This window comes from Streptomyces sp. NPDC001153 (assembly GCF_053598315.1).
This window is the reverse complement of sequence record NZ_JBSFJZ010000003.1, coordinates 166938-224608: the sequence shown is the minus strand read 5'-3', so window position 1 is coordinate 224608 and position 57671 is coordinate 166938. Positions and strand designations below refer to the sequence as shown.

Annotated in this window: 44 protein-coding genes and 3 pseudogenes (1 of these 47 only partly in view); 20 read left to right on the top strand and 27 right to left on the bottom strand. The window is 72.3% G+C overall.

Translation table 11 applies throughout. The annotated features are described in order from the left end of the window. Positions 1–495, bottom strand: partial view of a Ppx/GppA phosphatase family protein gene (locus ACWDEN_RS04710; RefSeq protein ID WP_351616660.1) — the 5' portion only. Its footprint begins 513 nt before the window's first position; the window shows 495 of its 1008 coding nt (coding positions 1–495); the start codon lies at positions 493–495; its stop codon lies beyond the left edge, outside the window. A 289-nt stretch (positions 496–784) separates the two neighbouring features. On the opposite strand from ACWDEN_RS04710, the gene ACWDEN_RS04705 reads away from it, so the two are divergent. From ACWDEN_RS04705 to ACWDEN_RS04685, 5 genes are all read left to right on the top strand, one after another. Continuing rightward, positions 785–1966, top strand: coding sequence for an FAD-dependent oxidoreductase (locus ACWDEN_RS04705; protein WP_351616657.1), 1182 nt, complete (start codon positions 785–787; stop codon positions 1964–1966). Positions 1967–2100: 134 nt separating this feature from the next. Beyond that, on the top strand, positions 2101–3879 hold the full coding sequence (locus ACWDEN_RS04700) for an RICIN domain-containing protein (RefSeq protein ID WP_450857198.1): 1779 nt from the start codon (positions 2101–2103) through the stop codon (positions 3877–3879). Between the two features lie 84 nt (positions 3880–3963). Continuing rightward, entirely contained in the window at positions 3964–4779 is an 816-nt protein-coding gene (locus ACWDEN_RS04695) for an inositol monophosphatase family protein (protein WP_351616652.1), read from the top strand. A gap of 84 nt (positions 4780–4863) precedes the next feature. Beyond that, positions 4864–6219: an FAD-binding protein gene (locus tag ACWDEN_RS04690; protein WP_351616649.1), complete on the top strand. Its 1356-nt coding sequence runs from the start codon at positions 4864–4866 to the stop codon at positions 6217–6219. A gap of 142 nt (positions 6220–6361) precedes the next feature. Continuing rightward, positions 6362–7822 carry an aminotransferase class I/II-fold pyridoxal phosphate-dependent enzyme gene (locus ACWDEN_RS04685; protein ID WP_351616646.1) on the top strand — a complete coding sequence of 487 codons (1461 nt, stop codon included), beginning with the start codon at positions 6362–6364 and terminating at the stop codon, positions 7820–7822. Positions 7823–8292: 470 nt separating this feature from the next. On the opposite strand, the gene ACWDEN_RS04680 is transcribed toward ACWDEN_RS04685, so the two are convergent. The 4 genes and pseudogenes from ACWDEN_RS04680 to ACWDEN_RS04665 form a co-directional block, all read right to left on the bottom strand. Then, positions 8293–9042 carry a class I SAM-dependent methyltransferase gene (locus ACWDEN_RS04680; protein WP_351616644.1) on the bottom strand — a complete coding sequence of 250 codons (750 nt, stop codon included), beginning with the start codon at positions 9040–9042 and terminating at the stop codon, positions 8293–8295. A gap of 271 nt (positions 9043–9313) precedes the next feature. Then, entirely contained in the window at positions 9314–10492 is a 1179-nt protein-coding gene (locus ACWDEN_RS04675) for an acyltransferase family protein (RefSeq protein ID WP_351616642.1), read from the bottom strand. Positions 10493–10672: 180 nt separating this feature from the next. Then, entirely contained in the window at positions 10673–11479 is an 807-nt protein-coding gene (locus ACWDEN_RS04670; RefSeq protein ID WP_351616639.1) for a sugar phosphate isomerase/epimerase family protein, read from the bottom strand. Then, positions 11476–12379 (bottom strand): annotated as a pseudogene (locus ACWDEN_RS04665) (Gfo/Idh/MocA family protein). Before ACWDEN_RS04665 ends, ACWDEN_RS04670 begins: the two are co-directional and overlap by 4 nt. Here ACWDEN_RS04665 and ACWDEN_RS04660 point away from each other — a divergent pair. Further along, positions 12261–12757, top strand: a pseudogene (locus ACWDEN_RS04660) (LacI family DNA-binding transcriptional regulator); the annotation flags it as partial. The pseudogenes ACWDEN_RS04665 and ACWDEN_RS04660 overlap by 119 nt on opposite strands. 18 nt (positions 12758–12775) lie before the next feature. On the opposite strand, the gene ku reads toward ACWDEN_RS04660, so the two are convergent. Together ku and ACWDEN_RS04650 are read right to left on the bottom strand one after the other, a co-directional pair. Further along, a complete protein-coding gene (gene ku, locus ACWDEN_RS04655; protein ID WP_351616637.1) occupies positions 12776–13741 on the bottom strand; it encodes a non-homologous end joining protein Ku in 966 nt (321 codons plus the stop codon). 23 nt (positions 13742–13764) lie between these two features. Next, positions 13765–14766, bottom strand: a complete 1002-nt coding sequence (locus ACWDEN_RS04650; RefSeq protein WP_351616635.1) for a hypothetical protein — start codon at positions 14764–14766, stop codon at positions 13765–13767. Between the two features lie 492 nt (positions 14767–15258). On the opposite strand from ACWDEN_RS04650, the gene ACWDEN_RS04645 reads away from it, so the two are divergent. The 3 genes from ACWDEN_RS04645 to ACWDEN_RS04635 all read left to right on the top strand — a co-directional run bounded on the left by ACWDEN_RS04645 (position 15259) and on the right by ACWDEN_RS04635 (position 18871). Next, complete coding sequence (locus ACWDEN_RS04645) at positions 15259–15696, top strand: Fur family transcriptional regulator (protein ID WP_351616632.1); 438 nt, start codon at positions 15259–15261, stop codon at positions 15694–15696. A 33-nt stretch (positions 15697–15729) separates the two neighbouring features. After that, entirely contained in the window at positions 15730–17961 is a 2232-nt protein-coding gene (katG, locus tag ACWDEN_RS04640) for a catalase/peroxidase HPI (protein ID WP_351616630.1), read from the top strand. 211 nt (positions 17962–18172) lie between these two features. Continuing rightward, positions 18173–18871: a DUF4232 domain-containing protein gene (locus ACWDEN_RS04635; RefSeq protein WP_351616627.1), complete on the top strand. Its 699-nt coding sequence runs from the start codon at positions 18173–18175 to the stop codon at positions 18869–18871. A 280-nt stretch (positions 18872–19151) separates the two neighbouring features. Here ACWDEN_RS04635 and ACWDEN_RS04630 read toward each other — a convergent pair whose 3' ends face one another. Together ACWDEN_RS04630 and ACWDEN_RS04625 are read right to left on the bottom strand one after the other, a co-directional pair. Beyond that, positions 19152–20087 (bottom strand): serine hydrolase, encoded by a 936-nt coding sequence (locus ACWDEN_RS04630; RefSeq protein ID WP_351616624.1) that lies wholly within the window; start codon positions 20085–20087, stop codon positions 19152–19154. Further along, entirely contained in the window at positions 20084–21079 is a 996-nt protein-coding gene (locus ACWDEN_RS04625) for a LysR family transcriptional regulator (RefSeq protein ID WP_351616621.1), read from the bottom strand. Before ACWDEN_RS04625 ends, ACWDEN_RS04630 begins: the two co-directional genes overlap by 4 nt. A gap of 133 nt (positions 21080–21212) precedes the next feature. On the opposite strand from ACWDEN_RS04625, the gene bla reads away from it, so the two are divergent. Further along, positions 21213–22142, top strand: a complete 930-nt coding sequence (gene bla, locus ACWDEN_RS04620) for a class A beta-lactamase (RefSeq protein ID WP_351616618.1) — start codon at positions 21213–21215, stop codon at positions 22140–22142. 65 nt (positions 22143–22207) lie between these two features. After that, positions 22208–22695, top strand: a pseudogene (locus tag ACWDEN_RS04615) (right-handed parallel beta-helix repeat-containing protein); the annotation flags it as partial. Positions 22696–22767: 72 nt separating this feature from the next. Here the strand turns inward: ACWDEN_RS04615 and sigJ are convergent. Continuing rightward, positions 22768–23727, bottom strand: a complete 960-nt coding sequence (gene sigJ, locus ACWDEN_RS04610) for an RNA polymerase sigma factor SigJ (RefSeq protein ID WP_351616616.1) — start codon at positions 23725–23727, stop codon at positions 22768–22770. 170 nt (positions 23728–23897) lie between these two features. Between sigJ and ACWDEN_RS04605 the strand changes: the two genes are divergently transcribed. Then, on the top strand, positions 23898–24620 hold the full coding sequence (locus ACWDEN_RS04605) for an NAD(P)-dependent oxidoreductase (protein WP_450857191.1): 723 nt from the start codon (positions 23898–23900) through the stop codon (positions 24618–24620). On the opposite strand, the gene ACWDEN_RS04600 is transcribed toward ACWDEN_RS04605, so the two are convergent. From ACWDEN_RS04600 to ACWDEN_RS04590, 3 genes are all read right to left on the bottom strand, one after another. Continuing rightward, positions 24599–24988: a VOC family protein gene (locus ACWDEN_RS04600; protein WP_351616679.1), complete on the bottom strand. Its 390-nt coding sequence runs from the start codon at positions 24986–24988 to the stop codon at positions 24599–24601. The two genes, ACWDEN_RS04605 and ACWDEN_RS04600, sit on opposite strands and share 22 nt — an antisense overlap. 108 nt (positions 24989–25096) lie before the next feature. Then, the gene (locus ACWDEN_RS04595) at positions 25097–26668 is read right to left on the bottom strand and encodes an amidohydrolase (RefSeq protein ID WP_351616610.1); all 1572 of its coding nucleotides are present in this window, start codon (positions 26666–26668) and stop codon (positions 25097–25099) included. Positions 26669–26703: 35 nt separating this feature from the next. Beyond that, complete coding sequence (locus ACWDEN_RS04590) at positions 26704–28263, bottom strand: APC family permease (protein WP_351616607.1); 1560 nt, start codon at positions 28261–28263, stop codon at positions 26704–26706. Between the two features lie 221 nt (positions 28264–28484). Between ACWDEN_RS04590 and ACWDEN_RS04585 the strand changes: the two genes are divergently transcribed. The 3 genes from ACWDEN_RS04585 to ACWDEN_RS04575 all read left to right on the top strand — a co-directional run bounded on the left by ACWDEN_RS04585 (position 28485) and on the right by ACWDEN_RS04575 (position 30034). Beyond that, positions 28485–29099, top strand: coding sequence for a TetR/AcrR family transcriptional regulator C-terminal domain-containing protein (locus ACWDEN_RS04585; protein WP_351616604.1), 615 nt, complete (start codon positions 28485–28487; stop codon positions 29097–29099). A gap of 115 nt (positions 29100–29214) precedes the next feature. After that, the gene (locus ACWDEN_RS04580; protein ID WP_351616602.1) at positions 29215–29742 is read left to right on the top strand and encodes a DinB family protein; all 528 of its coding nucleotides are present in this window, start codon (positions 29215–29217) and stop codon (positions 29740–29742) included. A 109-nt stretch (positions 29743–29851) separates the two neighbouring features. Beyond that, on the top strand, positions 29852–30034 hold the full coding sequence (locus tag ACWDEN_RS04575) for a hypothetical protein (RefSeq protein ID WP_351616599.1): 183 nt from the start codon (positions 29852–29854) through the stop codon (positions 30032–30034). 68 nt (positions 30035–30102) lie between these two features. Here ACWDEN_RS04575 and ACWDEN_RS04570 read toward each other — a convergent pair whose 3' ends face one another. From ACWDEN_RS04570 to ACWDEN_RS04535, 8 genes are all read right to left on the bottom strand, one after another. Beyond that, positions 30103–31656, bottom strand: a complete 1554-nt coding sequence (locus ACWDEN_RS04570; RefSeq protein ID WP_450857187.1) for a N,N-dimethylformamidase beta subunit family domain-containing protein — start codon at positions 31654–31656, stop codon at positions 30103–30105. Positions 31657–31811: 155 nt separating this feature from the next. After that, complete coding sequence (locus tag ACWDEN_RS04565; protein WP_351616596.1) at positions 31812–32837, bottom strand: hypothetical protein; 1026 nt, start codon at positions 32835–32837, stop codon at positions 31812–31814. Between the two features lie 166 nt (positions 32838–33003). Further along, positions 33004–34005: a phosphotransferase gene (locus tag ACWDEN_RS04560; RefSeq protein WP_351616594.1), complete on the bottom strand. Its 1002-nt coding sequence runs from the start codon at positions 34003–34005 to the stop codon at positions 33004–33006. Between the two features lie 133 nt (positions 34006–34138). After that, entirely contained in the window at positions 34139–35953 is a 1815-nt protein-coding gene (locus tag ACWDEN_RS04555) for a phospholipase C (protein WP_351623159.1), read from the bottom strand. 203 nt (positions 35954–36156) lie between these two features. Next, entirely contained in the window at positions 36157–37395 is a 1239-nt protein-coding gene (gene efeB / locus ACWDEN_RS04550; protein WP_351623161.1) for an iron uptake transporter deferrochelatase/peroxidase subunit, read from the bottom strand. Further along, positions 37392–38600 (bottom strand): EfeM/EfeO family lipoprotein, encoded by a 1209-nt coding sequence (locus ACWDEN_RS04545; protein WP_450857183.1) that lies wholly within the window; start codon positions 38598–38600, stop codon positions 37392–37394. The genes efeB and ACWDEN_RS04545 overlap by 4 nt, the downstream gene beginning before the upstream one ends. A 213-nt stretch (positions 38601–38813) precedes the next feature. Then, positions 38814–39587, bottom strand: coding sequence for a polysaccharide deacetylase family protein (locus tag ACWDEN_RS04540; RefSeq protein WP_351623165.1), 774 nt, complete (start codon positions 39585–39587; stop codon positions 38814–38816). A 236-nt stretch (positions 39588–39823) separates the two neighbouring features. Further along, positions 39824–40423 carry a TetR/AcrR family transcriptional regulator gene (locus ACWDEN_RS04535; protein WP_351623167.1) on the bottom strand — a complete coding sequence of 200 codons (600 nt, stop codon included), beginning with the start codon at positions 40421–40423 and terminating at the stop codon, positions 39824–39826. Between the two features lie 111 nt (positions 40424–40534). Here ACWDEN_RS04535 and ACWDEN_RS04530 point away from each other — a divergent pair, with 111 nt between their 5' ends. Next, complete coding sequence (locus ACWDEN_RS04530) at positions 40535–41383, top strand: alpha/beta fold hydrolase (protein ID WP_351623169.1); 849 nt, start codon at positions 40535–40537, stop codon at positions 41381–41383. 42 nt (positions 41384–41425) lie between these two features. On the opposite strand, the gene ACWDEN_RS04525 is transcribed toward ACWDEN_RS04530, so the two are convergent. Both ACWDEN_RS04525 and ACWDEN_RS04520 read right to left on the bottom strand, forming a co-directional pair. Further along, on the bottom strand, positions 41426–42193 hold the full coding sequence (locus ACWDEN_RS04525; RefSeq protein WP_450857180.1) for a GNAT family N-acetyltransferase: 768 nt from the start codon (positions 42191–42193) through the stop codon (positions 41426–41428). 267 nt (positions 42194–42460) lie between these two features. Continuing rightward, on the bottom strand, positions 42461–43252 hold the full coding sequence (locus tag ACWDEN_RS04520; RefSeq protein WP_351603793.1) for an SDR family NAD(P)-dependent oxidoreductase: 792 nt from the start codon (positions 43250–43252) through the stop codon (positions 42461–42463). A 98-nt stretch (positions 43253–43350) separates the two neighbouring features. Between ACWDEN_RS04520 and ACWDEN_RS04515 the strand changes: the two genes are divergently transcribed. Continuing rightward, positions 43351–43959 carry a TetR/AcrR family transcriptional regulator gene (locus ACWDEN_RS04515; RefSeq protein WP_351603795.1) on the top strand — a complete coding sequence of 203 codons (609 nt, stop codon included), beginning with the start codon at positions 43351–43353 and terminating at the stop codon, positions 43957–43959. 39 nt (positions 43960–43998) lie between these two features. Here ACWDEN_RS04515 and ACWDEN_RS04510 read toward each other — a convergent pair whose 3' ends face one another. Continuing rightward, on the bottom strand, positions 43999–46065 hold the full coding sequence (locus tag ACWDEN_RS04510) for a SpoIIE family protein phosphatase (RefSeq protein WP_450857177.1): 2067 nt from the start codon (positions 46063–46065) through the stop codon (positions 43999–44001). A 197-nt stretch (positions 46066–46262) separates the two neighbouring features. On the opposite strand from ACWDEN_RS04510, the gene ACWDEN_RS04505 reads away from it, so the two are divergent. Then, positions 46263–48761, top strand: coding sequence for a SpoIIE family protein phosphatase (locus ACWDEN_RS04505; RefSeq protein ID WP_450857175.1), 2499 nt, complete (start codon positions 46263–46265; stop codon positions 48759–48761). Positions 48762–48807: 46 nt separating this feature from the next. Further along, on the top strand, positions 48808–49611 hold the full coding sequence (locus tag ACWDEN_RS04500) for a maleylpyruvate isomerase family mycothiol-dependent enzyme (RefSeq protein ID WP_450857173.1): 804 nt from the start codon (positions 48808–48810) through the stop codon (positions 49609–49611). Between the two features lie 12 nt (positions 49612–49623). On the opposite strand, the gene ACWDEN_RS04495 is transcribed toward ACWDEN_RS04500, so the two are convergent. Then, positions 49624–50754: a PP2C family protein-serine/threonine phosphatase gene (locus tag ACWDEN_RS04495; protein ID WP_450857171.1), complete on the bottom strand. Its 1131-nt coding sequence runs from the start codon at positions 50752–50754 to the stop codon at positions 49624–49626. Positions 50755–50879: 125 nt separating this feature from the next. After that, positions 50880–53795, bottom strand: coding sequence for a lectin (locus tag ACWDEN_RS04490; protein WP_450857169.1), 2916 nt, complete (start codon positions 53793–53795; stop codon positions 50880–50882). A gap of 259 nt (positions 53796–54054) precedes the next feature. On the opposite strand from ACWDEN_RS04490, the gene ACWDEN_RS04485 reads away from it, so the two are divergent. Beyond that, complete coding sequence (locus ACWDEN_RS04485) at positions 54055–55890, top strand: arabinofuranosidase catalytic domain-containing protein (protein WP_450857167.1); 1836 nt, start codon at positions 54055–54057, stop codon at positions 55888–55890. A 39-nt stretch (positions 55891–55929) separates the two neighbouring features. Here ACWDEN_RS04485 and ACWDEN_RS04480 read toward each other — a convergent pair whose 3' ends face one another. Then, complete coding sequence (locus ACWDEN_RS04480) at positions 55930–57576, bottom strand: APC family permease (RefSeq protein WP_351603809.1); 1647 nt, start codon at positions 57574–57576, stop codon at positions 55930–55932. Between the last annotated feature and the right edge of the window lie 95 nt (positions 57577–57671).

The window sequence follows — 57671 nt, the reverse complement described above, 5'->3', positions numbered from 1 at the left end:
CTGGGTGAGCCGCCGCGCGCCGAGCGGCAGGGACGCGGCGAAGTCGGGCAGCCGGCCCCGCCCGAAGGCCACCTCCAGGGAGCCGCCGCCGATGTCGAGCACCGCGAGCGGACCGGCGTGCCAGCCCAGCCAGCGCCGGGCCGCCAGGAAGGTCAGCTCGGCCTCGGTCTCACCCGGCAGGGTGCACATGCGGATCCCGGTCCCGGCCGCCACCCGGCGCAGCACCTCCTGCTGGTTCGGGGCGGCGCGCACCACCGCGGTCGCGAAGGTCAGCGGCCCCGGCGCATGCCATCGCCGGGCGGTGGCCCCCGCCGCGGCCACCGCCTTCACCAGCCGGTCCACCGCCTCGTCGGCGATGGTGCCGTCCGGACCGACGTGTTCGGACAGGCGCAGCTTCCACTTGACGGTGTGCACCGGCAGCGGAAAGCCGTCCTCCACATCCGCGATCACCAACCGAACCGTGTTCGACCCCGCGTCCAGCACGCTCACCCGCATGGCCGGGAAGTACCCACTTTCCCGTCAGGAACCCGTCATTCAGGGGGCGCCCGAGTGCACGGCACCGGCCGGCAGGTCCCTCAGGAACGGCCCACGAGGCGCCCGGCGGCATACCGGGCGCGAGCCGCGCACGGACCGGCGTCCAGCGAATCCCCCCGGCAGCACGGTGCGCGCGGCAGCCACGCCGGCACCCCGCCCCGATCCTGTCCGGATCTCGGCCCCCGGCCCCCGCGCCGGCCCGTCCCTGCCCTTAGATGGCCACCACCACTGTCGGTGCGAGGAGCGGCACTTGAGCGGGACGGACGCGACGAGGGTACTGGTGATCGGCGGCGGCATCGCGGGGACCGCCGCCGGGCTCGGGCTGCACAAGGCCGGCCACGACGTCACCGTGTACGAGGCACACCCCGACACGGCCGAGGACATCGGGGCGTTCCTGACCCTGGCGAGCAACGGCATGCGCGCCCTGGCCCAGCTCGACGCCACGGACGCCGTCACCGCCGTCGGTTTTCCGCTGACTTCGCTGCGGCTGCTCGACGGCGACGGCACCGAGCTGACGCAGGCACCCCTCGGCGAGATCGGCGACCCCGCGCTGCAGTACCGCTGTCTGCGCCGCGGCGAGCTGAACGCGGCCCTGCAGGGCGAGGCGGCCCGGCGCGGCATCCCGCTGCGTCACGGGGCCCGCCTGACCGACGTGACCGAGGCTCCGGACGGTGTCACCGCGCACTTCGCCGACGGCACCACCGCCGACGCGGACCTCCTCATCGGCGCCGACGGACTCAACTCGACGGTCCGCGAGATCCTCACCCCCGGGGTGCGGCCCGGCTACTCGGGTCAGCGGGTCTACTACGGCTACACCGGCTCCGCGCCGCGCGTGGCCGAGACCGGCCGCATCAGCTTCGTCCGGGGCAGCAAGGCCACCTTCGGGTACGCGGTCTCTCCGACGAGGGAGACGTACTGGTTCGCCCGCGTCAACACGGAGCCCCTGCCCGCCGACAGATCCGTGCACGAGGTCGCCTGGCACGCGGAACTGCTGCCGCTGCTGCGCGAGGACTCCGCGCCGATGGGGGCCGTCGTCGGCGCCTCCGTCGGCTCCGTCCTGGCCACCAACGCCACCGAGCTTCCGCTCGGCGCCGTATGGCACACCGGGCGCGTGCTGCTCATCGGCGACGCGGCCCACGCCGCCTCCCCGGCCACCGGACAGGGCGCCTCGATGGCGCTCGAGGACGCCGTCGTCCTCGCCAAGGCGCTGCGCGACAGGCCCGGCCTGCCCGCCGCGTTCGCCGCCTACGAGGCGCACCGCCGCCCGCGCGCCGAGCGCAACATCACCGTCAGCGGCACCATCTCCCGCGGCAGCCGCGACCCGGCCCGGCCGGGGCCCGTCGTGGCCCGCCCCGCCGACCCGGACGCGACGCTCATCCGTCAACTGGCCTGGGACAGCCCGCTGTCCGCCGCCCCGTCCGAGCAGCCCTGACCGGGGCGCGGTGGCGCAGGCCGCCTCGCGAAAGTGCAAGAGGCGGAGCACTGGAGTCCATTGCCGGGGACACGCCGGAGCCGGATCGTTCCGTGCAACCGGTCCTTCGGCAACAAGGAGCACAGGTGCGACTCTTGAGCAGAGCAGGCGGCGCGGCGGCCGTGACCGCCGCCCTGGTCCTGGGCGGTGGCATCGCGTCCCCGGCACCGGCCGCCACACCCGCCGACGCCGGCTACACCGTGACCGTGGGGACCCCGGTGCCCTTCGCCCACCCCACGGACACCCCCGCCAGCCCCTACCTCGACCGGGACGGCACCTTCCACTACCAGCAGTCCGCCGCGCTGTACGGCGCCAAGGACCCACGCACCTGGGACTTCTACACCGGCAAGAACTTCGACACCGCGAGTTTCGACAAGGCCCTGAGCAAGGCGGTGAACCCGGCCAACCCCGCCGACCGCAACGACGACACCACCTGGCGCTGCAACAACAGCCCGACCGGCCGGGAGGCGACGTACGCGCCGAGCGGCTCCGGCTACGCCCAGAAGAACTACTGCGACCTGTCCGGAGTGTGGGTCGACCCCGACACCGGCGCCTGGTACGGACTGGTGCACAACGAGTTCACCCCGCAGCCCTTCGGCGACGGACTGCACTACGACGCCATCGACTACGCCGTCTCCACCGACCGGGGCCGCACCTGGACCGTCAAGGACCACGTGATCACGTCTCCGTACAGCACCGAGCGCGGGGACACGACGGCCTTCCCGAACCAGACGTACTCCTACGGCGACGGCGACCAGCGCCTCTTCGCCGACACCGCCTCCGGCTACTTCTACGTCTATTACGGCTCCCGGATCATCGACAAGAGCGGCGGCTGGAAAGCGTTCTACGAGCACGTGGCCCGCGCCCCGATCTCCGCCAAGATGGCGCCCGGCTCCTGGCGCAAGTGGTACGACGGCGCCTGGTCGCAGCCCGGCACCGGCGGCAGGGAGAGCGACATCGTCCCCGTCGACGCCGACCACCCCACCGGCTACACCCCCGCCTCCGCCGAGTACGACCCGGCCAACGCGGGCACCGCCGCCCAGCAGATCGCGGCCGGGAAGATGCCGCCGACCTCGCCGCTGTTCGTCATGAACATCGCCTACGACGCCCATCTCGGGCTGTACATCGGCGAACCGCAGGCCGTCGACCAGAGCGGCGACTCACCGCAGTACCTGTACGCCACCGACGACCTGACGACCCAGAAGTGGCGCCTGATCGGGGACACCGGCAGCTACACCAACGCCTCCTGGTACCGCTGGTTCCTCGACAGCGCCAACCGCACCAGCTCCACGATCGTCGGCAGGACCTTCCGCTCCTACTGCGCCTTCGGCTGCTCGCACGACGCGTCCGGCGAGTACGTCGACATCACCATCGACTCCACCACCCCCGCGGCCGTGCCGATGGACACGAGCCGTGGCTACCGCATCGCGAGCGGCGCGGGCCGGATCCTCGCCCAGGCGGCCGGCGGCAGCGCCACCACCTCGCTGACGCGGCCCACCAGGTCCGGCCGCGACACCTGGGTCTTCACCCCGACCGGCGACGGCGCCTTCACCCTCACCAACGCCGCGAGCGGCAGGCTGCTCGGCGTCGACTCGTCCTCGGCCGCCGGCCGGGCCTGGGGCGCCAGGCCGACCGTCACCGCCGCACGGAGCAGCGGGCCCTCCGTCGGCCAGCAGTGGTTCGTGATCCCGAACGCCTCCGGCGGCACCTACCGTCTGGTCAACCGCTACAGCGGACTCGTGCTCGGCCTCTCCGGCACCTCCGGCCGGCTCGCCGAGACCACACCGGCGCGCACCTGGACGGCCCGCCGCGGGAGTTCCGTAGGCGCGGGCCGCTCCGCCGCCGAACAGACCCTGTCCCTCACCGCGACCTGAGCGCTCCGCGGGAGTGCCGCGACAGGCCGTCGGGGGCCCTCAACTCCCTTCGGGCGTCGGGAAACCCCCGGCTATCCTGCGTCCATGTCGATCATCAACGGGGATTCCGACGCCCGCCTGGCCGTGGACGCGGCCCAGGCGGGCGCCGCCGTGGTCCGTGACCTCTACGGCAGCCGGCTCGAACGCCACGACAAGTCCGCCGGAGACTTCGCGACCGAGGCGGATCTCGCCGCCGAGCGGGCCATCCTGGACGTGCTGCGCGCCGCTCGCCCCGACGACGCCGTGACCGGCGAGGAGAGCGGACGCTCCGGCGCCGCCGACGCCCACCGCCGCTGGCTCGTCGACCCGCTGTGCGGCACCCTCAACTACGCGGTGCGGAACATGCTCGTCGGCGTGAACGTCGCCCTGCGCCAGGGGCCCGACGTCACGGCCGCCGCGACCGCCGACCCGTTCAGCGGCGAGGTGTTCTGGACCGACGGCGCGGCGGCCTGGGTCCGCAGGGACGGCGCGGACGAACGGCTGACGCCCTGGGCCGGGTCCGCGCTGGTGGACGTCAACCTCGATCCCCCGTTCCCCAACGCCCCCGGTTTCCAGGCGGTGCGCCTGCTCGCCGCCCCGGGCTTCACCGCACGGTTCCGGCCCCGGGTCGTCTCCAGCACCCTCGCGGTGGCGTGGGTGGCCGCCGGGCGCCGGGCCGCCTATGTCACCGACGGCGACCTGCGTGACAGCGTGCACTTCGCGGCGGGGATCGCGCTGTGCCGGGCGGCCGGCTGCACGGTGACCGGCCTGAACGGCGAGCCCGCGCTCAGCGGCGCGGGCGGTCTCGTCGCGGCGGCCGACGCGGAGACCCATGCCGCACTGCTGGAACTCGTCAAGGACCAGGCGGCCAAGGGAAGTTAGCCGGAGCACCGGGCGGTGTTCCGTCGCCGGGTGGCGGGCCCCGCCTGCTCGACGGAGGTGCCGCCCGTCTGGTGTGATGCCCCTATGACCTTGGCCGCCGACCTCGCCACCCGCTTCGAACAGGCCCTGGACACCCGCCCGGAGACCCTGCGCGAGGCGGCGCAGGACTTCGGGCACATCGTGCAGCAGACTCCGCTCGGCGTCCTGCGCCCACGGTCCGCCGCCGAGATCCAGGACCTGCTGGAGTTCGCCGGACCCCGGGGCCTACCGGTGAGCGTGCGCGGCGGCGGTCACTCGATGTACGGCCAGGGGCAGGCGGGCGGCGGGATCGTGCTGGACCTGCGGGCGATGAACCGGGTCGGCCCCGTCGCGGACGACCGGGTGACCGTCCAGGCGGGGGCGTCGTGGCGGGAGGTGCTGGCCGCCACGCTGCCGCACGGCCGCACCCCGCCCGTCCTCACCGACTACCTCGGCGCGGGCGTCGGCGGTGTCCTGTCGGCGGGCGGACTCGGCGGGGCCGGCCACCGGCACGGCCTGGTCGCGGACCAGGTCCTGGAGCTGGAGGTGGTGACCGGGGCCGGAGAGCACCGGGTCTGCTCACCGGACCGGGACCCCGAGCTGTTCCACGCCGTGCTCGCCGGACTCGGCCAGTGCGCCGTCATCGTGACCGCCACGCTGCGCCTGGTCCCGGCCCCCGCCCGGGTCCGCCGCCACTGCCTGTACTACGCCGGCCTCACCCGCTACCTCGCCGACCAGCGACGGCTCGCCCAGGAGCAGCGCTTCACCTATCTGGAGGGCCAGGCCCGGCCGGCCGGCGAGCACGGCTGGCAGTACATGATCGAGGCCGTGGCCCCGCACGACGGCCCCTGCCCGCCCGACGACGCCACGCTCCTCGACGGACTCGGGCACGATCCCGCCGCACTGGAGACCGAGGACCTGGGATACGGCGAGTTCGCCCATCGCGTGGACACCGACGAAGAAGTCCTGCGGGAGACGGGGGAGTGGCTGCATCCGCACCCGTGGCTCAATCTGCTGCTTCCACAGGACAGCGTCGAGTCCGTCGTCCGCGCCGTGCTCGCCGACCCCGCCTTCCGGGACCTGCGCGAGACCGGCCTGGTTCTGCTGTACCCGCTGCTCTCCAGCCGGCTGCGGGCTCCCCTCTTCAGCCGCCCCTCCGGCGAAGTCCTGTATCTGCTCGCCCTGTTGCGCACGGCGCCGCCCGGCAGCCCCGAGACGGTCGCGGCGATGGTGGCCGCCAACCGCGCGGCGTACGAAATGGCCCGCTCTCGTGGTGCCGTCGCCTATCCCGTGAACGCCCTGCCCATGTCGGACGCCGACTGGCGGGCCCACCACGGCAGTCGCCGGCCGGCCCTCGCCGCCGCCAAACGGCGCTTCGACCCGCATCTCGTCCTGGCACGCGGACACGGCCTGCGGTTCTGAGGGGTTCGGCCTCCAAGCTCGCCCGGCTCGAACCACGGCTCGAGTCAAGCCGTCAGGGTTTCGGGTGTGCGTCGAGTGCAACACGGACGGTGCGGCCCGTACGGACGGAGCCGTACGCCGCCTGTCCGCTGAGGAGAGGACCATGGATCACTCGCGCGCACCCGTACTCGAGGCCCTGACGGAGTTCCGGCGCCGCGGAGACGTGGTGTTCGGCCCGCCCGGGCACAAGCAGGGCCGCGGCACCGACCCCCGGGTCGCCGACGTCCTCGGCATCGACGTCTTCCGCTCGGACGTGCTGAACCTCAACGGTCTGGACGACCGCCGGGAGTCCCAGGGCGTGCTGGCACAGGCACAGGAGCTGATGGCCGACGCGGTCGGCGCCGAGCACGCCTTCTTCTCGACCTGCGGCAGCTCCCTGTCCGTGAAGACCGCGATGTGCGCGGTCGCGGGACCCGGGGAGAAGTTCCTGCTGTCGCGCAACGCGCACAAGTCGGTCGTCGCGGCGGTGATCATCAACGGTGTGGAGCCGGTCTGGGTCCACCCGAAGTTCGACGCCGAGCGGCACATCGCCCATCCGCCGGAGCCCGAGGACGTCCGTGACCGCCTGCGCGAGCACCCCGACGCCAAGGGCATGCTGCTGATCACACCCACCGACTGGGGCACCTGCGCCGACATCCGGGGCGTCGCCGACGCCTGCCACGCCCACGACGTACCGCTCATCGTGGACGAGGCCTGGGGCGCCCATCTGCCCTTCCATCCGGACCTCCCGGCCTGGGGCATGGACGCCGACGCCGACCTGGTCGTGACCAGCGTGCACAAGATGGGCGGCGCCATCGAGCAGAGCTCGGTCTTCCACCTGCAGCACGAGAGGGTGGCGCACGAGGTGCTCAAGCAGCGCGAGGACCTGCTCGGCACGACCAGCGCCTCCTCGCTGGTGTACGGCGCCCTGGACGGCTGGCGGCGACAGATGGTCGAGCAGGGGCGCGAGCTGCTGGAGGCGGCCGTCCACCGGGCCGAGCGCATCCGGGCCGAGCTGCGGGCACTGCCGGGACTGCGGATCATGGGGGGCGAGGTGATCGAGGAGGGCCTGGCGGCCGAGATCGACCCGATGAAGATCGTCATGGACGTCCGGGCCCTCGGCATCAGCGGCATGCAGGCGGCCGAATGGCTGCGGGCGCACCGGCATGTCGACCTGGGCGGCTCGGACACCTGCCGGATCAGCGCCTCCATCACCCACGCCGACGACGACGAGACGGAGAAGGTCCTGCTGGACGCCATGCGCTCCCTGGTCGAGAACGCCAATTCGATCGAACGGCGGCCCGCCTTCCGGCTGCCCGAGCCCAGGGCACTGGAACTGGAACAGGCGGTCCTGCCGCGTGAGGCGTTCTTCGGGCCCACCGAACAGGTACCGGCCGAGCGGGCCGCCGGCCGGATCTCCGCCGAGATGATCAGCCCCTATCCGCCCGGGGTGCCCGTCGTGGCGCCCGGCGAGGTGATCACCGAGGAGGTGCTGGACTTCCTGCGCAGCGGAGTGGCGCACGGCTTCCTCATCGCCGACGCGGCCGATCCGTCGCTGGAGAGCCTGCGTGTCACGGCCCCCTGAGCGGCCCCCACGGTCTCCTGACCGGCCTCCGTGCGCCCGTGATCACGCCCTTTCGGACTGCGGGGGCCCGGGGCAGCGCCTAAGGTGGCGTGTGCGGGCGGCCGGGTGCCTGCCTGCCGGGTCAAGAAGGCGGCCCTCCTGACGAAGACATCCTCGGCAGGGGGCACTTGGCCCTGCTCGACGGTCCCCGGGTCCGGACGACACGTCCGGCGGGCCTGCCATCCCGGCAACGCGATGGGAGACGGCCCGACTTCACCCCGACCGGAAATCCGCCGCGATTCCCGGTTTCGGACGCCCCGGCCCGGGGACCCCGGTACGGGAGCCGCGCCGACCTCTTTCACCGGTTTCACCGGATTTGTGCGTTTTGTCGACCTGGACGGCGTACGGGCCGTACGCCCGAAGGTGCTCGACGGCCCGCGCCCAGGCAGGCGTCGGAGAACGCCGCTTCGCGGCGGCCCGCTCGCCCCGGGTCACCGTGTGCGGCGGAACAGGGCCGTCCACAGGAACTCCTCGCCGAACAGCGCGGAGTCGGCCGGCTGCTGCCGCATGGCGCGCAGTTCGATCTCCTCCAGGCCGGAGAAGATCCGGCGCAGTGACTCGGGGGTGTAGGCGAGGCCGCCGTGCAGGCCGGGCTCGCGGTAGAACGCCGCGTCGGGGAGTTCTGAGCCCATCCGGCCGGCGGCGAAGCAGGTGAGTGCGAAGTGCCCGCCCGGCGCCAGGACGCGATCCAGCAGCGCGAGGTGGCTGACGCGGCGGTGCGGTGGCAGGTGGTGGAAGCAGCCGGAGTCGTGGACGAGGTCGTACGGGCCGTGCAGGGCCGGCTCGGTGCCCGTGGTCAGAGCGAAGGCGTCACCGCAGTGGAACCGGACGGCGCCCCTCGTGTCCCCGGCCTCCCGCGCGCGTTCCTCGGCCCAGGCGATCGCGGCGGGCGAGAGATCGACGGCGTCCACGTCGAAGCCCCGCGCGGCGAGGTACAACGCGTTACGGCCCGGGCCGCAGCCCAGGTCGAGGGCCCGTCCCGGCATGATCAGACCGCGCTCCAGGTAGGACGCCAGGTTCTCGTCCGGCTTCGCCGCGAAGAACGGCACCGGTCTGTCCCGTTCCGTATAGAAACCGTCCCACCACGCGGCCCCGCCCTCCGTCCACCGGTCGGCCTCCGGCGCGAACAGCCCGTCCAGGAGTCGCAGCACGTCTTCCACCGTGCGGATGTCCCGGTCCATCCGCCCCCCTTTCTCGATGCTCCCCGATGCTTCCGATGAGCAGAACCTAGGGAGGGGGGCGGCGGAACACCAGATGGCAGGGCACGGCCGGAAGGCACCGGCGGCCGTCTGAGCCGACGGGGGAGGGGAGGCGGGGGCATCCTCCCCCGGCGGACGGCCGACAGGCCTCCCGTGCCCCACGGCGCACCTGCACGCTGCCCTCCGCGATCGAGCCGAGGGCAGTTTTTCGGCCGCTTGCCCGAGCGTGTGTCTCCCCCGGCCGGGAAGCGGCTCAGTCCCGTGCCGCAGCCGGTTGCTCGCGGGGGCTCTCTGCCGCATCCGGCTGTGCGGCCGGGCGCCGTCGGCGCAGCAGCAGGCGTCTGGCCGGGCGCTCCACCGCTTCGTACAGGAGCCAGGACAGGCCGAGCGACACCGCGAACGCGGTCGTGGTGACGGCGATCCCTGCCAGCAGACCGAAGTGCGGCTTCGTCCCGAGCAACTGCGTGGCGGACCGCAGCACCAGCAGATGGATCATGTAGAAGGCGAACGACAGCTCGCCGAGCCGAACCAGCCGCCGGCGCCGCCACAGCGAGGGCAGCCCCTGGATGTCCGCCACGGCCGCGGCCGGGATGAGCAGCGTGAACCCGGCGATGGTGCACATGGTGGCGGAGTAGCCGGGCGCGACCTGCGGCACGAGGAAGTAGCCGATGATCGCCAGGGCGAGCGAGGCCTCCATACCGGGACCCCGCCACCGGCCGAGCAGCACCAGCCGCGCGCTGACCGCGCCGAGGACGAACTCGGGCAGCCGCGCCGCCGGGAACGAGTACAGCGCGTACGTCCACCAGTGATGGGCGTCCGCCCAGGCCAGGACGACGACCGCCACCACCGACAGAGCGCCGAGCGCGGCCGAACAGCGCGCACCCAGCCGGCGCAGCAGCAGGAACAGCAGGGGGAAGGAGGCGTAGAAGAACGCCTCGCAGGCGAGGGACCAGCTGACCGGGTTCAGCGTCTGCCACCAGGGGCGCCACCACGAGTGGAGCAGCAGCGCATTGGACAGCGCCTGCTTCGGCGTCGGCATCGGCTGGTTCTCCAGCGTGTACGCCATGACCAGGGCGAGGACCGCGGTGACGAGGTGCACCGGGTAGATGCGCGCGATGCGGCGTCTCCAGAAGGCGAGCGCGCGGTCATGGGGCCGCGCCGACCAGGTCAGCACGAAGCCGGACAGCACGAAGAAGAACGACACGCCGGTGGCACCGGCGCCGAACCCCCAGGACACGAGGCGGCCGCCGGTGCCACCGAAATAGCCGAAGTTGTTCACGTGCAGTCCGAAGACCAGCACTGCCGCCATCCACCGCAGTCCCGTGAGGGACGGCAGTGAGGGCATGGCGGCGGTTGGGGAGTCCCTGGCGGTCGTGTCGCCGGAACGGGTGGGCGGCGTCGTCCGGAACGTCCGGGTCGTCGCCGTTGTCATCGAATCACCTGCCGCAGAGGGTTGGCGTGGGGCATGAAGGGGTACCTTGCCCGATCACCCCTGGTCCATCACGTCACATGGCAAACATCACACTCGCTGCCGAACGACGGACGCATCCGTATGCCACGGAAAGCCGGACCGGGTGCACCCGTACGAGTGACGCCCCACGCACCGCTTTGATCAGCGCGCGGCCAGTTCCTTCGTGATCCGCTCCAGCATGAACACCGAGGACTCGCGGGCTCGCTCCTCCCGGGCGAACACACAAGCCGTGGCCACGCCGTCGAACTTCAACTCCCGCAGCGTACCGAAGAACGCGTCCCAGTCGATCTCGCCCTGCCCGATGTCCAGGTGCTGGTGAACGCGGGCCGTGGTAACGGGCGGGTTGCCGGAGGAGCCCTTATGGTTGAAGGAGTCCGCGATGTCCGCCGTCGGATCCGAGCCCGACACGTGGAAGGAATGCGGGGCGCAGTACAGGTAGTTCACCCAGGGCTTGTTGATCGCGCGGACCAGGTCGACCGCGGGCGTGTTCTCCTCGCAGAAGTCGTCCGGGTGCGCCTCCAGGTTCAGCGCGATGACCTCCCGCTCGAACACCGGCAGCAGTTCCTCCAGCGAGCGCCAGAACGCGGCCTCGCTCTCCGCCGCCCGTTCGGGACGGCCGTTGAACTCCGAGTTCATCAGCGGGCATTCGAGGTCCGCTGTGATCTCGATCACCCGCTTCCGGTAGCGGACGGCCGCCTGGCGCTCGGTCTCGTCCTGCGAGGACCACTTGTACAGCGGCAGCACCGAGGAGAGCTGCACTCCGTGCGTGCGCAGGGACTTCTTCAGCTCCGCGATGCGCGCGTCGTCCGCCCGCGGGTGCAGGAAGAACGGCATGAAGTCGGCACGCGGGGACAACTCGACGTACTCGTAGCCGAGTTCGGCCACCGTACGCACCATGTCGTCGATCGGCAGGGCGCGGAACATGCACGGTCCGAGGGCGATCTTCACGCGGCACCTCCGTAGACCGCGGGGCGGGGCTCGAGGTCCGTGGCGACGACCCGGCCCGGTGGGCCCCTGGTCGGCGGCCAGGTTCGCGATCCACTCGCGGAACTCGGTGTCGAAGGCGTCCGCGAAACGGCCCACCCAGTCCGTTGGCACCTCGGTGCTGTGCAGGCTCCCGGTGCGCACGGCGACCGAGGCCGGATCCGGCAGCCGCACCAGGCCCTCCTCGCCGACCGCCTCGCACCGGATGTCGTAGCCTTACCGGCGGTTGACGAAGACCTCCAGGTCGACGCGGACGCCCTTGGCGGTCTCGAAGAGCAAGATCTGCGGGTCCTTCAGGTGCGCGAACCGCTTGCTCGTGGCGGGCGGGGTGACCACCTGGGCGGAGACGATCTCGTCGTCCAGCAGCCGGCGCAGTACGTCCACCTCGTGCACCGCAGTGTCCAGGGCGGCCATCGCGGAGGTGTACGACTCCGGCACGGTCGGGTTGCGGTGGGCGCAGTGCACGATCAGCGGCTCGCCGACGCGGCCGGAGTCGATGACCTGCTTCAGCTGCCGGTAGCCGGCGTCGTAGCGGCGCATGAAGCCGACCTGCGCCAGGCGGCGGCCGTGTGCCTGCTCCGCCTCGACGATCTTCAGACAGTCCTCGGCGGTGGTGGCGAGCGGCTTCTCGCAGAACACCGGCTTTCCGGCGGCTATCGCGTTCAGCACGTGCTCGGCGTGGGTCGGGCCCCACGACGTCACGAGGACGGCGTCCAGGTCGAGGTTCAGGAGAAGCGCGCCCGGAGTGGTGGAACTCGGGCACCGCCGGATCGTGCACATCGACGGCGGACGCGGCCCCGGTTCCGCCGAGCGCCGCCGGGCCGCGATGCCCCGGTACGGGCTCGAGGCCGAGCTGCGCGTGATCCCCGGCGATCACACCGAGCGGTCCGGGATCGAGGCCGGCCGCCTCCTGCTCGCCGAACGGGACGCCGGTACGCCTCTGCCGACGGCCGTTCTCGCGGGAAACGACCGCAGTGCCATGGGCTGCTGATGGCGCCGACCCGGGGTGGCGTGGAGGTGCCCCGGGACCTCTCCGTCGTCGGCTACGACGACAGCCGTCTCTCCCTCTCCCATCCGATGCCCATCGGCCTCACGACCGTACGCCAGCACGCCCGGCTGATGGCCGAACACGCCGTCCGCTTCGCCGTCCAGCGGCCCGAGAACCCGGAACTGGAGCCCAGAGAGGCCGAGTTGGACCCGAAGCTGGTCGTGCGGGGCACAAGTGGCCCGCCGCCTGCCTGAATCCGTCGACGCCGACGGTCAAGCAGCCTGCGCGGAAAGGGCCTTGAGGAGCTGATCCCGCGTCATCTTCGACCGGCCCGGTACGCCCGCGGTGCTCGCCCGCTCGTACAGCTCCGCCCTCGACAGGGAACCCAGGTCCTCCTTCTCTCCGGCGGCCCGCTTCTTGCCCGCCGGCGGTTTTCCGCCGCCCTTGCGGCCCCTGGACCGGCCCTGCTCGACGCTCCGGCTGAGCACATCCATCAGGTCGATCACATTGGTCGCCTCCGGCGGCTCCGGTGCGCCGACGACCTCCTCGCCCTTCCGCTTCGCGGCGACGAGCTTCTTGACGCGTTCCTCGTAGGTGTCGTGATAGTCGGTGGGGTCCCAGTCGATCGTGAGGGCGTCGATCAGCTGCTCGGCCGTCCGCAGCTCCTTGCTGCCGCTCTTCGTGCGCCGCTGCGGCAGTTCGGGCACCGTGTCGGCGGGGTCGCGCACCTCGTCGGCCCAGTGCAGGGTGTGCAGGACGAGGACGCCCGGCTGCGCGCGCAACGCGGTCAGGTACTCCTTGCCGCGCATGGTGAGCGTGGCGATCCCCGCCTTGTACGAGCGGTCCAGCGCCGAGCGCATCAGTTCGTACACCTTGACGTACTCCTTGCCGCGCGGGCCCACGTAGTACGTGCGGGCGAAGTACACGGGCTCGACCTGGTGCAGATCGACGAACCCGGCCAGGTCGATCACCTTCGACCGCCCGGGCGCGATCTCCTCCAGCTCCTCCGGCTCCACGACGACGTACTCGCCCTCGTCGATCTCGTAGCCCTTGACGATCTTGTCGATGTCGACCTCCTTGCCGGTGCGCTCGTTGACCCGCTTGTTGCGGATCCGGTCCGAGGTGCCGCGCTGAAGCTGGTGGAAGTGCACGGTGTGGTCCTCGGTGGCGGTGTACAACGCCACGGGCAGGGTGACCAGCCCGAAGGTCAGGACACCGGTCCAGATGGGTCTCGCCATGGCTCCTCGCCTCCGTCATGGGGTCAGTGGTCCGCCGTGGTGCCATCCGGTCGTCGCCGGCGCGTTCCTACCGGGGACGCGCGCTCGGCCCGGGTGCCGGCCAGCCGCTCGGCCTCGGCCGTAGTCGCCTCGGCGTGGCGCCGGGCCTCCCGTACGGCGCGGTCGGCCTGCCGGGCCCGCTCCCGTGCCTCCTGTTCGTCGCCACGCCACCGCCGCTGCTCCTCCTCCGCGTCGCGCAGCCGCGCGCGCAGCTCACGCACGCGCTCCTCGGCCTCGGCCACCCGGTCGCGGGCCTCCTCCACCTCCCGCCCGGCGGCCTCGGCCTCCGCTTCGCGGGCACGCAGGTCCCGCTCCGCGTCCCGGGAGGCTCCGCGGGCCTCCTTGAGACGGCGCCGGTGGGCCAGTTCGTCCTCGCGCTCCTCCGCCCCGCCCCGCTTCCTCTGTCTCTTCCTCTCCGCTCCGCGTCCGCCGGGCTCCTCGCCCTCGGCGCGTTTTTTCGTCCCGGCCGCCGCAGGGGCGGCAGGACGGCGGTCGACGACGCCCTCGTCCGCACCGAGAAAGCCGAACGTGGAGCTGAGCGGCTTCACGAGCCGCCCCGCCGCCCACTCCCGGGCGGCCTGCGGATCGGCGAGCACGGCGTGCAGGGTCTCCTCGACCTCTCGCTGGACCCCCTCACCCACCGGCCGACCGGCCTCCGCCGCCAGCCGCCGCGCCTGCTGGCCGAGCGCGCCGATCACCTCGCTCTGCCGACGGGCGAGCTTGCGCAGCTGCGGCCCGTCCAGGTCGCGGTGTGCCCGGCGCAGCTCCTCGCCGAGTTCCAGCAGCGGCCGGACCTCCTCGGGCTGCCGCCGCACGAGCAGATTGCCCACCCATGCGGACAGACTGGGTCGCCGCAACCCGCCGATTTCCTTGGCGAGGGCCTGATCACCGGCCTTGCGGGCCTCCCGGGCGCGGCGGTCACGGGCGGCGACGAACTCCTCCGGCCGCAGCCCGTACAGCTCGTCGGCGACGGCGTCCAGGTCCACCAGCGCCCCTCTCGACGGCCACCTCGGTGACGGGGTCCGAGTTTCTCACTCTGTGGCGTTCATGTGCCTTGTGTAACGACTTGCCCCGATGGGGTGGGATGCTCCGGCCGCCGCCAAGGGCACGCCCGGCCCGGCCGCCGGTCGGCCCAGTGGGCGCTGGTGCCCCGGCTCACCCGTTCGGAGGACCGTCCGGCTTGCCGCGCCGTCGCCGCCGGTCCGGGGCCACATGATGCGGGCATGCCCCCGATCCGTCCCCCGCCCGCACCCCCCGACCCGCCCCGCGACCGATCGCCGTACCGCCGGAGCCCGTCGCGGTTCGCCCACCGGGCGCGCGGAAGCCTGGGGCGGAGCCATGCGAGGGCAAACATGAGCGCAAACGCCCGGCGGGTGTCGAGGCGGACGCGCGGGCGGACGCCGGCCGGCCGGGCGCAACCAAAATTGCATCGATCGTTTTCTTGAATCACTCGTGTTTATGAGGGTAGGTTCGACCTCATGACCGCCTCCCCGACCCCGACCACCGCCGAGGAACTCCGCGGTGCCGGTCTGCGCGTGACGGCAGCCCGCGTCGCGCTGCTGGAGACCGTCCGGGCGGGCGACCACCTCGGCGTCGAGGCGCTCGCCTCCGGGGTGCGCAACCGCGTGGGCCACATCTCCCTGCAAGCCGTCTACGAGGCCCTTCACGCCCTCACCGCGGCGGGTCTCGTCCGCCGTATCGAGCCGGCCGGTCACCCGGCCCGGTACGAGGGACGCGTGGGGGACAACCACCACCACATCGTGTGCCGGTCGTGCGGTGCCGTCGCCGACGTCGACTGCGCGGTCGGCGACGCGCCCTGCCTGACCGCATCCGACGACCGCGGCTTCGCCATCGACGAGGCCGAGGTCGTCTACTGGGGTATCTGCCCCGACTGTTCCACCGGCCGCAGTTCCTGAGCACCGAGTTCCGCACAGTTCGGAAGGATTGCCATGACTGAGAACCACGACGCGATCGTCACAGACGCGAAGGCGGAGGGAGCCGGCGGCGGCTGCCCCGTCGCCCATGACCGGGCCCTGCACCCGACCCAGGGTGGTGGCAACCGCCAGTGGTGGCCGGAGCGGCTCAACCTGAAGATCCTGGCCCAGAACCCGCCCGCGACGAACCCGCTCGGTGCGGACTTCGACTACGCCGAGGCCTTCAAGAGCCTCGACCTTCCGGCCCTGAAGCAGGACATCGCCGAGGTGCTGACCACCTCGCAGGACTGGTGGCCCGCCGACTTCGGCCACTACGGCCCGCTGATCATCCGTATGGCCTGGCACAGCGCCGGCACCTACCGCATCAGCGACGGCCGCGGCGGCGCCGGCTCCGGCCAGCAGCGTTTCGCCCCGCTCAACAGCTGGCCCGACAACGTCAACCTGGACAAGGCCCGCCGGCTGCTGTGGCCGGTGAAGAAGAAGTACGGTCAGAAGATCTCCTGGGCCGACCTGATGATCCTCGCCGGCAACGTGGCGCTGGAGTCCATGGGCTTCGACACCTTCGGCTTCGGCGGCGGCCGCGCGGACGTCTGGGAGGCGGAGGAGGACGTCTACTGGGGTCCCGAGACCACCTGGCTGGACGACAGGCGCTACACCGGCGACCGCGAGCTGGAGAACCCGCTCGGCGCCGTCCAGATGGGCCTCATCTACGTCAACCCCGAGGGCCCCAACGGCAACCCGGACCCGCTGGCCGCGGCCCGCGACATCCGTGAGACGTTCCGCCGCATGGCCATGAACGACGAGGAGACCGTCGCCCTCATCGCGGGTGGCCACACCTTCGGCAAGACCCACGGCGCCGGCCCCGCCGACGCGGTCGGCCTCGACCCCGAGGCCGCCGGCCTGGAGGAGCAGGGCCTCGGCTGGAAGAGCACCTTCGGCACCGGCAAGGGCGCGGACGCCATCGGCTCCGGCCTCGAGGTCACCTGGACCAACACGCCCACCCAGTGGAGCAACAATTTCTTCCGGATCCTGTTCGAATACGAGTGGGAGCTGACCGAGTCCCCGGCCGGGGCCAAGCAGTGGCGGCCGAAGGACGGCGCGGGCGAGGGCACCGTCCCGCACGCCCACGACGCCTCGAAGCAGATCGCGCCGGGCATGCTCACCACTGACCTGTCGCTGCGCTTCGACCCGATCTACGGGCCGATCTCGCGCCGGTTCTACGAGCACCCGGAGGAGTTCGCGGACGCCTTCGCCCGCGCCTGGTACAAGCTCACCCACCGTGACATGGGCCCGAAGGCGCGGTACCTCGGCCCGGAGGTCCCGGAGGAGACCCTGATCTGGCAGGACCCGCTGCCGGAGCGCGAGGGCGAGCTGATCGACGACGCCGACATCGCGGCCCTGAAGACCAAGCTGCTCGACTCGGGCCTCTCCGTGTCCCAGCTGGTCACCACCGCCTGGGCATCCGCCTCCACCTTCCGCGGCAGCGACAAGCGCGGCGGTGCCAACGGCGCCCGGATCCGTCTGCAGCCGCAGCGCGGCTGGGAGGTCAACGAGCCCGACGAGCTGGCCCAGGCGCTGCGCATCCTCGAGGGCGTCCAGCAGGAGTTCAACGCCTCCTCCGGCGCCAAGAAGGTCTCCCTGGCCGACCTCATCGTCCTCGGCGGTGTCGCAGCGGTCGAGAAGGCCGCCAAGGAGGGCGGCTTCGAGGTGCAGGTGCCCTTCACCCCGGGCCGCGTGGACGCGACCGAGGAGCACACCGACGCCGAGTCCTTCGAGGCGCTGGAGCCGACCGCGGACGGCTTCCGCAACTACCTCGGCAAGGGCAACCGCCTCCCGGCCGAGTACCTGCTGGTCGACAAGGCGAACCTGCTGACCCTGAGCGCCCCCGAGATGACGGTGCTCGTCGGCGGTCTGCGGGTCCTCGGTGCAAACCACCAGCAGTCGCAGCTCGGCGTCCTGACCAAGACGCCCGGCGTCCTCACCAACGACTTCTTCGTCAACCTGCTCGACATGGGCACGACCTGGAAGTCGACCTCCGAGGACCAGACCACGTTCGAGGGCCGTGACGCCGTCACGGGCGAGCTGAAGTGGGCCGGCAGCCGTGCCGACCTGGTCTTCGGTTCCAACTCCGAGCTGCGCGCCCTCGCCGAGGTGTACGCCGGCGACGACGCGAAGGAGAAGTTCGTGAAGGACTTCGTCGCCGCGTGGGACAAGGTCATGAACCTGGACCGGTTCGACCTGGTCTGAGCCAAGGCTGGGGGGCGTCCGGCCCGGCCCGCACGGGTCGGGCCGGACGCCCTCGTCGTCCGAGCGGGGCCGGACCTCTGTCACCGAAAGGTCACAGGGGATCCACAACCGTCACAGATGATCTACAGCGGAAACCCTCGGTCGCCCGGCTCTGTCTCCCTCCGCGAGCACCGGCAGGGAGCCGGTCAGACCACCGGAATCGGGGGACCTCATGCACCACCGCAACACCACTCGCCTCGCCGCATCGGCGACTGCCGTGATCGCCGCCGCGCTGTCGCTGACGGCGTGCCAGTCGGGAGACGGCGACGGGGCCGCCAAGACGTCCTCCCCGACCGCGGCCGCCGCCACTGCCTCCACCACCGCGAACCCCACGGCCACGCCGCCGTCCAGCTCGGGATCCTCCGGCGGCACCTCGACCGCCCCGAGCGCCGCGGTCTCTCCGGCGTCCGTCACCTCGGCCGGCACGGCGTCGGCATGTCCGGTGTCGGCCGTGCAGGCGACGGCCCAGCAGGGGCCCGACCACCGGGTCGGCACCGGCACCGGCACGGCGCTCATCAAGTTCACCAACGTCTCCGGACACGCCTGCGTGCTGCGGGGTCACCCGTCGGTGGCCGGTGCGGGCAACGGTTCCCCCGCACACAACAGACCCCTGAAGGTGATCCCCACGGGCATCGCCTCCCCGGTGCGCCTCGCGCCGGGCGGCACGGCCTGGGTGAAGCTGACCTTCGTCCAGGTCGAGGGCGAGGGCGACGGCTACTGCGTCTCCGGCGCCAAGCCCGCCGTCTACCCGACGCTCGTGGTCGGCCTGTCCGGTTCGGGTGCGCACCAAGTCGCCCTGTCGGACGGCGAGTTCGCCGAGTGCGACAACACCGTCACCGCGACCGCGGTCTCGGCGGTGAAGCCGGCCTGACCGGCACGTGAGCGGCGGGCGGCCGGCTCCGGTGACATCTCGGTGCCGCCGTCCGCCTGCCGCGGGGCTCGTACCTCCCCGGCCGGGCGGCGGCGACGCACGGCGATCCACGCCGCCGCCCCGGGCCGCCCGGCACTCTCTCCGCCGGTGGTGAGAACAACGCCTGCTGCGCCATGAGTGCCCCCGAAGGGGCGCCGGGAACCGCGCGACCCGCCACATCGCACCTGCAGACACCCACCGGCCACAAGCCCAACGGCGCTGAGACGAAACGGCCGTTCCCTCACCGGCGCAGTGCCTCGAAGGCGTTCCTGCCTGCAACCCCGATCGCGAGGTCGATATCCGGAGCGAGACCCGCCCGGCGCCCGGCACGGGTGAGCGCCGCCATGGCCACCCGGTCCCCCGACTCCGCCTCGACCACCCCGATCTCGTGCCGCAGGTGCAGAAACGTGCCCGTCTTGCCGCTCCACCGCAGCGAGTCCGCCCGCAGTTCGCTCCCCAGCCGGTGCGTGAAGACCTGCAGGCCCATCAGCCGCCGCAGCTCCGCCGTCGCCGTCGGCGTGGAGATCTCGTCGCACCACACCCGCCGCAGCAGTTCGACGAGCGCCGCGGCCGACCCGGCGTTGGCGTAGGCCGGGTCCAGGGTCTCGATGGTGTGCCGGCCGGCCCGCTCGTCCCGGAGGGCCAGTTCCAGCGCGAGGGAGAAGTCGTGGCCGGCGGCACCGGCGGCGCACTCGTACAGGTGGTTCAAACAGTGCCGCATCCGGATCTCCCCGCACCCCCAAGCGCGCAGCCGCTCGTCCACGTCCGCCGCCGGCACCAGGTCGAGCAGGGTGTCCGCCGCGGCGTTGTCGCTCACCGACAGCATGAGCAGCAGCAGGTCACCGACGGCCACGCTCGCCGGGTGCCGGAACGCCGCGAGCCCGGTGGGACCGACGCTGCTCCGGGCCGGATCGACCGTCACCGGGTGCGCCGGATCGAGCTTCCCGGCCGCGATCCGGTCCAGTACGACGAGGGCCACCGGGACCTTCACCACCGACGCCAGCGGCATCAACTCATCGATGTCGAAGCCCAGTTGTTCGCCGGTGCCGAGGTGCCGGGCGAGGAAGGAACCGCGCACGCCGAGGGCGGCCCAGTCCGCGGCGATCGCCTCGGCCACGCTCAGGAGGGCGCCGCCGTCCGCGACGTACACCGGGGGGCGCACCGGTGCCGCGCTCATCCGCGGGCCGCCAGCCGCGCCGATGCGTCCTCGGCGCCGGTCCCGGAGGGAGCCGCGCCGGATCCACGGGTGGCAGCCCCTGCGGCCGACGCCAGCAGGGGGACCAGCCAGTCCGGCACATCCGCCGAGCCGTTGCGGCCCTGGGCGCCGCCCACGTCGTATCCCCGGTGCAGTGACCGGTCGCCCAGCGGCGCCCAGCGTGCCCCGTGCCGCCGGGCCAGGGGCTCGGCGCACAGCAGCAGCGCCCGCCCGGCCAGCGTCTCGGCGAGTGCGGTGGCCGCGGACCCGGCTGGCCGGAACCGGCCCGGTGGCAGCCCGGCCCGGGCCGCGGCGCGCTCCAGCCGGTCCTCACAGGAGGGCACCTGATCCTCCGGCAGGGTCAGCACCGGCAGGGGAGCGGCTCGTTCGGCGCCACGACCGCGGCGCGGCCGCAGGTCCTCCAGATGGACAGCCCGCGGCACGCCGCCGTACTCCGGGCCCCGCCCTCCATCCGGCGCCTCCGGCTCCGGCGCCGACGTCAGGCCCAGCGGCACCCGGAACGCGCCCCGCTCCGGCGGAACCCGCACGAGCGCGTAGGAGAGCGAGCCGTCGGCCAGCCCGGAAACCCGTTCCAGGGGCGGCAGTTCGCGCATGCCGAGGCTGATCCCCCGCTCGGCGCCGGCGCGGATCGCGCGGGCCAGCGCCGCCGGGGCACAGTGCGTGGGCACACCGACGGCCCGCATCCGTGCCCGCCCGGCCGTACCGGCCACCTGCCGCAGCCGCTGGGCCCGGTCCAGCACGTCACGCGCGTACGGCAGGAGCAGCGCGCCCAGCTCGGTGATCGTGATCTGCCGCCGCGAACGGTCGAACAGCAGGCCGCCGAAGTGTTCCTCCAGCGTCTTGACACGGCGGCTGAGCAGCGGCTGGGCGATGCCGAGCCGGTCCGCTGCCCGGGAGAAGCTCGTTTCGTCGGCCGTCGCGACATAGGCCTCGAGATGCGCGAGGAGATCCATCCTGCACTCATATCAATAAGGCATGAGGCGTTCAAAGTTCACTCTTGGACATGAGTGGTGTCCGGCTGTTTCGCTGTCCCCGTCGAAGATCGGGGAAGCCGATCACGGACGGACGACCAGGAGGACTGTGCTCATGACCAGCCCCGACCACTCCAACTCGCTCGGCCGGCGCGGCCTGTTCAGGGCGGGCCTCGCCCTCACCACGGCGGCCGTGGCCGCGACGGCCGTCGCCGCGCCCACCGCGTCGGCGGCACCGAACGATGAAGTGCCCGGTGCGCAAGCCGAGCTGGCCGAGCTGGAGCGACGGCACGGCGCCCGGCTCGGCGTGTACGCGCGCAACGCGCGCACCGGACGGACCGTGTCCCACCGGGCGGGGGAGCGGTTCGCGATGTGTTCGACGTTCAAGGCGTTCGCCGCGGCGGCGGTCCTGCGCGACCACGGCGGCTGCGCCCCGCTGGACAAGGTGATCCACTACCCGCCGCACGACATCCTGTCGAACTCGCCGCGCACCGCGGAGCACCTGGACACCGGCATGACGGTGGCGGACCTGTGCGCGGCGGCGATCCAGTACAGCGACAACGCGGCGGGCAATCTGCTGCTGCGTGAGATCGGCGGTCCCGCCGGGCTCACCCGCTTCTTCCGGTCGCTGGGCGACCGGGTGAGCCGGCTCGACCGGTGGGAGACGGACCTGAACACCGCCATCCCCGGCGACCTGCGCGACACCACGACCCCCGAGGCCCTGGGCCGCAGCTTCGGGCGGCTGACCCTGGGCCGGACCCTGGCCGGCGCCGACCGGGAACGGCTCGTGACCTGGCTGAAGGGCAACACCACCAGTGCCGCGCGGTTCCGCGCCGGACTGCCGGACGACTGGGTTCTGGCGGACAAGACCGGCACCGGCGCCTACGGGACCGCGAACGACATCGGCGTGGCCTGGACGACCCGGAAGACGCCGGTCCTGCTGACCGTCCTGTCGGCCGGGAACACCCAGGACGCGCCGGCGGACGACGCTCTGGTCGCGGAGGCGGCTCGGACCGTGGCCCGCTTCCTCGCGCCGGGGGAGTAGGCCGACGGTATTCATTCATCTGAATAGGAATCATGTACGCGGCCATTGATGTGAGCATGGCGCATCCATGCGGTCGGGGAGCGCAGTACGTGTCGCCGAGCGGCACCGCCGACGCGGCCGGCACACAGTCGGCGCCGACCACACTCACCTCGGCCATCAGCCGTATCACACCGGGCGGGACGATCTACCTGCGCGGCGGGACGTACACCTACTCCTCCACGGTCACCATCCAAGCGCGTCCTGAACTTCTCGGGCCAGAGCGAGAGTTCCGACCGCAACGGCTACAAGCTCGGCGGCGACGACATCGCGGTCAACCACATCGTGCGGCACGCCATCGCCGACAAGAACGGCTTCGGTGTTCCGCACCGACACCTCGTGCCGCTTCGCCGTCAGCGGCCCGAACGACAGGACCGTCGGCAACTCCGACAGCTCCGACCAGCTCTGGACCGGTACGAACGGCTCCCGCTGCTCCTCGTACTCCGGGGCCCTCCGCTGGTCCTTCGCCTCGGACGGGCACCTCGTGGTGACCTTCGGCGGCACCGTCGTGACGCCATGGCCGCGACCCGGCGCACGACGGTCTCCCGGCGGGACGCCGCTTCCGGCGGCGTCCCGCTCGCGCGCGCCGCTAGACCTTCGGACGCGCCTCGCCCGGCTCCAGCGCCGAGAGCTTGTCCGGGTTCGTGACCAGGTACACCTCGCGGACCCGCTCGCCGTCCGGGTCGAGGTCCATGACCATCACCGCGTGCGGGGAGCCGTCCTCGAACACCACCACGGCCGCGTCGCCGTTGACGTCCCGGTGCTGGAACTCCAGCCCCGCCGCCGTACGCGCGGCATAGCCGGTCAGCGCCCGTGCCACCTTGTCCCGGCCGCGGATCGGCCGCGGTGCCGCCTGTGCCTTGCCGCCACCGTCCGTCCACAGCGTGGCCTCAGGCGCCAGGATCTCCAGCAGCGCACCGAGGTCCCCGCCGAGCGCGGTGGCGACGAACCGTTCCGTCGCCTGCCGCCGGACCCGGGGATGGGCCTGGTACCGGGGGCGCCGGGCGCGCACATGGGACCGGGCGCGGTGCGCGAGCTGCCGTACGGCCGCGGGGCTGCGGCCGAGGATGTCCGCGATCTCGGTGTGTGCGTAGCCGAACACCTCGTGCAGGACGAACACCGCCCGCTCCAGCGGGGTCAGGGTCTCCAGCACGACCAGCATGGCCAGCGACACCGACTCGGCCCGCACCGCGCCCTCGGACGCGTCCTCGCCGGCCGCCGGACCGGGAGCCCCGTCCGTGGGCAGGGGCTCCGGCAGCCACGGCCCGACGTAGGTCTCGCGCCGCCGGGCGATCCGCGCCCGCCGTGCGAGCGCCTGCCGCACGGTGATCCGCACCAGATAGGCCCGCGGATGCTCGATCTCCGCCGCCTGCCCCGCGTCCCCGGTACCCGCACGCCCCGCCCAGGACAGCCAGGTCTCCTGCAGCACGTCCTCGGCGTCGGTGACGCTGCCCAGCATGTTGTACGCCACCGCGAACAGCAGCTCGCGGTGGTCGAGGAACGCCTGTGTGGCGGTGTCCGCTCCCGTGGGCGTCCGGTTGTCGGGCATGGCATCTCCTCACGACGTCTGCCCACCCAGAGGGGCCGGGCACCCCGGAGTGTGACATCGGGGGACGGGCGTGTGTCGTGGATCTCATCCTCCGCCCGCGCTGTCACACCTGCGGCCCTCCCGGCCCTCTCGGTCCACGGCAGCAGCACCACGCAGCGAAGGAGCAGCCCATGCGACTCGTCGTCTTCGGCGCGAACGGGCCGACCGGACGGCAGGTCACCGAGCAGGCGACCGCCGCCGGACACACCGTCACCGCCGTGACCCGTCACCCCGACGCCTTCCCGCCCGACCACCCCCGCCTGAAGGTCGCGGAGGCCGACGTCCTGGAGGGGGCGGCGGTCGACCGTGTCGTCCCCGGCCACGACGCGGTGATCTCCGCGCTCGGCGTCCCGTACGGCCGTGCTCCGGTCACGGTGTACTCGGCCGGCCTCACCCACATCACCCGGGCCATGACCCGGCACGGTGTCCGGCGCCTGGTCTGCGTCACCTCCACCGTCCTGTTCGACGTGCCCGCACCCGGGGAGGGCGTCTTCTTCCGGAACGTGCTCGAGCCGTTCTTCGTGCGGGTCGTCGGGCGCACGGTCTACGACGACATGCGCCGCATGGAGGACATCGTGCGCGCGAGCGGCCACGACTGGACGGTGCTGCGGCCCGCCGGCCTGTTCGATACGACCGGTCAGCGACTACCGGCTGGCCCCCGCCCGGCTGCCCGGGCGGTTCACCTCCCGGGCCGACCTCGCGCACGCGCTCGTGCGCGAGGCCGTCACCGAGGGGCATGTGCGCTCCGTGCTCGACGTGCGCACCACCGAGGGCACCCCGCGCTTCCTCGACCTCGTCAAGAAGGAGGGGTTCGGCAGGTGAGGCGCGCCGGTTACGAGGGCCAGCCGCCGTAGGGGACGGTGATCAGTTCCATGGCGTGGCCCGCCGGGTCCATGAAGTACACGCCGCGGCCGCCGTCGTTGTGGTTGATGGTGCCGGGCCGGCGCCGGTGCGGGTCCGCGTAGTGCTCGATGCCGCGCTCGACGATCCGCGCGTACGCGGCGTCGAACTCCTCCTCGGAGACCAGGAAGGCGTAGTGCTGGGGTGTGATGTGTTCCGCGGGGATCGTGGCGAAGTCCAGGGTGACTCCGTTGGCGAGGGCGACCGCGACGAACGGGCCCCATTCCGCGGTGATCTCGAGACCGAGCAGTCCGGCGAAGAACTCGGCGGACTCCCGGTTGTCCCGGGAATGGACGATGGTGTGGTTGAACTGGACCGACAAGGAATGCCTCCAGGGCATGTCCTGGCGCCTCCATGCCTCACCCAGCCGGTGACCGGCACGCGATGCCGCCGACGATCTTACCGGGGACGCCCCGGCGCGTCGACGACGTCACGCGCCCCGGTGCGTCACGTGGCCGCCGGTGACCGTCAACGCCACGGGAGCCTCGGCGAGTTCGTCGCCGGGCGCGTGCACGGGGTCCACGGCCAGCGCGGTGAGGTCGGCCCGGTAGCCGGGCGCGACACGGCCGGCGGCCTCGGACTCGCCGGCGGCCGTCGCCGCGTGGCTGGTGCAGCCCTCCAGCGCCTGCAACGGCGTCAGGCCCGGCCGGCCGGCCGCGGCGCCCTTCGGCCGGCGGGCCGTCGCCAGGACGGCCCGGACGTCGTAGTGCGCGATGGGCCAGTCCGAGCCGAGGGCGAGCGTGGCTCCCGCATCCCGCAGGTCGCGCAGCCGCCAGGCACGGGCGGCCCGGTCGCCGCCCAGCCGGCGGGACCACTCGTCGGTGCCGTCGTGGCGCGTGTACCCGGTGTGCGGCGGCTGCAGGGAGGCCGCAACCCCCAACTCGGCGAAGCGGGGCAGGAGTTCGTCCGGGGCGGTCTCGACGTGCTCGATCCGGTGGGCGCCGTGCCCGCTCGGCCCGAGGGAGGCGACGGTGTCCAGGACATGCCGTACGGCCGCGTCCCCGATGGCATGGGTGGCGGTGCGGACGCCGGCCGCGTGCAGGGCGCGGACGGCCCCGGCGTAGGCGTGCGGATCCGGCCAGAACGCGGCGGTGCCCTGACCGTGGCAGTCGGGATGCTCCAGCCAGGCCGTGCCGCCCTCGACGGTGCCGTCCATGAAGAACTTGACCCCGCCGACCAGCCAGTGCCGCCCGCCCCGGCCCTGCAGCTCGATCAGCTCCCGCAACGCGTCCCCGTCGGCGCCCGGCATGCACCAGGGCGCGAACCGCAGCCGTACCGGCAGCACCGTCTCCTCGGCCACCGCCGCCACCAGGCCGAGGTCGCCGCCGTCCATCACATGCGCCCCGGTGAGCCCCGTCGCGGCCATGGCGGACAGCAACTCCAGGAGCCGGGCCCGCCGTTCGGTGTACGACGGCCTGGGTACGAGGTCCGCGACCAGGTCCATCGCGGCGTGCTCGACGAGGTGACCGGTGGGCCGGCCCGAGGCGTCGCACACCACCTCCGCGTGCTGGGCGAAGGCGCGCGGGCCGGTCACCCCGGCGGCGGCCAGCGCGGCGGCGCTGACGAGGGCGGAGTGGCCGTCGTACAGACGCAGGAAGGCCGGGGTGTCGCCGAGCACCTCCGCCACCAGCTCGTGGTGGATGGGGCGGCCCTCGAACGCGTTGTGGTCCAGACCGTGGCCGACGACCCAGCCGTCGGTCCGCTCGGCACCGGCGAGCGCCGCGCGCAGTCCGGCCAGGTCGGTGACGCCCGACAGGTCCGTGCCCGTCGCCATGTCCAGCCCCCACACCGGATGGCTGTGCGCGTCGACCAGGCCGGGCACGAGGTGCGCGCCGTGCAGGTCGACGACCTCGGTGCCGGGGCCGCGCCAGCCTGGTACGTCGTCCGCCTCGCCGACCGCCGTGATCACCCCGTCGTGCACGGCGACGGCGGAGGCGGCGGGGTGGGCGGGGTCGAGGGTGCGGACCTGGGCGCCGGCGAGGATGAGGTCGGCAGCACGCATGGGGGTAACTCCTGTGCGGTGAGGGGGTGTTCGGGTCACTCGGCGGGTGCGGTGACCGCGGCCGGGACAGTGTCCTCGCCGGGACCGGTGTCCGCGGCGGGACCGGTGCGCTCGTCGGTTCCGGTGCTCCCACCGGGTTCCGTGGCGAACCGGGCGTAGACCTCCGGGCGGGAGCGGCGCAGCCACCAGGCCAGGGGCAGGCCGAGCAGGAAGACGGCCGGTGCCACGGCGACGAGCAGGACGTTCACGGGCGCGGACGCGCCGGTGAACAGGTCGATGTGGGTCACGACCAGCGCGATCGCCGTCGCCAGCAGAACGGTGGCCAGCACCGGCGCCACCAGTGTGCGCACGGCTCCCTCGGTGTGGCGCACCCGCCGGAAGTAGCACGGCACGGCGATCGCGGCGAGCAGTTGCAGCAGCAACAGACCGATCATTCCCGGGGTGTTCACCCACAGCAGCAGCTGCTGGTACGGGTCGGCGTGCGCGGCCCAGAAGGCCGGCACGACCACGGCGCCGAGGACGGTCTGGGCGAGGCCGGCGACGTACGGGGAGCGGTGGCGCGGGTGGATCCGGCCGAGCGGGCGGGGCAGCACACCCTCCTCGGCGAGAGCGAGGGCATAGCGGTTGATGGCGTTGTGGAAGGCGAGCAGGGAGGCGATGACGCTGGTGACGATGAAGACGTGCATCAGGTCGGCGGCCCAGCCGCCCACGTAGGTGCTGATCGCCGTGAAGAACAGGCCCGCCGGGTCCTTGCCTGCCGCACGCACCACCTGGTCGTCGCCGAAGGCCTGGACGGCGATCCAGACGACGAACGCGTAGAACAGGCCGAGGAACCCCACGGCCAGATAGGTGGCGCGCGGGACCGTGCGCCCGGGGTCGCGGGCCTCCCGGCGGTAGATCACGGTCGACTCGAAGCCGGTGAACGCGGCGAAGGCGAAGGCGAGGACGGCCGCCATGCCGGGCACGAGCACATGGGCCGGTGCCAGGGAGGTCAGGGACAGCCCGTGCGCGCCGCCCTTCACCAGCACCCCGCCCGCGAGCAGCACCAGTATCCCGGTCTCGCAGACGAGCAGGACGCCGAGGACCCTGGCGCCGAAGTCGATCGAGTGGTAGCCGCCGTAGCCGATCAGCAGCAGGCCGGCCAGGGAGACGGGCAGCCATGGCACGTCGGCGCCGAACAGGGTGTGCAGGGTGTCGCGGGTGGTGGTGGCGAGCAGACCGTAGACGCCGATCTCCATGCCGTTGTAGCCGATCAGCGCGAGCAGGGCGGCGCCGATGCCGACCGGGCGGCCGAGGCCGCGGGTGATGTAGGCGTAGAAGGCGCCGCCGCTGGTCACATGGCGGCTCATGGTGGTGAAGCCGACGGCGAAGACGGCGAGGGTCAGTCCGGCGAGGAGGTAGCCGACGGGCGCGCCGATGCCGCCCAGCAGGATCGCGAGCGGTGCGACCCCGGCCATGACGGTCAGCGGAGCGGCGGCGGAGACGACGAAGAAGGCGATGTCGGCGGTGCCGAGGGAACCGGACCGGAGGGTGACGGCGCCCGACGGCGCTCGCTGCTCGGGTGGCTCGGAGGAGGACGCGGAGGACACGGACATACGGGGCGCCCTTCTGGCGGCGGAGGTGGAGGGGTCACGGTGGTGGGGGCAGCCGGGTTCGCGGGCGTCGGCGGGCCGGGGCGGGTGGGCCGACCGGGCCGGCGTCTCCGGGCACCCGTGAGGGATGGCGAGCGCCCGGAGCCGTAAACCTAAAGGCTTTCGGTTTTCGCAATGTAACCTGCCGTTGGGCATCCGGGAAGACCTCAGGGAGAACGCTGACCATGGGACGGCCGCGCACACCGCTCCTCGACCGCGAGCGCATCACCACCACCGCGCTGCGTCTGATCGACGAGACCGGCGACTTCAGCGTCCCGCAGATCGCCCGGCGGCTCGGTGCCCAGACCGGTTCGGTGTACCACCATGTGGACGGCCGCGACGGCATAGTGGAACTGCTGCGGGAGCGTGTCGCCTCGGCGATCGACACCGCCACCCTCGAGCTGACCCCGTGGGACACGGCCGTCGAGGCCTGGGCCCGCTCCTACCGGGCCGCGTTCGCCGCCCACCCCCGGACGATCCCGCTGCTCACGACCTCGCCGGTGCGCGCACCGCGGGTGCTGGAGCAGTACGAGCGTGCGGTGGGTCTGCTGCTCGACGCCGGTTTCGACCGGGCCGAGATCATGCCGCTGATCATCGCCCTGGAGAACCTGGTGCTGGGCTCCGCCCTCGACCTCGCCGCGCCGGAGACGATGTGGGAGCTGACGGACCATACGCCCACCCCGCGTCTCGCGGAGGCCCTCGCCGCCGTGGGCGAGGGACGGGCCGACCGCGCCTTCGAGGTGGGCCTGGCCGCCTTCATGAACCACGCACGCGCACTGCTGAAGCACTCCGGCCGCTGACCGGCACCAGAAGCGCTTCCGCTCGGCCGGGTGATCGATCAGGTGGACGGTAAAAACAGCTCCCTCGCGAGCACAGCGGACAGGATCTGACCTCATTGCCGTCTACGGTCGGGCCATGGTCACTTCTTCGGAGAACCGCGAGTCCCCGTCGTCCGGCGAGCGCGCCGAGCTCTTGCAAGCCCTGGCCGAACAGCGGGAGTTGCTGCTGATCACCGTGCGCCGGCTGACCGATGCCGAGGCCGCCCGCCGGACCACGGTGAGCGAGCTGACGCTGGGCGGGATCGTCAAGCACCTGGCGCGTGGTGAGCGGGTGTGGGCGCAGATCATGGCGAAGGGTGACGGGGAGCTGCCGGAGGGCATGCTCGACCTCGGCCAGTACGGGATGGCGAACGGCGAGACACTCGCCGGGCTGCTGGCGGAGTACGCGGCAGGCACCCGCGCGCTCGAGGAGGCCGTCGCGGCTCTTCCCGGCCTGGACCGGACCGTGCCACTGCCCAGAACTCCCTGGTCGCCGCCCGAGACCGTCCACTGGTCCGCCCGGCGCATCCTGCTGCACCTGATCCGCGAGACGGCCCAGCATGCCGGGCACGCGGACATCATCCGGGAGGCGCTCGACGGCGCGAACACCACCGCGCAGCGATGACCGTCCGGACGCGTTTCCCAGTACCGCCAGTAATATGATCACCTTGGTTCCGGGTTACCAGTCAGTCAACTTGGTGCGGTCACAGAGCGCGCCCTGCCCGGAGATGTCCATGTCTTCTCTCAACGACGCGTTGGAAAACGCGCGCCTCACCTATGAGCAGCACGTGCGGACCTGCCGCCAGTGCCATGCCGACGGCGCGGCCTGTGCCGTCGCCAAGCATCTCCTGCGGATCTACAACAACGCCCGCAGGGACCACCTGCGGTCGGGCGGACGGCACGCCGCGACGGACTGACGCGCCCTCCCGGGGCCAGGCGCGTCCGGGATCCGCGACGCGACCGGCGGTACCCCGCTACTCCGACGTCAAGCGCCGTACACCGTACGGACGTTGGCGCGCGGCGGCGGGGCGTGCCGGGTCGCGGGGCCCTTCGCGAACGTGCGCAGGAGGTTCTCCGTGGTGCGGGTGACGAAGGCGCGGGTGCGGGCGTCCATGCCGTGGTCGCGCCCGAACATGCCGGTCCCGGCCACCAGGCCCTCCACCCAGCGCATGGTGCCGGTCGCGAACACGCCGGCGCCGCTCGGAACCGTGTAGTACGCCGAGTCGCTGTGGCTGGCCCGCCCGCCGCAGACCAGCGGGGAGTGCGCGATGATCTCCAGCTCGCCGGGGGTGGGAGCGCCGGGGGTGATCCGGTCGTACTCCACGCCGACGAGATGGGCGAAGGCGTCGCCCGCGCGTGCGCCGGTGCCGTCGTACAGCCAGTGGTCGGCGGCCCGGACGACATAGGGGGCGTCGACCGGATAGCCCTCGTAGAGCACGCCGGTCAGGGAGGACTCGGGATCCGCGGCGGGCGGGAGACGGTAGTCGGTGGTGACCAGCGCGGGGTGGGAGTCGTAGCACGGGTCGGCGCGGTAGGCGGTCTTGTAGCAGACCACCGTACGGTCGTCCGCGCCCTCCCCGGCCTCCAGCCGGACCCGGCGGAAGCAGGTGTTCGCGCCGAGGAAGGCGATGTTCGTACCGGCGTCCCGGGCGGCGGTCACATGGGCCCGCTGCTCCGGCGTCCAGTACTCGTCGTGCCCCAGGCAGACGACGGCGTGCGCGCCGCGCAGGACCCCCGGGTCCCGGTGGACGTCGACGCCGGTGGTGTAGGCGAGCGGTATGCCGAGGCGTTCGGCCAGCACCACCAGCGCCCACTCGTACACCCGGAACTTCTCGGCGCCGTCGCCGTCGTAGGGGCGGTCGAAGCTCACCGCGAGGGAGCGGGTGGCGTACGCCCCCGACGCGCCGTTGTAGAGGCTGCTGCCGCCCCAGCGGTTGTACGCCTGCCAGGTGGCCGGGGCGTGCAGCAGGACCGTACGGCCCGTGCCGTCGGTGGACCGGACGATCAGCGGAACGTACCGCTGGTGCCCGGTGTCCGCCTCCAGCCGCAGCAGATAGGCGCCCTCCGGCCAGCCCGAGGTGTCCACCGGCAGCGTCACCGGCCAGTCGGCGCGCACCGTGCGGGTGGCCGGCAGCACGCGCGGCGCCGGCCGGGCGCGCCCGGGTATGCGCCCGGACGTCCAGATCCGGCGGGCCTGCCGGCCGCCGTACCAGCCGACCCGGAACGCGGACACCCGGAACGCGGCGGCCGTGGTGGACACGTGCAGCCCGAACTGCTCGCCCGGGGTGACGCTCACCCGGTCCGGGTAACCGGCCACCGCGTCCGGCGGGCCGGTGGAGGCCAGGCGCCAGTCGGCGGTGCCCGGGGCGTCCCGTTCCGCCTCGGGCCGCAGCCGCCCGTGGGGGGCCGCGGTGGAGTGCGGGCGCGGCGGTGTCGCCGTGCACGCGGCGGCCGTGCCGAGACCGAGGCCTGCGGACAGGGTCAGGAAACGCCGGCGGCCGAGGCCGTCCGACGGTGTGGTGTCGTGTGCCGGAGCCACTGCACCTCCCGGATGTGTGTCGGCTCCAGCGTTCCGACGCCCGCGCGGTCGGCGCAACCCGCGGCAGGCGCGGGAACACCGGCCGGCGGGCCGCGCGACCGCGTCGGGCCGGGCCGGCGGCGGTACGGCCGAACGGGTGACACCGTGGGATGCGGTCAGGTGCGGAAGCCGATGTGCACGTGGTCGTGATGGGTGGCGTCGCTGAAGAACTGACCGGCACCGCCGCCGGACAGCAGCACGGGGCCGCCCACGTTGTACGAGCCGGCCGCCGCCGCGTCCCGCATGAACCGCTCGATCAGACCGCGTGAGGTCGCCGGGTCGACGACCGCGTGGCCGTCGATCCGCCACACGTCGAAGGCCCGGCCCCGCGGATGGTCGCTGGGCCGGCTGGTGCCGAACACGTCCAGCGGATGCCCGGAGCGGACGACGCTCACCTCCAGCCGGTACGTCCGCGCCAGCGCGAGCATCGCCTTCGCCACGCTGGTGTGCACCTGACCACTGCGCAGATCCGCCATGGCAGCGGGCGGCAGCACGATCCGGTCGTCGGACAGCACGTTCCGGACGTCCGACGCCAAGGACGGGGCGGCCGGTCCCGGGTGTGCCGGATGCAGGGCGTCGACCGTCCAGCCGGAACCCGACCGGGAGAGGCGCACGTCGACCGTCGTCCCGCCGGCGCTCACCGTGCCGGCGCGCCGGGTCCACTGCCGGCACACCACCAGCACGCTGGCCGACCGGGACAGGATCCCGCCGTACTGCGCGTCCACGACCTGCAGCACCGCCTGGTCGGCCGTCGGCAGCAGCGGCCCGGCCTGGCCGACGAGGGACGCCGGCAGCCCGAGCGCCGCGGCCCTCGCCCGTGCGGCCGCCGCGTCGCCGTGTCCGTCGGCCCAGGCGCCGATCGCCTCCACCAGCCGCACGGCGCGCAGCTTCGCGGCCGGTTGGACCTCGGCGGACGTGGGCCGCCAGGGGGTGGTGCGCGGCAGCACGGGAGAGGGCGACGGCGACCCGGTGCCGGACGTGGCCTCCCGGGACGGGTGCGCGGCCGTGGGCCTCTGGGACGGGTGCGCGGTCCGGGCCGTACGGCCGGAACAGCCCGCCGCGCCGAGCGCGACACCGGCGAGGGCCGCCAGCACGGTACGGCGGCCGGGCGGAGGAGCGGCGGGCGTACGAGTGCGGGTCATACGGCCCAGTGTCCGCCGCACGGCACGGGGGCGGCCAGCGCGAGCGGACACGGGTTCTGACCGGATGGGGCGTGCGCTGCGGTTACGACGCCTCGGCGCACCGAACACCGGCCGTCCAGCACACGGCACCCCGGCACCCGATCGCGGGACCGGCGGTCCGACTCCCCTAGAACGGCGGGTCGTTGAAGATCTCCAGCAGGGACGCGGAGCTCTGCTCGGCGCCCGGGCCGGTGCCCGACGAGCCGGGAAACGTGCGGCCCCAGGACGCGGCGCGGCCCAGGACGCTCAGGCGCCAGCCGAGGTGTGCGGCGCGGCGCAGGTCCGCGGGCGTGCGCCCGGCGCCCGTCCAGGGCTCCAGGTAGGCGTCGAGCAGCCGGGCCAGGACCTGCGGCCCGTACCGTGCGCGCGCCTTCTCGGCGGGGATCCGCAGGCTGCAGAACGGGTGCGAGACGACCGCGTCGCCCCAGTCGAAGAAGGTGAACCGGCCCGGCGCCGGCCGGAACAGCTGGCCGTCGTGCAGGTCCGCGTGGTCGAGGGAGTCCTCGACGTCGAAGGAGGCGAGTTCGGCGCACCAGTCACTGAGCCGGGGCCGCAGCCGCTCCAGCCGTTCGCGTGCCTCCGGGAGCAGCGCGGTGCTCCTCGTGAGCAGCTCGTCGAACACCCCGGGCAGATCGGGGGTCCGGGTGGCGGGCACCCCGAGCCGCTCGATCTCGCGCGCGTGCGGGGTGAGGGCCCGCTGCAGGGTCGCGTACTGGCGCAGCAGCTCCTCCCAGGTCCGCGGCTCGACCGGCTCCCGGGCGAGCACGTCGCGGAACAGCTCCCCTCCGTCGGGCAGCAGCACCCATGCGCGTTCGGCGTCGACGGCCAGCGGCCGGAGCACATGCCCGGGCACCCAGCGGGCCAGTGCGGCGGTCAACGGGCCCTCGAAGGCGCTGGCCGGCGGATTCGCCTTGAACCAGACCGCCTCCCGCCCCTCGACGGGCACCCGCACCAGCACGGACCACGGCCGCAACCGGACACGCAGCTCTCCGCCCGCCCGCAGGCCGTGGGAGGCGAGCTGCTCCGCCACCCAGTCGAGGGCCGAGACCCGCCATGACTCGTGCTCCCACGGAGTCGGCGCGTACTGGTATCTGCTGCGGTCCACGACGATCGAGAACTCACCCTGCACCGGGCCATCTCAGCATCACGGCAGGGGGGCCGGCCACCCATTTCGTTCCGCGGCGCGCCGCAGGGCTCCCCCGGACGCGAACGCGCCCCCGGTCACCGACCGGGGGCGCGTCGCCGTGTGCGGTACTGCGCGATCAGGCCTGCTGCCTGCGGCGCAGCGTCAGGTACGTGCCGGTCGCACCCGCGGCCAGCAGGGCACCCACGCCGAGGCCGACCGGAAGGGTCGGGAAGCCGGAGGCGTCCGTCGTGGCGGCCGTGTTCTGCATCGCCGGGCCCGGCGTGATGCTGGTGGACACCGGGGCGACGTGCTGGATCGGGCCGACGTGCTTGACCGAGCCGTCGGAGTTCAGCAGCACCTGCTTGTTGTTCGGGTGCCGGAAGTCGAACATGCCCGCGAGGGAGCCGGCCGTGGCGTCGAAGGAGTGGTCGCCGATGCGGCCGGTGCACCAGTTGTCCTCGATGAACCGGGTGATGGACGCCTGGTTCGTCAGGGTGTGGTCGACCTTGTTGACCTTGCTGTACGGCGAGATGACGAGCAGCGGCTGGCGGGTGCCGGGGCCGCAGCGGTCGGCGTAACCGCCGGACGCCTTCGGGCCGTTCTGGCAGGCCGGGCTGTCGGTGGCCTTGCCGTTGGAGCCGAGCGAGGTGTCCGTGGAGCCGTTGCGCGGGGCGACGTAGGCGTGGTCGTACCAGCCGTCGGAGTCGTCGTAGGCGACCACGATCGCGGTGGACTTCCACTGCGGCGAGCTCTGGATCGCGTTGATCTGGTCGATCAGGAAGTGCTGCTCGTCGGTGGGGTCGGAGTAGCCGGCGTGGCCGTCCTGGTACTCACCGGCCTTGAGGAAGCTGACGGCCGGCAGCTTGCCCGCCTTCAGCGCGGCGGAGAAGTCGGTCAGGTCGTAGTTGTGGTTGGCCTGACCGTTGTGGCCGATCTCGGAGACGGACTTCGGCGCCAGGTGGTGCGGGTTCGCCGTCGACTTGTAGTACGAGAACGGGTTGTGGTGCGGGCTGTAGTCCGCGACGGCGGCGCCGCCCACGTTGGTGTGGGTGGTGTCGCACTTGGCGTACGAGCCGGACGTGCCGTTCCACGCGGTCGACGGACGGAAGCCGCCCTGGAACCAGCCCCAGCTCACCTTCCTGGCGTTGAGCAGGTCACCGATGTTCTTGCCCTGCAGCGAGGCCAGCGCGTTGCTGCTGGTGTGGTCCTTGCCGGAGCAGTCGTCGTAGGCCGGGTCGGGGTCGTTGATGACCGTGCCCACGCCCTTGGCGTCGGGGGACTTCACCGCGTAGGCGTCGGGCGTCGGCGTCTGCTTGGGGTTCTCCGTGCCGGTGGACGGGTCCATGGAGATGACACCGTGCGTCTGACCGGAGATCAGGTTCAGCGCGCCGGGCGTGGAGGGGCCGTAGACCGAGCTGAAGCTGCGGTCGGACAGGGCGTAGTGCTGGGCGTAGTTCCACAGCCCGGTGACGGTGTTGCCGTCGTAGTAGTCCATGACCAGGCCCGGCTCGCCGAACAGGCCGCCGCTGCACTTGTCGACCTCGGTGTTCTGCACGAACTGGTCGGCCTTGCCGCCGTTGTAGGCGAGCTGCTCGGCACCGTAGTTGTGGTTCTGGTCGCAGGTCATCGCCTGGGACGGGGACAGCCGCTTCGGCGCGTACTGGTTCGGGTTCTTCGTCAGCAGCCCGGCGTGCGCGAGGGTGTCGATGTCCTTCGGGGTGTTCTTCGACGCGGTGAACTTCGTGCCGTCGGTGTTGGCGGCCTTCGGGTACGTGGCGAAGTAGTGGTCGAAGGAGATGTTCTCGTCGAAGAGCACGACGACGTGCTTGATCGGCGTCGCGGTCGAGGAGTGCCCGCCCTGCGCCGCGGCGGGCGCCGCCGCCCAGCCGGGCGCGTTGCTGCCGAGCACGGTGAGCGCCGCGGCTCCCGCGAGCGCCCCCAGGCTCCGCATAGCGGCTCGTCTTCCTCTGCTTGCCATGGTGGTTAACCCCTCCGGACAGAACGTCTGTGCGTCGTACGAGCACGGATGCTGCGCCCGTTGCGGGGCGCGTCGGCGGAGCCATGATGGCCTGCGGGTGAACACCGAGTCAGGGATACCAGGGCAAAACTTGACTGTGTGTTGACCCATTCGGAGGCCGAGTTGTCCGGACAGGTTCAGCCGAACAGGGCGCGCCCGTACCAGTCCTGGGCGTCCCGTACTCCGGGCAGCGCGAAGAAGTAGCCGCCGCCGAAGGGACTGATGTAGTCCGTCAGCGGCTCGCCCGCCAGCCGGTGCTGCACCGTCTCGAACTGCCGCTTCAGGTCCTGTTGGTAGCAGGAGAACAGCAGCCCCATGTCGAGGTTGCCGTTGGCGTCCATGCCCCGGTCGTAGTTGTACGCCCGGCGCAGCAGACGCTGGTCGGCGGTGGCCGGGGTGCGCGGGTTGGCGAGCCGTATGTGCGCGTCCAGCGGGATGACGTCGCCCTTGGGATCGTCGGCGTACTTCGGCGTGTCGTGCTCGTGGTCCCCGTCCAGCGGCGCGCCGGAGGAGCGGGCGCGGCCGAACATCCGCTCCTGCTCGCCGAGCGAGACCCGGTCCCAGAACTCCACCAGCATCCGGATCAGCCGTACGACCTGGTAGCTGCCGCCGACCGCCCAGTCCGGCTCGCCCATGCCCTTGCCCACCCACACCAGCCGGTCCATCTCGCGGGCGCTGGTGGCGTCCGGGTTCGCGGTGCCGTCCTTGAAGCCCATCAGATTGCGCGGGGTGCCGGAGGGCCGGGGCGGGCTGGCGAAGCCGTCCAGGCGCCAGCGGACCTGGGCGGCGCCCCGGGTGTGCCGGGCGATGTCCCGCAGCGCGTGCAGCGCGGTGTCCGGTTCGTCGGCGTGCAGTTGGAGGCTGAGGTCGCCGTGGCACCAGTCGGCCTGGAGGTCGTCGTCGGGGAAGGCGGGCATGGCGGTCAGCCGCCGGGGCCGGAGCGCGCCCAGCCCGAACCGGCCGTCGAAGAGCGAGGCACCGACGCCGAGGGTCACGGCCAGTTGCCCCGCGGGCAGCCGGTCGCCGAGGACGCCCGAGTCGGCCGGCGGGCCGGTGATCCCCACCGGGGACGGCGTCCCGCCCGAGGTGAGGAAGCGGGCCCGGTCGGTGAGCGTGCGCAGCAGGCCGGTGAGTTCGGCGCGGTTCTCGGCGGTCACGTCGAGGGAGGCGAACACGCACGTGCGGCGCGGGGCGGCGATGGCCGAGGCCTGGTGGACGCCGTGGAAGGGGGCGACGGACGCCGTCGCGGCGGCCGGTGTCTGTGCCGGGGCGGCGCCGCTGGTGGCAAGCCCCGCTCCCGCCAGGGCGGCGCCGCGCAGGAAGCCGCGCCGGCCCAGGCCGTCGGGTCGTCCGGCGGTGACTGCGGGCTCGCTCACACGGTCCTCCGTGGGTCGCACAGGGTGGCCACCGACGCCAGGCGCTCGACCAGGTCGCCGAGCAGCGCGTTCACGTCCTCCCGCTGTGTGCGGGTGAGACTGGCCAGCGGGGTCCAGGACGCTCCGTGGCCGAACCCGTCGAGGGTGTGCCCCGCGCGGTCCAACTCGTGCTGGAGCTCGGCAAGTCCGGCGTACCGGGTCGTCAGCAGGGGCCCGAGCCGGGACAGCACCTCGCGGGTGCCGTCGAGGTTGGCGCGGGCCGTGGCGAGGTTGCTGCCGCTGCCGTAGTCGGTGCGGCCGGTCAGCTCGAACTGCACGGTGTTCTCCAGGATCTCGTGCGCGCGCAGGCCCAGCTGGGCGGGGTCCATACGGGTCTGCGACCAGGTGTCCCGCAGCCCGGTCACCGCCTTCACCAGCGCCGCCGCCGGGGCGCGCAGCCCGCCGGCCCGCTCACCGTGCCACAGCCCGTACTCGATACGGTGGAACCCGGCGAAGCCCTTGTCGTGCACCCCGCCGGGCAGTCCGGCGTCGGTGCCGTTGACCGCCGCGTCCGCGTCCCCGAAGGCGTCGTACGCCGCGCCCAGCCGCTCGTACTCCAGATGCGCGGGCAGCCAGGCCGACCGCGCGGCGGCGAGGTCGCCCTGGTCGATCCCGTCCTTGAGCTTCGTCGTCAGCCGCACGACCTGGTCGAGCCCGGTGCCGACCCACTTCTGGTAGGCGAGGGCGGGCGGGATCAGGTCGTGCTCCGAGACCGGCGCGGCGCCCGGGCCGCGCTGTCCGCCGGTGATGTGCACGGTGGGGCCGGTGACGGCGTCGCCGTCGTCGGGCACGCACTTGAAGGCGTACGTCCCCTGGCCCAGCCGGACCGTCAACTGCCGTGTCGTACCGGGGCCGATGCCCTCCACCTCGCCGTACACCGCCTGGCTGCCCGGGTCCTCCAGGTAGACCTCGGCGGCGCCGTCGGAGGAGTTGTGCAGGTCGAAGGTCCGCACCCCGGGCTCGGGCCGGGTCCAGCCGCGGCCGCAGTGGCTCTCCGACACGTCAATGACGACATGCCCCGACGGGGCGCCGGCGGCCCTGCCGTGGCGCGGGCCGCCGAGCGAGAACGCCAGCAGCGTGCCCGCGAGGGCCACGGCGAGGACGACGAACACGGCGGGCGCCGTCCGGAGACGAGCGGACCGCGTGCCGAGGCGAGGCAACGGCATGGCGAGCCTTTCCGGTACGACGTGATAAGCAGCGGCCTCATGGTAGGCACCGCTCCGGATCCGAACAGTCGTCCCAGGACTTCGATGACCAAGATTTCCCCTGGGGTTAACCGACGCGACGCTCCACGCGCTGCCCGGCGCGGTCCGATCGTGGGGCACCCTGGAGAGCCCCTGCCACCGGGCCGGCTGAAGCCGCCTTCCGCGGCGGCCGGTTCAGCGCACCGGGAAACCGAAGGAGTAGCCCTGCTGCTTCAGCCACGGCAGCAGGGTGCGCAGCGCGGCCACCGTCTGCGAGCGGTCGCCGCCCGCGTCGTGGAAGAGGATCGTGGGCCCGTTGGCCACCTCCCGCTGGACCGTGGCGACGATGGCGCCCGTGCCCGGCCGCTCGAAGTCCTTGGAGTCCACGTTCCAGCCGAGCGGACGCATCCCGTGCGAGGCCGCCAGGTGCCGGCTGTAGGGGGTGAAGGCGCCGCCCGGGGCCCGGTAGTACATCGGCTGCACCCCGCCGGACGCCTGGGTGATCTGCCGCTGCGCCTTCAGGATCTCCTGTGACTGGTAGGCCTCGGACTTCTTGTCCATCGTGGTGTCGTGCGACACCGTGTGGTCGCACAGCCGGTGCCCGGCCGCCACCACCTGCCGGACCAGATCCGGGTGCGCCTCGGCCAGCGGGCCGATCATGCAGAACGTCGCCTTCACGCCGTTCTCGCGCAGCACTTGGAGCACCTGCGGGGTCCAGACCGGGTCCGGGCCGTCGTCGATGGTGATGTTGACCGCGTGCGCGCCCCCGTCCGAGGCATGGGCGATGTCCGCGGACACGGTCACCGTCTTCGGCGCGGTGTGCCGCGCCGGGCCGCCCGACCCGCCCGAACCGTCGCCCGGCTGACCGGCCTGCGCGCTCCACAGCGACGTGGCGGCCGCCACCGCGGTGACCCCGACCGCCGCCGCAACCATTCGGCCGTACCAACCCCGCCCACCGTGCCGCGCCATGCCCCGCCCCGTTCGTGCCGTGTCCCAGAGATCTTATGCACCCGCATTCCGTGCACCTGTCAGGACGGCGGGAGTTGAGCGCGGGATCCGTCTGTTACCGATCACGGACAATTCCGGGTCGCTTCCGCGACAGACGCCGACGGGGCCCGGGCGAGACCAGCGGGCACCACTTGGCCGAGATCGCCCTGCTCCGCGACCGTCACCGGGCGGTCCCGCGGACCTGACGGTCGTACGGCTCACTCACCGGCCAGTGCCACTCGTACGATCGCCGCGGCCGCCGTGCCCGCGGCCCGCACCGGTTCGGTGCTGCGCGCGGCCCGGCCCAGCATGAAGGCGCCCTCCAGCAGGGCGATGACCGAGCTCGCCGTCTCCCGGGCGGCGGGCCCGGGGATGCCGCCCTCGGCGTAGTAGGCGGCGAGGTGGCCGATCCAGCTGTCGAAGACCTCCGAAGTGGCCCGCCTCAGCGTGTCGTTGGTGCTCGCCACCTCCATCGCGACCGTCGCGATGGGACACGGGTCGGCGAAGTCCAGCTCGGCGAGGGTGCCGGCCGCGGCGGTGAAGGCGTCGGCGGTGGCCGCCACCCGGTCCTCGTACGGCGCCATGAGCGTGGTGATGAGCCCCAGATAGACGGCCCCCGAGGTGCGGATCACCTCCTCGCCGAGCTGGGCCTTCCCGCCGGGGAAGAAGTGGTAGATCGAGCCGAAGGGTGCCTCGGCGGCCTCGGCGATCTGCTTCATCCCGGTGCCGGTGTAGCCCGAGCGCCGGAACAGCTCCGTGCCCGCGTTCACGATGCGCTGCCGGGTCTCGTGCGTGCTGATGGCCTTGCCGTCGCTCACGGTGGCACCTCCGGGGAGCCGCTGTTGCCAAAGGGCGGTCGGCGCCTATTCTGTCACTAGAACGATCTATCAAGAGAGTCGAGGCGGCCGACCGGAAGCGGAGGCACGGGTATGCCGGAGATCGAGCTGAGCGCGGGAACCATCGACTACCAGGACACCGGAGGTGACGGGCCCGTCGTGGTCCTCGCCCACGGCCTCGGCTTCGACGAGTCCGTCTGGGCCGACGTCGTCTCCGCCCTGCACCCCGACTTCCGCGTCCTGGTGCCGGTGCTGCCCCTGGGCAGCCACCGGCGCCCCATGCGGCCGGACGCGGACCTCTCCGCGCACGGCATCGCCCGCCTGCTCGCCGAGTTCCTGGACGGCCTCGGCCTCCAGGACGTGACGCTCGTCCAGAACGACACCGGTACCGCCCAACTCCTCGTCGGCGTACGGGACGAACGCATCGGCCGGCTCGTCCTGACCTCCTGCGAGGCCCTGGACAACTACCCGCCCGGTGTCCAGGGCCGCATCCTGAACGCGGCCTGCAGGATCCCCGGTGGCGTCTTCCTCCTCCTGCAGTCCTTCCGCTTCCCCTTCCTCGCCCGCATGCAGACCTCACTCGGCGGAATGACGAAGAAGCGGCTCCCGAAGGAACTCGTCGCCCGCTGGTACGGCCCCCTGCTGACCAACCGTCACATCCGCCGGGACTTCACCAAGTTCCTCCGTACGACCCGGAAGGACTGCTACCTCGAAGCGGCCCGGAACCTTCCGGAGTTCACCCGCCCGGCATTGGTCGCCTGGGGCGCCGAGGACCGCATGATGCCGCCCGCGACGGGCCGCCGTCTGGCCGAACTGCTGCCGGCCGCCCGCTATGTGGAGATCCCCGGCGCCCGCACCCTGGTCCAGCTGGACAACCCGGCGGCGCTCACGGAGGAGATCCGCCGGTTCGTCAAGGACAACCCGCTCCCCGGAGAAGGCTGACACCGCGCGCGGCCGAGGGCACCTGCCCGCCGGCCCAGGAGGTCACGCGTCCAGGGAGACGTACAGTCGCGTGCCGCCGGGCCGGAAGCCGACCCTCTCGTACACACGGCGGGAGCCCTCGCCCGAGTACTCCAGCCACACGGACCGCGCTCCCCGGCCGAACATGGTCCCGGCCAGGGTCGCGGTGACCGCGGCGGCGATGCCGCGCCCCCGGTACGCGGGAAGCGTGCCCACGCCCGCCAGCTCCGCCGTGCCCTCGGCGGGCGCCGAGCAGATCGCGCCGCCGGCGCAGCCCCCGCCGGCGGCGCGGACGAACCGGACGGCGCCGCCGCCCTCCTCGGTACGCCGCAACCGTGCCGCGCCCTCCGGTGACGGGACCCACTCCCCGCCGAAGGCTTCCGACAGCGCGCTGTCGATCGCGGTGTAGTCCGCGTCCGTGGCCGGCACCTCCACCTCGACCGGGTCTGCCGCGCCGTGGCCGGGAGCCGGCACGGCCAGCGTGGCGGGTGTGCAGACCAGGTATTCGTGCACCGCCTCCGTGCCGAAGCCGGCCCGGCGCAGCGCGGGTTCCACGGCGGGGGCGGTGTCCGGGGCGAACTCCAGCCGGGGCCTGAGTCCGCGCTCGCGGAACGCGGCGATCAGGTCGGCGACGTCCCGGTCGGTGGGCCGGACGCCGGGAAAGGGGGTGGCGTAGTTGACGTACGGGCTGGTCGTCGAGGGGTCGAACCCCACGACGAAGCCGCCGACTTCACGCGCCGCCGGGCGGCGCAGCAGGTGGGCGACGGCAAAACTCTGGACATCGGTGCGCACGACGAAAACCTCACGGTGTGGGCTGGCACAAGGGGACGACCTCTGCGAGGAGGCGAGCGGTGTACGGGACACCGCGTCGTCGGGCCGCCGTGAGGAGACGCGAAGGGTACTGCGCAGCACTGCGGTCGGGCAGGTGGCTCAGTACCGACGGCGGCCGCTGGGGGACGCCGGAACCATGGACCTCAGTCCTTCGTGACGAGTGGTCGGATGCGCTGTCGAACTCGGTGGATCCTGCCATGGCGGCGAAGTGCCTGACAAGAGGCCGCCTCAGCGGCTCGAGCGCTGCGCTGCCACGATCGCGTTCACCGTCGGCTCCGCCCCGGCCAGCCGCTGCACCCGCTCCGCGAACCCCGGGAACTGCGACGCGACCTTGGTGAGGAAGCGCAGCTCGGGCGGCGCCACATTGACCTCGGGGAGATCGCGTTCGATCGCCCGCGTGACGCCCTTGCAGACCTGCTCCGGCGAGACGGTACGGACACGGCCGGGCGTCGCCGAACCCGTCTTGGCGAACATGCCCAGCTCGCGCACGAAACCGGGCTGGACGATCGAGACGCCCACGCCGGTGCCGTGCAGATCCTGGCGGAAGGCCAGTGAGAAGCCGCGCAGTCCGAACTTCGTCGCCGTGTACAGGGACGACGACTTGGTGGCGGCCATGCCGGACAACGACCCGACGAAGCAGATGTGACCGCGCCCGGCGGCCACCATGCCGGGGGCGAGCAGCCGGGCGAGCATCGCCGGGGCCCGCAGGTTCACGGCCAGGGCCCGGTCGATCTGTTCCGGTGTGTAGTCGAGGAGGTCGCCGCTGGACGGCAGGGCCGCGTTGGCGATCAGGATGTCCGTGCCGGCGGTCTCCTCGGCCAGCCGCCGCACATCGTCGGGGTCGGCCAGATCGGCGGCGACGGTGCGGGCGCCGTATCGATCGGCGAGGGGCTCGAGCGCCTCGACACGGCGGCCGGTGAGCACGAGACGGGCGCCACGGGCGGACAGTTCGGCGGCGAGCGCGCCGCCGATGCCTCCGGTGACACCGGTGAGCAGAACGGTTGACCCGGCAATGTGCACGAGGACCCTCCAGTTTCCTGTTCGTTCGAACGAACAATAGAGAGGCCGGGCGGCCCTGTCCACAGCCGGGGCAACCCGGTGATGGAAGAATGCAGGCCATGCATGCCGCCCCTGCCGCCCCGATGCGCCAGCGCATCATCACCGCCGTCCTGAAGATCATCGGCGAGGACGGAGTCGCGGCGGTCACCAACCGGCGGATCGCCAAGGAAGCCGGCGTGTCCCTCGGTTCGGTCACCTACCACTTCGAGACCCAGCACGAGCTGTTGCGGGAGAGCCTGCTGCACTTCGTGCGCGAGGAGGCCCGGCACTTCACCGAACTGGCCGACCAGTGCCAGACGGAGGGCCTGGACGTCGAGGACGCGGCGTCGCTGGCCGGCCAGGTCGCCTGCGGCTCGGCCCTGGACAGCGCCCATCTGGCGCCCTTCGAGCTGTACCTCCACGCCGGCCGTGACGAGCGCCTGCGCGAGGCGGCGGCCGAGGCCTTCCGCGCCTACGACCTGCTCGCCGCCCGGATCCTCACCGCACTGGGCGTCCCCGACGCGGAACGCCTGGCCGCCACGACGGTCGCCCTGGTGATGGGCCTGCAGCTGCGGCGGCTGGCCACGGGCAGCCCCGTGGACGACCTGGTCGACGCCCTGCTGCTGCTCGTGCGCGGCTCCGCCGACCGGTCGTCCACGGCCGCTTCGGGAGAGCCCACGGCACGGTAGGCCGTCCGGCGCAGGCCGGACCACACCGTGCGGCCCGGCCTACAGGGCCCGGGCGATGAGCAGGGCCACGTCGTCGTGGTCGTCGGGGTGGCGCAGGCCGTACAGCAGGACGTCACAGGTTTCCTCCAGCGGCCGGTGCGGCTCGTCCAGGAGGTCCAGCAGGACGTCCAGCCGGTCGTCGATGGGGTGCTGACGGGTCTCCACCAGGCCGTCGGTGTAGAGGACCAGCACATCACCGGGGCGCAGGGCGACCGACGTGGTCTCGAACCGGACGCCGCCGACGCCGAGCGGTGCAGCGGTCGGCAGTTCCAGGAACCTCGGGGCGTCGCCGGGTCGCGCGAGGGCGGGCGGCATGTGTCCGGCGTTGGCGATGCTGCACTGGCCGGTGGTGGGGTCGTACACCGCGTACAGGCAGGTGACGATGTAGTGCTCCAGATCGCAGGTGATCTTGTCCAGGTGCTGGAGCACGGCGCCGGGGTCGAGATCGACATCGGCGTAGGCGCAGGTGGCGGTGCGCAGCCGGCCCATGGTGGCCGCCGCGTCGATGCCGTTGCCCATGACGTCACCCACCACCAGGGCGGTCTTGTCGTCGTTCAGCGGGATGACGTCGTACCAGTCGCCGCCGACCTCGCTGGTGGCCTGCGCGGGCTGGTAGCGGGAGGCGAGTTCCAGGCCCGTGTGGTGCGGGGAGTGGTCGGGCAGCAGACTGCGCTGCAGGGTCAGGGCGGTGTTGCGGACGCTCTGGAACCAGCGGGCGTTGTCGATGGCGACGGCGGCCCGGCCGGCGAGTTCGGCGGCCAGGACGACGTCGTCGTCGTCGAACGGCGCCGGATTGCGGGTCCGCTTGAGATCGAGGGCGCCGAGCACCTCGCCGTGGGCGATCAGCGGCACGGCGAGGTACGAGTGGACGCCGGCCTCCGCGAGCAGGGCCCCGGCCGCGGTGTCCCGGGCGATGCGCGGCAGATCGTGCGGCTCGACATGCCGCACCAGAACCGGCCGCCCGCTGTGGACGCACAGGGTGACCAGGCGGTCACCCTCGTAGGCGGCGATGTCGCCGGGAGGGTCGGCGGCGCGCAGCGCGGGGGTGGGATGGGCCGCCTTCAGGGCGAGGGCGCGGAAGAGCTCGGGGCCGTTGTCCGGTCTGCGCACACGCCGGCAGGACAGGGCGGAGTCGAGGACGTCCACGGCGACCACGTCGGCCAGCGCCGGCGCCGCGATCTCGGCCAGTTCGTGGGCGGTCTGCTCCACGTCCAGCGCGGTGCCGACCCGCGCGGAGGCGTCCGCGATGAGCGCCAGGCGCCGCCGGGCCCGGTCCGCCTCGGCCGCCGCGCGGTGCCGCTCGGTGACGTCCACGACCGAGACGGCCGCGCCCAGCACCCGGCCGCCCGGATCCTCCAGACGGTAGAAGGACAGCGACCAGGCGTGCTCCTGGCCGGCATCGGCCGGCGGCCGGCCGACGTGGTACTGGTCCAGCAGAGGCGTACCGGTGGTCAGCACCTGACGGAGGGCGGACTCGACGGTGTCCACGTCCGGGAAGGGCAGGGTCTCCCTCAGGTGGCGGCCGATGTGGTCCTCGGCGCGCGTGCCGTCGATCCGCTCCAGCGCCGGGTTGACCAGGACATACCGAAGGTCCGGGTCCAGGAGGGCCAGACCGATGGGGGACTGGTTGATCAGCCGCTCGCACAGGGCCAGGTCGGTCTCGACGCGCTGGAGCAGGGTGTGATCGGCCGCGATCCCCAGCGCGTAGACGTCCCCGAGGTCGTCCAGCAGCCGCATGGTCCGGAACTCCGTCAGCCGGCTGCTGCCGTCCTTGTGCCGGACGGGAAACGCGCCGGCCCAGCCCCGCCCCGTCTCCAGCACCTCCGCGAACAGACCCTGCACGGCCTGCAGATGTTCCGGGTCGACGAGCAGACGCGCCGCGGTCCTGCCGAGGGCCTCCTGCGACGAGTAGCCGAAGAGATCCTCGGCCTGCGGGGTCCAGAAGACGATGCGGCCACGGATGTCCAGGGCCACCGCGGCCACGCTCAGCACGTCCAGCAGCCCGGTCGGCCGGGGCGTCCTGTCGCCGTCTTCCTCGTGGCCGGCCGCCAAGGAGTCCATCGCCATGCCGGTTCACCTCCACCGGCCGAGCGGGCACACGCCGACGCCGACGACCGGTGCTTCATGGTCCTTCCCTCCATGGTCCCTCCGGCCTCGGCCCCGCCCAACCGCAGCGCGCCGCATCCGGGCGGAGCCCCACGCCGCCCGCTGTATACATGCGCATCAGGGCCAAACGGTCTCATAGTGGTGTATGGGTGGAACTGATGGAATCTGCGCCAGAGGATTTCGCCGCAGCCACGCCGAGGGGACCGGGTGATCTCTTCGACGCGTCCACCGACGCGGCTGCGGTGATATCGGAACACGGCGTGGTGGTCGGCTGGACCCGCAGCGCCGAAGCAGTCCTCGGCCACGCGGCACGGGACGTCGTGGGCGCCTCCGCCGCGCGGCTGCTCGCCATGCCCGAGGACCACGTGCGGCTTGCCGGGGTCGTGGAACGGTGCCGCGCCGGAAACGGCTGGAGCGGGCAGATCGCCGTACGGCACCGCGACGGCCGCAGCCTCGACCTCCAGCTGCGGGTCTCGGCCGCGTTCCGCATCGGTGACACCGAGTGCTTCCTGGTGTCGGCCCGGGAACCGCGGCAGCGGTGGAGCATGGGCCAGTCGGTCCTGGACGGGTTCCTGACCCGCTCCCCGGTCGGCATGGCCGTCATGGACACCGAACTGCGCTACGTCTGGCTGAACGACACCCTGGAACGGCTTGGCGGGGTCCCCCGGGACGAGCGGCTCGGACGGCGGCTGAGTGACCTGCTGCCCGGGCTGGAGGGGCAGGCCCTGGAAAGCCTGATGCGCAAGGTGCTCGCGACGGGCCTGCCGGTGACCGACTACGAGTACACGGGCTGGAGCTGGGCCGACCCGCACCGCCGGCACGCCTACTCCGCCTCGTTCTTTCCCCTGGTCGACGCCGACGACACCATCACCGGCGTCTGCTACATGGTCCAGGACGTCACCGAGCGGTGGAACGCCCGGCAGCTGCTGACCATGGTCAACGAAGCCGGCACCAGCATCGGCACCACACTCGACGTGATGCGCACAGCCCAGGAGCTCGCCGACTTCGCCGTCCCCCGCTTCGCCGACTTCGTCATCGTCGACCTGCTGGAACCCGTGCTCAGCACCGAGGGCCACGGGGCATGGCTGACCGACGCGGGCCCCGCGCCCGCCCGGCCCGCGATGCGCCGGGCCGCACTGCGTTCCGTGCGTGAGGGCGCCCCCGAGGCCGTCGTCGGGATCGGCGGGCGCGTCGACTTCCTCCCGCCGCCGCACGACGGGCACCTCGTCCTCCACGGCGAGCCCCTGCTCATCCCGACCCTCGACCCGTCCGACGAACTGTGGGTCGCACGGGACGCCGAGCGCACGCAACGCATCCGCGAGTACGGCCTGCATTCACTCATCGCCGTGCCGATGCGGGCCCGGAACACCGCCCTCGGCCTCGCCACGTTCGCCCGGTCGCTCAACCCGATCTCCTTCGGCTCCGACGACGTCCTGCTGGCCCGGGAACTGGTGGCACGCGCGGCGGTGTGCGTCGACAACGCCCGCCGCTACACCCGGGAGCACGCGGCGGCGATCACCTTGCAGCGCAGCCTGCTGCCCCCCGCCCTGACCGGCGGCACCGCGCTGGAGGTGGCCTCCTCCTATCTGCCCGCGGACCCCTCCGGCGGCGTCGGCGGCGACTGGTTCGACGTGATCCCGCTGTCCGGCGCACGGGTGGGCCTCGTCATCGGCGATGTGGTGGGCCACGGCATCGGCGCGGCGGCCAGCATGGGCCGGCTGCGCACCGCGGTGCAGACCCTCGCCGTCATGGAGATGCCCCCCGACGACCTGCTCGCCCATCTCGACGACCTCGTGCTCCGGCTGAGCGACGAGGAGGCGGCCGCCGGTACGGCCGCCCGCAGCACCTTCATCGGCGCGACCTGCCTGTACGCCGTCTACGACCCGGTCAGCAGGCGGTGTGCGATGGCCCGCGCCGGTCACCCGCCGCCCGTCGTCGTGGCACCGGACGGACACGCCTACTTCCCGGAGATCCCCGCCGGGCCCCCGCTCGGGCTCGGCGGCATGGCCTTCGAGGCCGGCGAGATCGAACTGGCCGAGGACAGCCTCTTCGGCCTCTACACCAACGGTCTGACCGAGGGCTGCGACCACGACGTGGAGCGGGGCATGGCCCGGCTCGCAGAGGTCCTCGCCGGCACCGGGGACGACCTGGACACGCTGTGCACGTCCGTCGTACGGCAGCTCGTGCCCGTGCCCCAGCCCGACGACATCGCCCTGCTCCTGGCCCGCACCCACACCCTGGGAGCCGACCGGGTCGCCTCCTGGGACGTACCCCCCGACCCGGCCGCCGTCGCCACCCTCCGCGCCCTCGCCACCCGCCAGGTCGAGGACTGGGGCCTCGGAGAGCTCGCCATGACGACCGAACTCGTCGTGAGCGAACTCGTCACCAACGCCATCCGCTACGCCGCAACACCCATACGGCTGCGGCTCCTCCGCGACGCCCGACTCACCTGCGAGGTCCACGACGCCAGCAGCACGGCCCCCCGGCTCAGGCACGCCAGGAGCACGGACGAGGGCGGCCGCGGACTCTTCCTGGTGGCCCAGCTCGCCCAGCGCTGGGGCGCCCGGTACACCGGCGAAGGGAAGATCATCTGGGCCGACCAGGAGCTCCCTGCGAACCCGGATTTGCCTTCGAGCGGACTCCAGCATCCAGACTGACCATGACGGAATCCGTGCCGAGGACAGAACAGGACGGCGGCAGCCGATGACGATGACACACAGGGCCGGGCATCCGCTGCCCTACGACACCTACCGCGAGGCCGTCGCCCGCGAGACCCTGCGCTTCTGCGAGGTGGTCCAGGACGCCGACCCGGCGACCGCGGTGCCCTCCTGCCCCGACTGGACCCTGGCCGACCTCACCCGGCACGTCGGAGCGCTGCAGCGCTGGTTCGGCACCCTGTTGACCCGGCTGGTGCAGGAGCCTCCCCGCAGCCGCGACGTCGAGCTCGGGCTGCCGGAGAACGCGCGGGACTATCCCGACTGGGTGGCGGCGGGCGTGCCCGGTGTGGCGGCCGTCCTGCGGGACACCGATCCCGAGGCGCCGATGTGGGTGTGGGGCGAGGACCGGCACGCTCGGTTCTGGGCCCGCCGGATGCTGTTCGAGACGCTGGTGCACCGGGTCGACGCCGAGCGTGCCGTCGGCCTGCCCTCGGACATCGACCCCGTGCTCGCGGCGGACGGCGTGGACGAGTTCCTCGTCAACCTGCCCTACGCGGGACTCTTCGCCCCCGGCGTGACCAAGCTGCGCGGTGACGGCGAGACCCTTGCGTTCCGCAGCACGGACGCCGGCGACGGCCCCGGTGCGGAGTGGCGGATGCGACTGGACCCGGACGGCTTCCGCCCGGTGGGCCGCGAGGCCGAGTCCGAGCCGGTCACGGCGGCGGTACGGGGGCAGGCGGCGGACCTGCTGCTCCTCCTCTACGGGCGGCGGTCGTACCAGGATCCCGCCTTCGAGATCTCGGGACAGACCGCGGTCCTCGACAACTGGTTCGCCCACACCGCCTTCTGACCCGGGCCGCGCTCACGGGGCCGTCGGCTCCGCCTGCGGTTCCTCGGGCAGCGACGGTTCCTCGGGCAGCAGGCAGACCGCGAGCGCGGCCGTGTCGTCCTGCAGGCCGTTGCTGTAGGCCAGCAGATCGTCGTGGAGCCGCGCGAGCAGCTCCTTCGGAGAGAGGGGACCCCAGGAGCGGAGGCGGTCGAGCAGCGGGTAGAAGGCGCCGGCCGCGTCTCTCGTCTCCGTGACACCGTCTGTGTACAGCAGCAGCTGATCGCCGGGCCGGAACGGGTAGGTGTCCAGGTGATAGGGGTCCTCGACCAGCATGCCGAGGTTCAGGGGCGGCGCCGGCCGCCCGCTGTCCAGTTCGCGCACCTCGCCGGCCCGCAGCGAGACGGGCGGTGGATGGCCGCAGTTGACGATGCGGACGACGTGCTCCTCGGCGGGGACCTCGGCGAAGACCGCGGTGACGAACCGTTCGCTCGTCTCGGTACCGCCGAGCTGCGTCGCCCTGCGGCTCATGCTCGCGTCCACCCGGTCCGTCAGGGCGAGCAGATCGGGTGCGTCGAAGGCCGCCTCGCGGAACGCCCCGAGGAGGGTGGCGGCGGTCTCGACCGCCAGCAGTCCCTTGCCGCGTACGTCGCCGATGAGCAGACGGACCCCGAAACGGGTGGGGACGGCCTCGTACAGGTCACCGCCGATGCGGGCCTGCGCGGCGGCGGAGAGGTACAGGCTCTCCAGGAGCAGGTTGCCGATGCGGTGCGGTACGGGGCGCAGCAGGACCCGCTGCGCGGTCTCGGCCACGGACCGCACATCGGCGAGCGTGCGCTCACGCCGGATCCGGTGCTCGGCCAGGATCGCGCCGATACCGCCCACGAGGGCCGTACAGATGTAGGAGGCCACGTAGTGACGGTCCAACAGATAGCCGGCCTCCCGGCCCGCGCAGCAAGGCGTACCGGCCAGCGCCGCTTCCAGACCGACGGCGAACACCGTGGCGACACCGACGGCCACGGGCCCGTACGCGAAGGCGGCCAGTACGGGCACGGCGATCAGTGCGAAGCTCACCGGCCACTCGACGGGTGTGACCGGCTCCAGCAGCAGTACGGCCACGACGTACAGCGCCGGCAGCCAGCGCAACCATGCCGGAGGCGCCGGCACCCGCGATTCCGTGGCTGCCGCCGCCTCCGGTTCATGTCCGATCCGTCCGTGCTTCACCCGTCCAGCCTGGTGTGCCGCGCCCCCCTACCCCCGTGATTGCTCCACTCAACGGCATGTTCCGGCGGTCAGCCCCGTCCCCGTGCCGACGATGCGCTGCCGAAGCCGACCGCGAAGACGTGCAGGCCCCCGGCGGCGACATCGGACGGCAGGCGCACGCTGCTGACCGTCCTGCCCGCACTCAGGGCCACCGGCGCCGTGGCGAACACATATGTCTTCGTGCTGTCGGGGGCGGTGCCCGCATGATTGCGGTAGGGCATGGTCAGCGCGACGGTGTTGTCGGCGAGCGGTGAAGCGGCGCCCGCGCTCAGCGTCCAGTCGGACAGGCCCAGGGGGACCGACTGCGTCGTGCCGTCCGTGTAGGTGACGGTCGCGGTACCGGACACCGGGCCGTTGTTGGCGGCACCCAGGAACGAGATGCTGCCGGAGCCGGACGTCCGCACCGTCTGCCCGTTCGCCTCGTAGTTGTCCGGAGCGCCGGGCGCCACGTCGGGCCAGGTGAAGGTGACCCCGTTGACCGTGACCTTCGAGCCGGGCGTGACTCCCGCGGTGGCCAGGGCGTGCGCGGAGTAGCTGTAACCCGCGCCGTCGAAGTTGCCCGAGGCCGCCGCGGTGTCGCCGGACGCCCCGACGTCGGTGTACCCCGGCACGCCCGGGTAGGAGCGCGGGGCGGCGGAGGCGTCCGAGGCCCAGGACGTGTTGGGGGACGTGCCGAGGACGTAGGTGAGGGTGCCGCCGCCGGTGAGGGCGCCGTCGGGCGCGTGGGCGGCGTTCCAGGCCGTGCCGTTCCAGGTGGCCGACTGGACGTACGGAGCGTCGTCCGCGGCCCCCGTGCCGTTGACCGTGAGGGTGTGGCCGGACGGCAGGGTGATCACCGCCTGGGTGAACAGCGGGCTGCCCAGCGCCAGATCGGCGGTGCCCGGCGTCTCCGGATACATGCCGAGGGCGGACCACACGTACCACGAGCTCATCTCGCCCAGGTCGTCGTTGCCGGCGAGCCCGGACGGGCCGGCGGTCCAGATCTGGTCCTGGACCTGCCGGACGACCTTCTGCGTCTGGTACGGGCGGCCGATGTAGTCGTACTCCCAGGGGATGTTGAGGCTGGGCTCGTTGCCCAGGTCGGTGTATCCGCCGGCGCCGGTCAGCGAGGACAGGTCCGTGTCCAGATACTTGGCCAGGGCCGCGTCACCGCCCATGGCGGCCGCCAGTCCGTGCACGTTGAACGGCACCATCGGCGTGTACTGCCAGGAGTCGCCCTCGACGAAGTTCTTCCCCGACGTCGGCGAGAATCCGGCCGTCCAGCTGCCCGAGGCGTCGCGCGGCTGGATGAAACCGCTGCCGAAGGCGAACAGGTTCTGCCAGTCCTGTGCCCGGTCCGCGAACCGGTGCTGATCCGCGGTCTGTCCGAGGGCACCGGCGAGGGCGGAGACGGCGAAGTCGGCCGAGTCGTACTCGAGCGTGGTGGACGCCGCGCCGTAGAAGTTGCAGCAGCCGTACTTGCCGTTGCTGGGCAGCCGGCCCAGCTGCTCCAGATAGGCGAGACCGGGACGGTTGTCGTTGGGGGCGGTGGCCTCCGCGATCATCCCCTTGAGCGCGGTGGCGGTGTCGAACTTCCTGGCCCCGAAGGCGTAGTAGTCGGCGATGATCTCGTCCGCCGGATCGCCGACCATGACGTAGGTCTCGCCGTTGTTCTCCGACCACTTGGGGAACAGGCCTGTCTGGCGGTAGTCGTCGACCATCGACTGGGCGGTGTCGGAGGCGGTCTGCGGCGCGAGCAGGCCCTCGAGCTGGGCCTGCGAGCGGTAGACGTCCCAGCCCGAGTAGTTGGCGTAGGCGGCGCCGTGGCCGGGGTCGACGGTGTGGACCTTGCCGTCGAAGCCGGGATAGCGGCGGTCGGTGTCACTGATCACGTTCGGATGCAGCAGCGCGTGATAGAGCGCGGTGTAGAAGACGGTCTGCCGGGCGGGCGTCCCGCCGGCGATCCGCACCCGGCCGAGCAGGGACTTCCAGGCGTTGTGCGCCGCGCCGCGCACCTTGCCCAGGTCCCAGCCGCCGTTCTCCGCCTGGCGGTTGCCCACGGCGCCGGCGGCCGACACGTACGAGATACCGACCTTGGCCTGAACGGCCCGGTGGGTGGTGGTGTCGAACGTGACGTAACCGTCGGAGCCGCTCGCCCGGGGAGCGAAGGAGCGGGGCGTACGGGGCACCGTGCCGTGCAGCGTCGGCTTGTTCGGCGCCTCGGGCGCGCTGGGGGAGGCCTTGCTCCTGGTCGTGGTGGGCCCGGCGGCGGCCAGGGCGGTGCCGCTGTGGCGGAACGGCTGGTCGAAGACCATGTCGTAGTAGACCGTGTAGGAGTTGCCCTCGCCGCAGAAGTTGCCGCTGGTGACCTTGCCTCTGACCTCTTTGTCGTTCACCACGTCGAACTCGGCGGCGCTGTCGCCGTTCTCGCTGTCCGTCAGCTTGAACAGCAGGTTCGCCTGACGGGTGGACGGGAAGGTGAACCGGGCCATGCCGCTGCGAGTGGTGGCGGTCAGTTCCGTCCTGACGCCGTTGTCCAGCGTGACCGTGTACGAGCCGGGGCTCGCGGACTCGCTGGCGTGCGAGAAGCTGTCCGTTGCGCGGGTGTCGACCGCGCCGACGGTCGGCAGCACCGGGATGTCACCGGCGGCCCGGCAGCCCGGTCCCGCGATGTGGGTGAGGCCGAATCCGGTGATGGCCGAGTCGGCGTACTCGTACCCGCCGCCATCCGGCCGGTGCGGGCTGGTGTCGGGACTCCACTGGACCATCCCGAAGGGGGTGTCGGCCCCCGGGAAGTCGTCGGCGGCGTGCGAGGTCCCGATGAACGGATCGACGACAGAGGCCGGATCGGCGACCGGCGCGAGCGAGACGGGATCGGCGTGGACGGGGGCGTAGGAGGCGGCGCCGACGAGCAGGGCGCCAGTGGCCAGCACGGACAGAAGGCGGAACGGCACCATCGTGACCATGTCCCTTCGACAACGTTGTCCCGAAGGTTGCCGCTCCAGCCCCTGCTGTCAAGGATGCGCGGTACAGAACCAGCCGTCCGCCTGACATGACGTCACACCAGGTGACCAGCCATCAACTTGGCTCAGGTTCAAAACTTGTCATAAGGCCAAAGCAACAAATCTTGACGGCAACCACCACTGTGCGTACGTTCCGCAACGGCCGCCCCAGCGCTCCAACTCGACTGCTCCCAACCCCGATCCCCCCATCGAGGAGCCCAGCATGCGCGGAAGCCCCAGATCGCTCGCCTCGCTCCTGGCCGTCATCGGCCTCGTCCTGGGCGCGTTGCTCGGCATGCCCGGACCGACACAGGCCGCGGGTTCGCTGCCCTGTGACATCTACGGCACCGCCGGCACCCCCTGCGTCGCCGCGCACAGCACCGTGCGCGCTCTCCTCTCCTCCTACGACGGCCCGTTGTACCGCGTCACCCGCGCCTCCGACGGAGCCGGCGCCGACATCGGGCTGCTGTCCGCGGGCGGATACGCCGACGCGGCGCAGCAGGACAGGTTCTGCGCGGACACCACCTGCGTCATCACGAAGATCTACGACCAGACCTCCCGGCACAACGACCTCACCCCGGGCCCGGCGGGCACCTCCGGCATGGGCGCGGACCGGGGCGCGGACGCCTCCGAGATCGCCGTCACCGCCGGCGGGCACAAGGTGTACGGCGTATGGATCTCGCCGGGAGTCGGCTACCGGTACACGGGCGCCGCCTCAGGTGTCGCCGTCAACGGACAGCCGGAGGGCGCCTACATGGTGGCCAGCGGCACCCACGTGGGCTCCGCCTGCTGCTTCGACTACGGCAACGCCGAGAGCACACCGGCGGACACCGGCAACGGCCACATGGACGCGGTCAGCCTCGCGACCACCTGCTACTTCGCACCGTGCACCGGCGCCGGGCCCTGGGTCGAGGCCGACCTGGAGAACGGCATGTTCCAGGGCGACAACGGCTCCAACACGGCCAACCGGGGCAACGGCAGCACCTTCGTCACCGCCGTACTGAAGAACGACGGGCAGACGCGGTACGCGCTCAAGGGCGGCGACGCACGGTCGGGCGGACTCGCCACCTGGTGGGATGGCGCCCTGCCCACCCGCGGCGGCTACCAGCCCATGCACCAGGAGGGCGGCATCATCCTCGGCACGGGCGGTGACAACAGCAACTGGAACATGGGCACGTTCTTCGAGGGCGTGATGGTCTCCGGCTACCCGACCGACGCCGCCGAGAACGCCGTCCAGGCGAACATCGTCTCCGTCGGCTACTCCGGTGAGACCAACGTCCCGGGCGGCCCCCAGGGCACCATCACCGGCCCCGGCGGCAAGTGCGTCGACGTGGCGGCCGACGACACCGGCACCGACGGAGCGGCCGTACAGCTGTGGGACTGCCAGTCGTACGCGGAGGACCAGCACTGGACGCACTTCGCCGACGGAAGCCTGCGCACGCTGGGCCGGTGTCTGGACATCAATGGGAACGGGTCGGCGAACGGTACGCAGGTGGAGTTGTGGGACTGCAATGGTGTGGGTGGGCAGAGGTGGGTGCAGCGGGGTGATGGTTCGTTGCTGAATCCTCAGTCGGGGCGGTGTCTGGACTCCCCCAGTGGCGCGACGGCCAATGGGACGCGGTTGCAGATCTGGGACTGCAACGGTTCGGCGGCCCAGAAGTTCTCGGTCGACGGGGGCGCCCCGATCGCGGGACCGGGCGGCAAGTGCGTCGACGTGGCGGCCGACGACACGGGCACCGACGGGGCGGCCGTGCAGCTGTGGGACTGCCAGTCCTGGGCGGTCGACCAGCACTGGTACCACCGCACCGACGGCTCTCTCGGCACGCTGGGCCGGTGTCTGGACATCAATGGGGACGGGTCGGCGAACGGTACGCAGGTGGAGTTGTGGGACTGCAATGGTGTGGGTGGGCAGAGGTGGGTGCAGCAGGGTGATGGTTCGTTGCTGAATCCTCAGTCGGGGCGGTGTCTGGACTCTCCCAGTGGCGCGACGGCCAATGGGACGCGGTTGCAGATCTGGGACTGCAACGGTTCGGCGGCCCAGAAGTTCCCGCTCGGCTGACAGCGGGTCGCTCCTGGGCCGCCATGGGTGCAGCAGGTGTCAGAGGACGTCCTCTTCCTCCGGCACCACGACCTGGTCGATCAGGTTCTGGATCTGTTCGCTGGGCAGGGCGACCGCCAAGGCCCAGTAGTAGATGGCCAGGCTGAACGCGGCCGTGACGCCGATGTCCCACCACAGCGGGAACCAGGGGTCCTTGAGCGGCCCGAAGTCGCTGAGGTAGACGATGAGCCCCATGCCCACCAGGTAGACCGGCAGCCACTGCGCGGCGCGCAGGTCGAGCTGGGGAGTGATGGGGTTCATCTTGAACACCCGGTTGGCCACCAGGATGACGTAGCCGATCAGGATGGCGACGCCGAGCTTCCAGTCGGTGGTCCAACCCGACCACAGGATCAGCAGGTTGGCGACGATGAAGGCGAGCGGCGACAGCACGCCGCCGCCGGGCAGCCGGTAGGGACGGTGGGCCTCGGGCAGCCGGTTGCGGAACACCCCGAAGGACAGCGGGGCACCGGCATACATCAGCACGCTGGCGCTGGTGATCAGGCCGACCAGGGAACGCCAGCTGGGGAAGGGCAGGAAGCAGATGCAGCCCACCACGAAGGCCGTGATCAGGCCGACCCAGGGGACACCGCGCCGGTCGGTGTTCTCGAACGCGGACGGCACATAACCGTTGCGGCTGAGGCCGTACGACACCCGGGAGGAGCCGGTGATGTAGATCAGACCGGTGCCGGCGGGGGAGATCACGGCGTCCAGATAGAGCACCGTGGCCAGCCAGCCCAGGCTGATGAGCGTGGCGACCTGCGCGAACGGCCCGCTCAGCGCGGTGAACGCGGAGTTGGCCCAGTGGCTGCCGATCTGGGAGGCGGGCAGCGCCGCGAGGAAGGTGACCTGCAGCAGGATGTAGATGACGATGCCGAGCAGGATCGACCCGATCACCGCCCGCGGGATGTCTCGCTTCGGGTTGGCGCTCTCGCCGGCGAGCTGGTCGGCCTGCTCGAATCCCAGCAGGGCGAAGATGATGCCGCTGGTGGAGACGGCAGACAGGATGCCCTTGGCCCCGTACGGATTGAAACCGTCCGCCGCGGTGAAGTTGCTGGTGTGGAACTGGGCGATGGCGAACACGAAGATCGTCAGCAGGGGGATGCCGACCTTCCACCAGGTCGCGGCGCTGTTGGTGCGGGCCAGGAGCCGGATGCTGAGGAAGTTGATGGCGGTGATGACCGCCATCAGCCCGACCGCGACGGCGATGCCGGGCGGGGTCAGGACGTGCTCGCCGCCCTTGACCTTCTCCCAGCCGCTCGCCCAGGAGTAGTGCTGGCCGTACGTGATCATCGCCAGCACCTCGATGGGTGCCACCGTGGCTGCCTGCAGCCAGGAGAACCAGCCGAACGACGCACCGGCGGCGCCGCCGAAGGCGTAGTGCGGGAAGCGCGCGGTGCCACCCGAGACCGGGTACATGCCGCCGAGTTCCGCGTGCACGAGCGCCAGGATCAGGATCGCTATGCCGCCGATGGCCCAGGAGATGATCGCCGCCGGTCCGGCGGCCGCCAGGGCGCCTTGTGCGCCGAACAGCCACCCGGATCCGATGATCGATCCCTCTGAGGCCCAGATGAGGCCGACGAAGCCGATCTCACGCCGAAGTCCGGGTTTGTGGGTTTTCGGGCCGGGTGTCGCCTCTGACACGGCCATGGGTCACACCCCCTCGATAGGGTGATATGCATCACTATCGTGCCACGCTGACGCGGTCATGGCACTGACCGTGCACGCACCGGTTTCTGACGCGG

Bases quoted from the DNA above. Each gene is read 5' to 3' on its own strand.
- ACWDEN_RS04505 (WP_450857175.1), top strand. From the start codon at position 46,263: ATGGAATCTGCGCCAGAGGATTTCGCCGCAGCCACGCCGAGGGGACCG.
- ACWDEN_RS04695 (WP_351616652.1), top strand. From the start codon at position 3,964: ATGTCGATCATCAACGGGGATTCCGACGCCCGCCTGGCCGTGGACGCG.
- ACWDEN_RS04485 (WP_450857167.1), top strand. From the start codon at position 54,055: ATGCGCGGAAGCCCCAGATCGCTCGCCTCGCTCCTGGCCGTCATCGGC.
- ACWDEN_RS04630 (WP_351616624.1), bottom strand. From the start codon at position 20,087: ATGAGCGCGGCACCGGTGCGCCCCCCGGTGTACGTCGCGGACGGCGGC.
- ACWDEN_RS04585 (WP_351616604.1), top strand. From the start codon at position 28,485: ATGGGACGGCCGCGCACACCGCTCCTCGACCGCGAGCGCATCACCACC.
- katG (WP_351616630.1), top strand. From the start codon at position 15,730: ATGACTGAGAACCACGACGCGATCGTCACAGACGCGAAGGCGGAGGGA.
- ACWDEN_RS04625 (WP_351616621.1), bottom strand. From the start codon at position 21,079: ATGGATCTCCTCGCGCATCTCGAGGCCTATGTCGCGACGGCCGACGAA.
- ACWDEN_RS04515 (WP_351603795.1), top strand. From the start codon at position 43,351: ATGCATGCCGCCCCTGCCGCCCCGATGCGCCAGCGCATCATCACCGCC.
- ACWDEN_RS04680 (WP_351616644.1), bottom strand. From the start codon at position 9,042: ATGGACCGGGACATCCGCACGGTGGAAGACGTGCTGCGACTCCTGGAC.
- ACWDEN_RS04530 (WP_351623169.1), top strand. From the start codon at position 40,535: ATGCCGGAGATCGAGCTGAGCGCGGGAACCATCGACTACCAGGACACC.
- ACWDEN_RS04490 (WP_450857169.1), bottom strand. From the start codon at position 53,795: ATGGTCACGATGGTGCCGTTCCGCCTTCTGTCCGTGCTGGCCACTGGC.
- ACWDEN_RS04575 (WP_351616599.1), top strand. From the start codon at position 29,852: ATGTCTTCTCTCAACGACGCGTTGGAAAACGCGCGCCTCACCTATGAG.
- ACWDEN_RS04595 (WP_351616610.1), bottom strand. From the start codon at position 26,668: ATGCGTGCTGCCGACCTCATCCTCGCCGGCGCCCAGGTCCGCACCCTC.
- ACWDEN_RS04675 (WP_351616642.1), bottom strand. From the start codon at position 10,492: ATGACAACGGCGACGACCCGGACGTTCCGGACGACGCCGCCCACCCGT.
- ACWDEN_RS04645 (WP_351616632.1), top strand. From the start codon at position 15,259: ATGACCGCCTCCCCGACCCCGACCACCGCCGAGGAACTCCGCGGTGCC.
- ACWDEN_RS04690 (WP_351616649.1), top strand. From the start codon at position 4,864: ATGACCTTGGCCGCCGACCTCGCCACCCGCTTCGAACAGGCCCTGGAC.
- ACWDEN_RS04510 (WP_450857177.1), bottom strand. From the start codon at position 46,065: ATGGCGATGGACTCCTTGGCGGCCGGCCACGAGGAAGACGGCGACAGG.
- ACWDEN_RS04605 (WP_450857191.1), top strand. From the start codon at position 23,898: ATGCGACTCGTCGTCTTCGGCGCGAACGGGCCGACCGGACGGCAGGTC.
- ACWDEN_RS04480 (WP_351603809.1), bottom strand. From the start codon at position 57,576: ATGGCCGTGTCAGAGGCGACACCCGGCCCGAAAACCCACAAACCCGGA.
- ACWDEN_RS04635 (WP_351616627.1), top strand. From the start codon at position 18,173: ATGCACCACCGCAACACCACTCGCCTCGCCGCATCGGCGACTGCCGTG.
- ACWDEN_RS04580 (WP_351616602.1), top strand. From the start codon at position 29,215: ATGGTCACTTCTTCGGAGAACCGCGAGTCCCCGTCGTCCGGCGAGCGC.
- ACWDEN_RS04540 (WP_351623165.1), bottom strand. From the start codon at position 39,587: ATGGCGCGGCACGGTGGGCGGGGTTGGTACGGCCGAATGGTTGCGGCG.
- ku (WP_351616637.1), bottom strand. From the start codon at position 13,741: ATGGCGAGACCCATCTGGACCGGTGTCCTGACCTTCGGGCTGGTCACC.
- ACWDEN_RS04545 (WP_450857183.1), bottom strand. From the start codon at position 38,600: ATGCCGTTGCCTCGCCTCGGCACGCGGTCCGCTCGTCTCCGGACGGCG.
- ACWDEN_RS04555 (WP_351623159.1), bottom strand. From the start codon at position 35,953: ATGCGGAGCCTGGGGGCGCTCGCGGGAGCCGCGGCGCTCACCGTGCTC.
- sigJ (WP_351616616.1), bottom strand. From the start codon at position 23,727: ATGCCCGACAACCGGACGCCCACGGGAGCGGACACCGCCACACAGGCG.
- ACWDEN_RS04500 (WP_450857173.1), top strand. From the start codon at position 48,808: ATGACGATGACACACAGGGCCGGGCATCCGCTGCCCTACGACACCTAC.
- ACWDEN_RS04565 (WP_351616596.1), bottom strand. From the start codon at position 32,837: ATGACCCGCACTCGTACGCCCGCCGCTCCTCCGCCCGGCCGCCGTACC.
- bla (WP_351616618.1), top strand. From the start codon at position 21,213: ATGACCAGCCCCGACCACTCCAACTCGCTCGGCCGGCGCGGCCTGTTC.
- ACWDEN_RS04685 (WP_351616646.1), top strand. From the start codon at position 6,362: ATGGATCACTCGCGCGCACCCGTACTCGAGGCCCTGACGGAGTTCCGG.
- ACWDEN_RS04590 (WP_351616607.1), bottom strand. From the start codon at position 28,263: ATGTCCGTGTCCTCCGCGTCCTCCTCCGAGCCACCCGAGCAGCGAGCG.